The sequence below is a fragment of the Calothrix sp. UHCC 0171 genome (assembly GCF_034931845.1).
Lineage (GTDB): Bacteria > Cyanobacteriota > Cyanobacteriia > Cyanobacteriales > Nostocaceae > Brunnivagina.
Window position 1 is genome coordinate 9643 of record NZ_JAYGHN010000029.1, and the last position, 57671, is coordinate 67313.

49 protein-coding genes are annotated in these 57671 nt (G+C 39.6%); 18 read left to right on the forward strand and 31 right to left on the reverse strand.

The genetic code is table 11. The features are described 5' to 3' along the window. Window positions 1–20: 20 nt before the first annotated feature. On the reverse strand, window positions 21–698 hold the full coding sequence (locus VB733_RS19575) for a serine/threonine protein kinase (RefSeq protein WP_323341732.1): 678 nt from the start codon (window positions 696–698) through the stop codon (window positions 21–23). 184 nt (window positions 699–882) lie between these two features. On the opposite strand from VB733_RS19575, the gene VB733_RS19580 reads away from it, so the two are divergent. Further along, window positions 883–1740 (forward strand): alpha/beta fold hydrolase, encoded by an 858-nt coding sequence (locus tag VB733_RS19580; RefSeq protein ID WP_323341733.1) that lies wholly within the window; start codon window positions 883–885, stop codon window positions 1738–1740. A 25-nt stretch (window positions 1741–1765) separates the two neighbouring features. Here VB733_RS19580 and rsmH read toward each other — a convergent pair whose 3' ends face one another. Then, window positions 1766–2659 (reverse strand): 16S rRNA (cytosine(1402)-N(4))-methyltransferase RsmH, encoded by an 894-nt coding sequence (gene rsmH, locus VB733_RS19585; protein ID WP_323341734.1) that lies wholly within the window; start codon window positions 2657–2659, stop codon window positions 1766–1768. A 304-nt stretch (window positions 2660–2963) separates the two neighbouring features. Between rsmH and VB733_RS19590 the strand changes: the two genes are divergently transcribed. Both VB733_RS19590 and VB733_RS19595 read left to right on the forward strand, forming a co-directional pair. Beyond that, window positions 2964–3452 (forward strand): ASCH domain-containing protein, encoded by a 489-nt coding sequence (locus VB733_RS19590; protein ID WP_323341735.1) that lies wholly within the window; start codon window positions 2964–2966, stop codon window positions 3450–3452. A gap of 318 nt (window positions 3453–3770) precedes the next feature. Further along, window positions 3771–4955, forward strand: coding sequence for an NAD(P)H-quinone oxidoreductase subunit H (locus VB733_RS19595; protein WP_323341736.1), 1185 nt, complete (start codon window positions 3771–3773; stop codon window positions 4953–4955). A gap of 244 nt (window positions 4956–5199) precedes the next feature. Here the strand turns inward: VB733_RS19595 and rimM are convergent, their stop codons facing one another. Together rimM and VB733_RS19605 are read right to left on the reverse strand one after the other, a co-directional pair. Then, entirely contained in the window at window positions 5200–5874 is a 675-nt protein-coding gene (rimM, locus tag VB733_RS19600) for a ribosome maturation factor RimM (RefSeq protein WP_323341737.1), read from the reverse strand. A 120-nt stretch (window positions 5875–5994) separates the two neighbouring features. After that, window positions 5995–7278, reverse strand: coding sequence for a valine--pyruvate transaminase (locus VB733_RS19605; RefSeq protein WP_323341738.1), 1284 nt, complete (start codon window positions 7276–7278; stop codon window positions 5995–5997). Between the two features lie 363 nt (window positions 7279–7641). Here VB733_RS19605 and VB733_RS19610 point away from each other — a divergent pair, with 363 nt between their 5' ends. Next, window positions 7642–8694, forward strand: a complete 1053-nt coding sequence (locus VB733_RS19610; RefSeq protein WP_323341739.1) for a hemolysin family protein — start codon at window positions 7642–7644, stop codon at window positions 8692–8694. A 127-nt stretch (window positions 8695–8821) separates the two neighbouring features. Then, entirely contained in the window at window positions 8822–9934 is a 1113-nt protein-coding gene (locus VB733_RS19615) for an S-(hydroxymethyl)glutathione dehydrogenase/class III alcohol dehydrogenase (protein ID WP_323341740.1), read from the forward strand. A gap of 145 nt (window positions 9935–10079) precedes the next feature. On the opposite strand, the gene VB733_RS19620 is transcribed toward VB733_RS19615, so the two are convergent. Further along, the gene (locus VB733_RS19620) at window positions 10080–10889 is read right to left on the reverse strand and encodes an SDR family NAD(P)-dependent oxidoreductase (RefSeq protein ID WP_323341741.1); all 810 of its coding nucleotides are present in this window, start codon (window positions 10887–10889) and stop codon (window positions 10080–10082) included. A gap of 1546 nt (window positions 10890–12435) precedes the next feature. On the opposite strand from VB733_RS19620, the gene VB733_RS19625 reads away from it, so the two are divergent. Further along, window positions 12436–12984, forward strand: a complete 549-nt coding sequence (locus VB733_RS19625; protein ID WP_323341742.1) for a retropepsin-like aspartic protease — start codon at window positions 12436–12438, stop codon at window positions 12982–12984. Between the two features lie 405 nt (window positions 12985–13389). Here the strand turns inward: VB733_RS19625 and VB733_RS19630 are convergent, their stop codons facing one another. The 5 genes from VB733_RS19630 to glyA all read right to left on the reverse strand — a co-directional run bounded on the left by VB733_RS19630 (window position 13390) and on the right by glyA (window position 18830). After that, a complete protein-coding gene (locus tag VB733_RS19630) occupies window positions 13390–13935 on the reverse strand; it encodes a type II toxin-antitoxin system VapC family toxin (RefSeq protein WP_323341743.1) in 546 nt (181 codons plus the stop codon). Then, window positions 13932–14321, reverse strand: coding sequence for an STAS-like domain-containing protein (locus VB733_RS19635; RefSeq protein WP_323341744.1), 390 nt, complete (start codon window positions 14319–14321; stop codon window positions 13932–13934). Before VB733_RS19635 ends, VB733_RS19630 begins: the two co-directional genes overlap by 4 nt. Window positions 14322–14543: 222 nt before the next feature. Then, on the reverse strand, window positions 14544–15815 hold the full coding sequence (locus tag VB733_RS19640) for a competence/damage-inducible protein A (RefSeq protein WP_323341745.1): 1272 nt from the start codon (window positions 15813–15815) through the stop codon (window positions 14544–14546). 246 nt (window positions 15816–16061) lie between these two features. Next, complete coding sequence (locus tag VB733_RS19645; RefSeq protein ID WP_323341746.1) at window positions 16062–17111, reverse strand: MraY family glycosyltransferase; 1050 nt, start codon at window positions 17109–17111, stop codon at window positions 16062–16064. A gap of 435 nt (window positions 17112–17546) precedes the next feature. After that, on the reverse strand, window positions 17547–18830 hold the full coding sequence (gene glyA, locus VB733_RS19650) for a serine hydroxymethyltransferase (protein WP_323341747.1): 1284 nt from the start codon (window positions 18828–18830) through the stop codon (window positions 17547–17549). Window positions 18831–19339: 509 nt separating this feature from the next. Here glyA and VB733_RS19655 point away from each other — a divergent pair. Together VB733_RS19655 and VB733_RS19660 are read left to right on the forward strand one after the other, a co-directional pair. After that, the gene (locus VB733_RS19655; RefSeq protein ID WP_323341748.1) at window positions 19340–19537 is read left to right on the forward strand and encodes a hypothetical protein; all 198 of its coding nucleotides are present in this window, start codon (window positions 19340–19342) and stop codon (window positions 19535–19537) included. A gap of 263 nt (window positions 19538–19800) precedes the next feature. After that, a complete protein-coding gene (locus tag VB733_RS19660) occupies window positions 19801–20277 on the forward strand; it encodes a Tic20 family protein (protein WP_323341749.1) in 477 nt (158 codons plus the stop codon). 44 nt (window positions 20278–20321) lie between these two features. Here the strand turns inward: VB733_RS19660 and VB733_RS19665 are convergent, their stop codons facing one another. Next, a complete protein-coding gene (locus VB733_RS19665; protein WP_323341750.1) occupies window positions 20322–21095 on the reverse strand; it encodes a fumarylacetoacetate hydrolase family protein in 774 nt (257 codons plus the stop codon). 310 nt (window positions 21096–21405) lie between these two features. On the opposite strand from VB733_RS19665, the gene rpsF reads away from it, so the two are divergent. Beyond that, a complete protein-coding gene (rpsF, locus tag VB733_RS19670) occupies window positions 21406–21741 on the forward strand; it encodes a 30S ribosomal protein S6 (protein WP_323341751.1) in 336 nt (111 codons plus the stop codon). A 247-nt stretch (window positions 21742–21988) separates the two neighbouring features. Beyond that, window positions 21989–22549 carry an Npun_F5560 family protein gene (locus tag VB733_RS19675; RefSeq protein ID WP_323341752.1) on the forward strand — a complete coding sequence of 187 codons (561 nt, stop codon included), beginning with the start codon at window positions 21989–21991 and terminating at the stop codon, window positions 22547–22549. Window positions 22550–23069: 520 nt separating this feature from the next. Here the strand turns inward: VB733_RS19675 and VB733_RS19680 are convergent. Then, the gene (locus tag VB733_RS19680; protein WP_323341753.1) at window positions 23070–23432 is read right to left on the reverse strand and encodes an STAS domain-containing protein; all 363 of its coding nucleotides are present in this window, start codon (window positions 23430–23432) and stop codon (window positions 23070–23072) included. Between the two features lie 790 nt (window positions 23433–24222). Between VB733_RS19680 and VB733_RS19685 the strand changes: the two genes are divergently transcribed. Then, a complete protein-coding gene (locus VB733_RS19685; protein ID WP_323341754.1) occupies window positions 24223–24852 on the forward strand; it encodes a DedA family protein in 630 nt (209 codons plus the stop codon). Window positions 24853–24923: 71 nt separating this feature from the next. Here VB733_RS19685 and VB733_RS19690 read toward each other — a convergent pair whose 3' ends face one another. Then, entirely contained in the window at window positions 24924–26129 is a 1206-nt protein-coding gene (locus VB733_RS19690) for an argininosuccinate synthase (RefSeq protein ID WP_323341755.1), read from the reverse strand. A gap of 482 nt (window positions 26130–26611) precedes the next feature. Between VB733_RS19690 and VB733_RS19695 the strand changes: the two genes are divergently transcribed. Together VB733_RS19695 and VB733_RS19700 are read left to right on the forward strand one after the other, a co-directional pair. After that, window positions 26612–27214, forward strand: a complete 603-nt coding sequence (locus VB733_RS19695) for a superoxide dismutase (protein ID WP_323341756.1) — start codon at window positions 26612–26614, stop codon at window positions 27212–27214. A gap of 165 nt (window positions 27215–27379) precedes the next feature. Beyond that, on the forward strand, window positions 27380–27586 hold the full coding sequence (locus VB733_RS19700; protein ID WP_323341789.1) for a hypothetical protein: 207 nt from the start codon (window positions 27380–27382) through the stop codon (window positions 27584–27586). 41 nt (window positions 27587–27627) lie between these two features. Here VB733_RS19700 and abc-f read toward each other — a convergent pair whose 3' ends face one another. From abc-f to VB733_RS19725, 5 genes are all read right to left on the reverse strand, one after another. Further along, on the reverse strand, window positions 27628–29265 hold the full coding sequence (abc-f, locus tag VB733_RS19705) for a ribosomal protection-like ABC-F family protein (RefSeq protein WP_323341757.1): 1638 nt from the start codon (window positions 29263–29265) through the stop codon (window positions 27628–27630). 423 nt (window positions 29266–29688) lie between these two features. Next, window positions 29689–29844 carry a hypothetical protein gene (locus VB733_RS19710; RefSeq protein ID WP_323341758.1) on the reverse strand — a complete coding sequence of 52 codons (156 nt, stop codon included), beginning with the start codon at window positions 29842–29844 and terminating at the stop codon, window positions 29689–29691. A 66-nt stretch (window positions 29845–29910) separates the two neighbouring features. Next, window positions 29911–30204, reverse strand: a complete 294-nt coding sequence (locus tag VB733_RS19715) for a peptidoglycan-binding domain-containing protein (protein WP_323341759.1) — start codon at window positions 30202–30204, stop codon at window positions 29911–29913. Window positions 30205–30432: 228 nt separating this feature from the next. Beyond that, on the reverse strand, window positions 30433–30603 hold the full coding sequence (psb34, locus tag VB733_RS19720; protein WP_323341760.1) for a photosystem II assembly protein Psb34: 171 nt from the start codon (window positions 30601–30603) through the stop codon (window positions 30433–30435). A gap of 195 nt (window positions 30604–30798) precedes the next feature. Next, the gene (locus VB733_RS19725; RefSeq protein WP_323341761.1) at window positions 30799–31128 is read right to left on the reverse strand and encodes a hypothetical protein; all 330 of its coding nucleotides are present in this window, start codon (window positions 31126–31128) and stop codon (window positions 30799–30801) included. Between the two features lie 369 nt (window positions 31129–31497). Here VB733_RS19725 and VB733_RS19730 point away from each other — a divergent pair, with 369 nt between their 5' ends. After that, window positions 31498–32739: a hypothetical protein gene (locus VB733_RS19730; RefSeq protein ID WP_323341762.1), complete on the forward strand. Its 1242-nt coding sequence runs from the start codon at window positions 31498–31500 to the stop codon at window positions 32737–32739. Window positions 32740–33086: 347 nt separating this feature from the next. Then, a complete protein-coding gene (locus tag VB733_RS19735; RefSeq protein ID WP_323341763.1) occupies window positions 33087–34946 on the forward strand; it encodes an alkaline phosphatase family protein in 1860 nt (619 codons plus the stop codon). Window positions 34947–35070: 124 nt separating this feature from the next. Here the strand turns inward: VB733_RS19735 and VB733_RS19740 are convergent, their stop codons facing one another. Both VB733_RS19740 and VB733_RS19745 read right to left on the reverse strand, forming a co-directional pair. Beyond that, window positions 35071–35460 carry a VOC family protein gene (locus tag VB733_RS19740; protein ID WP_323341764.1) on the reverse strand — a complete coding sequence of 130 codons (390 nt, stop codon included), beginning with the start codon at window positions 35458–35460 and terminating at the stop codon, window positions 35071–35073. A gap of 165 nt (window positions 35461–35625) precedes the next feature. After that, entirely contained in the window at window positions 35626–36873 is a 1248-nt protein-coding gene (locus tag VB733_RS19745; protein ID WP_323341765.1) for a VWA domain-containing protein, read from the reverse strand. Between the two features lie 386 nt (window positions 36874–37259). Here VB733_RS19745 and VB733_RS19750 point away from each other — a divergent pair, with 386 nt between their 5' ends. Next, complete coding sequence (locus VB733_RS19750) at window positions 37260–37949, forward strand: ATP-dependent Clp protease proteolytic subunit (protein WP_323341766.1); 690 nt, start codon at window positions 37260–37262, stop codon at window positions 37947–37949. A 111-nt stretch (window positions 37950–38060) separates the two neighbouring features. After that, a complete protein-coding gene (locus VB733_RS19755) occupies window positions 38061–38657 on the forward strand; it encodes an ATP-dependent Clp protease proteolytic subunit (protein ID WP_323341767.1) in 597 nt (198 codons plus the stop codon). 53 nt (window positions 38658–38710) lie between these two features. Here the strand turns inward: VB733_RS19755 and VB733_RS19760 are convergent, their stop codons facing one another. From VB733_RS19760 to VB733_RS19790, 7 genes are all read right to left on the reverse strand, one after another. Next, a complete protein-coding gene (locus VB733_RS19760) occupies window positions 38711–42424 on the reverse strand; it encodes a hybrid sensor histidine kinase/response regulator (protein ID WP_323341768.1) in 3714 nt (1237 codons plus the stop codon). Window positions 42425–42569: 145 nt separating this feature from the next. Continuing rightward, the gene (locus VB733_RS19765) at window positions 42570–44837 is read right to left on the reverse strand and encodes a GAF domain-containing protein (protein ID WP_416336337.1); all 2268 of its coding nucleotides are present in this window, start codon (window positions 44835–44837) and stop codon (window positions 42570–42572) included. A gap of 110 nt (window positions 44838–44947) precedes the next feature. Then, a complete protein-coding gene (locus tag VB733_RS19770; RefSeq protein ID WP_323341769.1) occupies window positions 44948–45427 on the reverse strand; it encodes a chemotaxis protein CheW in 480 nt (159 codons plus the stop codon). 124 nt (window positions 45428–45551) lie between these two features. Next, window positions 45552–45914 carry a response regulator gene (locus VB733_RS19775; RefSeq protein ID WP_323341770.1) on the reverse strand — a complete coding sequence of 121 codons (363 nt, stop codon included), beginning with the start codon at window positions 45912–45914 and terminating at the stop codon, window positions 45552–45554. Window positions 45915–46288: 374 nt separating this feature from the next. Next, a complete protein-coding gene (gene murQ / locus VB733_RS19780) occupies window positions 46289–47194 on the reverse strand; it encodes an N-acetylmuramic acid 6-phosphate etherase (protein WP_323341771.1) in 906 nt (301 codons plus the stop codon). A gap of 176 nt (window positions 47195–47370) precedes the next feature. Next, a complete protein-coding gene (locus VB733_RS19785; RefSeq protein ID WP_323341772.1) occupies window positions 47371–47496 on the reverse strand; it encodes a hypothetical protein in 126 nt (41 codons plus the stop codon). Further along, window positions 47493–47897, reverse strand: coding sequence for a DUF3110 domain-containing protein (locus VB733_RS19790; protein WP_323341773.1), 405 nt, complete (start codon window positions 47895–47897; stop codon window positions 47493–47495). The genes VB733_RS19785 and VB733_RS19790 overlap by 4 nt, the downstream gene beginning before the upstream one ends. Before the next feature lie 531 nt (window positions 47898–48428). Here VB733_RS19790 and VB733_RS19795 point away from each other — a divergent pair. Next, window positions 48429–54248 (forward strand): translocation/assembly module TamB domain-containing protein, encoded by a 5820-nt coding sequence (locus tag VB733_RS19795; protein WP_323341774.1) that lies wholly within the window; start codon window positions 48429–48431, stop codon window positions 54246–54248. A 45-nt stretch (window positions 54249–54293) separates the two neighbouring features. Here VB733_RS19795 and VB733_RS19800 read toward each other — a convergent pair whose 3' ends face one another. The 4 genes from VB733_RS19800 to VB733_RS19815 all read right to left on the reverse strand — a co-directional run bounded on the left by VB733_RS19800 (window position 54294) and on the right by VB733_RS19815 (window position 57592). Continuing rightward, entirely contained in the window at window positions 54294–55199 is a 906-nt protein-coding gene (locus VB733_RS19800; RefSeq protein WP_323341775.1) for a sugar ABC transporter permease, read from the reverse strand. Window positions 55200–55799: 600 nt separating this feature from the next. Further along, window positions 55800–56090, reverse strand: a complete 291-nt coding sequence (gene gatC / locus VB733_RS19805) for an Asp-tRNA(Asn)/Glu-tRNA(Gln) amidotransferase subunit GatC (RefSeq protein ID WP_096609308.1) — start codon at window positions 56088–56090, stop codon at window positions 55800–55802. A gap of 127 nt (window positions 56091–56217) precedes the next feature. Beyond that, window positions 56218–56739, reverse strand: coding sequence for a photosystem I assembly protein Ycf3 (locus VB733_RS19810; protein WP_323341776.1), 522 nt, complete (start codon window positions 56737–56739; stop codon window positions 56218–56220). 157 nt (window positions 56740–56896) lie between these two features. Further along, the gene (locus VB733_RS19815) at window positions 56897–57592 is read right to left on the reverse strand and encodes an SOS response-associated peptidase (RefSeq protein WP_323341777.1); all 696 of its coding nucleotides are present in this window, start codon (window positions 57590–57592) and stop codon (window positions 56897–56899) included. Between the last annotated feature and the right edge of the window lie 79 nt (window positions 57593–57671).

The window sequence follows — 57671 nt, forward strand, 5'->3', positions numbered from 1 at the left end:
TCCCCATCTCCCCATCTCCTTCACTTCCCAATCCCTAATTTTTGCTGTATGTATTTTTTTACTAACGTTGCGATTCGATATATTTTGCGAACTGCATTGAGTAGGAAATTAGGGATTCGTAATTTCAGTGGTGAAATAATCGGACGATAAAACCAGTAATATCCTCTTTTCAAGTTATTCCACTTCGAGCATTTTTCTTGGTGAAGAAAATCTGATATATCGACAACTAATCCCCTACCGTGATACATCATGACATTACGACCGTGGATATCATGGGGATAGAGATTACGACTACGGGCATATTCTAAAGCTTTATCAATATCTTTCATGACTTGCTTGGGTATTCTCAAGCCACGCTGAATGCAATCATAGAGGGTAATACCATATAACCGCTTTAAAATTAAAATACCATCTTTAGCAAAAAAACACTCAGAGAAGGCTGGATGTGAACCCAAACGACGATATACTTCCACCTCTTCTTCAAACCCTGGGCGGGTGGGTGCATAAATCTTGACAACATAATCGGAGTAATTGACATGGTATAGCACCGCAGCATAGTTTCCTGCCCCCAAAAGTTCCCAACAATCGGGTATATTCTGAACATCTACAGGGTCATGAGGGTGTATACTTTTAATCTGGATTTCGGGAAGTAGGTTCTGGAAAACAGATTCTACGAGTTTTTCGACATCAGAATTCATAAAAATTTTTCATTTATATTTATAAACAGTTATTTAAATTTGGCTAAGTCCCAATATACACAACATCTAAACTTTGTTATCTGTCGCAGTCAAGGATGTATCAATTTTTGACCTGATAATTTCACTTCTATCTTCTAACGTGATAATTAATTAAACTTAGTTTTTGAATTAGCTTTTACTTAAGATGCTGGCAAAAATTCGGAATACAGAAATTTTCTTTGATATTGAAGGTTGTAGTGTGGTGGTGAATGGTTCTCAAACCTATACTCAACCTGTGGCTTTTTTGATACACGGTGGTCCTGGTGCTGATCATACTGGTTATAAACCGACATTTTCAGCATTGACACGCAGGTTACAACTAGTATATTTCGATCATCGGGGACAAGGAAGATCGGCGCGTGGTGCCAAGGAAACCTATACTCTGGACAATAATGTTGAGGATATGGAAGCATTACGGAAGTATTTGGGCTTGGAGAAAATTGTTGTCTTGGGTACTTCCTATGGTGGGATGGTGGCATTATCCTATGCAGTAAAATATCCCCAGAATGTTTCACATCTAATTATTATTGCGAGTAGTGGAAGTTATCGCTTTTTGGAACGGGCGCAGCAAATTTTAGCAGTACGGGGAAGCGAAGCACAAAAGCAAATTGCTCAAAGACTTTGGGAAGGGAATTTTGAAAATGAGGAGCAATTGCGGGATTATTTTAAAATAATGGCTTCGATGTATTCACTCAAGCATGACCCGAATACATCTGTCAAAATTTGGGATGATAAAATTCTTTCTGTTGATGCAATAAATATTGCTTTTGGTGGATTTTTAAGAACTTATGATGTGCTTAACCAATTAAACAAAATTACTGCACCGACTTTAGTAATCGGTGGTAGGCATGATTGGATTTGTGCGCCGGAGTTTTCGGAAGAAATTGCTAGGGGAATTCCGAATGCTGATTTGAGGATTTTTGAAAATAGTGGTCATTTAATCCGGGCTGATGAACCTGAAGCTTTAATAGATGCAATTAATGGGTTTTTAGTGTATAAATAAAAATTAATAATTAACATTAAATTACTTAGTTCCTTTGGGCAATTCTTAATTTTGCCGATCGCGATCGCGCATTCTCAATTATCTCTTCTTCCTGAGCAATAATTGGTTTTTTTGTCACCACATTGACTGTTGACGATTCACGCAAACTATGCTTAACTATCCGATCTTCTAAACTGTGGAAGCTGATTACTACCAATCTCCCCCCAGGTACAAGTGCTAGTGGTGCTTTTGCTAAGAACTGTTCTAACACTCCCAATTCATCATTGACGGCGATGCGTAAGGCTTGAAAAATCCGGGTGGCGGGGTGAATTCTCCCATAGCGATATTTGGGTGGAACGGAACCAGCAATGACATCAGCTAATTGTTTAGTTGTTTGGTAGGGGCGTTTTTCGAGAATGCGTCTGGTGATGCGTCTAGAGAGTCTTTCCTCTCCATAGCGAAAGAAAATATCGACTAAATCAGCTTCCGTCCAATTGTTGATTACATCTGCTGCTGTTAGGGATTGTTGACGATTCATCCGCATATCGAGATTACCTTCATTGCGGAAACTAAAACCCCGTTCCGGTGTATCGAGATGATAGGAACTCACACCTAAATCGGCGAGAATTCCGGCAAAAGTATTTGCTGGGTAATTATAGGTTGCAAAATTCGAGTGGATGAATTTTACCCGATTGCCAAACTCCGCTAATTCTTGCCTCGCTGCCGCTAAAGCTTCCTCATCCTGATCGAGTGCTGTTACTAGTACATCACTTGCAGCTTCTAAAATCAATCGACTGTGCCCTCCACCCCCAACAGTTGCATCTAAATAATGTCCCCCGGCTTGAATCTGCAAACCTTCGATGACTTCTTTTGGTAAGACGGGAGTATGGGAAAATGTTGGTTGTTGGGTATCTAGCGGCTGGGAGGAATCAGAAGTCATTCAAACAAGATGATGGCAAATATAGCAGCATTTAATTGTAACTCTTCCTGAGATAATCTTAGAAAAATCCAGATAAATCCAGATAAATGAATAATAGATAAAGCGGGCAGGATGCCCCGGAGTTTTCCGTGAAGAACATCTCCCTGGAAACTCCTCTCCCACTACATAAATTCATATTTTCGCTTTATACAATTTAACTGCACATCAGCTTAACTCTAAAAACTTCTATGGAATAATACTGAAAACAAAAATAGTGGTGTGTATTATTACGTGTGTACATAAAGTTAATCCCAGAGAAAAACCAATGAATCAAGATACGGAATTGAGAGGATTCAGCATTGCTGGTGCTTATCCTTATCTAATTGCAACAGGTAACAAAACTATCGAGATTCGTAACTGGGAAGAGAAATATTATCGAGGTGTGGTATTGCTGCATTGTAGTTCCAGTAAAGCTTATGATGGAAGCTTTGAAGAGTGGGGATTGACTCTAGAGGAATGCCCCAAAAGCGCGATTATAGGCTTTGCTACTTTAGTGGACTGCAAGGCTTACAATGATAAAACTTGGGAAGAAGATTTTGAGAAACACTGCTGGGAAGTTCCATATAGTGAAGCTGTGGAGCAGTATGGCGGCAAGCAAATCTACGGGCATGTATTTGACAACCCCTACGTCTTGGAAGAGCCATTGCTAGGAATTAAGGGCACTTTCCGATACTGGGTTGCCAAAGATGAAGCACAGATTGATGCTTTTGAAGAGGTTCAGTTGATGCTTAAGGAATTGGAAGTTGAAGGATAAGTATTGTAGACAGATAGGCAACTTGCCTTTACTATATTGCGTTCAGATGCTACTGGACATTCTTTTTCGTGGAGTTCTCTGATTACGCGCCAAAAGTCAAATCTCTCATTCCGAATCTAAAATTCAATATCTAAATAATCCATATAATTGTATATGTGCAGCAAAAACAAACATTTAATCGCATCCGGCAACTGCCACCCTCTCTCCAAGGTAAATTGATAAGGGCACTGATGGCGAATCAGCTAGACACGTCATCGACTGGCTTGGCTTCTGAGCGATTCAATTTTATATTTTGACAAACGGAGAACATGAACATTTATGGCAAGAATTGAAACTCGCACAGAACCGATGGTGTTAAATATGGGACCACACCATCCCTCAATGCACGGAGTTTTGCGGTTGATAGTCACCCTCGATGGTGAGGATTGTATCGACTGTGAACCCGTAATTGGTTATCTGCACCGGGGAATGGAGAAAATCGCCGAAAACCGCACCACAGTTATGTATGTTCCCTACGTGAGTCGTTGGGACTATGCTGCGGGAATGTTTAATGAAGCTGTGACGGTAAACGCACCGGAAAAAATTGCGGGGATTACAGTTCCCAAACGCGCTAGCTACATTCGCGTGATTATGCTGGAATTGAACCGCATCGCTAACCATTTATTATGGTTTGGTCCCTTCCTGGCTGACGTAGGGGCGCAAACTCCCTTCTTTTATCAATTCCGCGAACGGGAAATGATTTATGACCTGTGGGAAGCTGCAACCGGCTACCGTATGGTTAATAACAATTATTGGCGCATTGGTGGTGTCGCCGCAGATTTACCCTACGGCTGGGTAGACAAATGCTTGGATTTCTGCGAATATTTTGTCCCTAAAATTGACGAGTATGAAAAATTGGTGACAAATAACCCAATTTTCCGTCGCCGGATTGAAGGTATTGGTGTGATTACCCGCGATGAGGCGATTAATTGGGGACTTTCTGGTCCAATGCTACGCGCTTCTGGCGTGAAGTGGGACTTGCGGAAAGTTGACCATTATGAATGCTACGATGATTTTGATTGGGATATACAGTGGGAAACTGCTGGCGACTGTATGGCGCGCTATGTGGTGCGGATGCGAGAAATGCGTGAATCCGTGAAAATTCTCCGCCAAGCTCTTCAGGGACTTCCTGGTGGTCCATACGAGAATCTCGAAGCCAAGCGGATGATGGAAGGGGCAAAATCGGAATGGAACGGGTTTGATTACCAGTTTGTTGCTAAGAAGGTTTCGCCAACGTTTAAGATTCCCAAGGGTGAAGCCTATGCGCGGATTGAAAGCGGTAAGGGTGAGTTGGGAATTTATATGGTTGGTGATGATAATGTCTTCCCTTGGCGGTTTAAGATTCGTCCGGCTGATTACAATAATTTGCAAATTTTGCCGCATTTATTACGGGGGATGAAGGTTGCAGATATTGTGGTAATTCTCGGTAGTATTGACGTGATTATGGGGTCGGTTGATCGATAATTTGGGATTGTAGAGGCGCGAGATATCGCGTCTTTAAATATTTTTAATTTTGGGATTTTGAAAGTTGTGAAATACCCATTTTAAAAATTGTAATTCCCAACTGATATCCAATAGGTTTTTATATCAAAAGGTGGGTATTATACTCATCTTTTTTATTTTGATTATTTTGGTTCTGTTCAGATATGATTTTTATATTTCAAATTAAAGATTAATATGAGATTTAATCAGTATAAATAATTAATCATTAATCATTAATTTCTAATAATCCTTCTGGGGGAGTAATTTCTACTTTAGCTGCTGCTATATCTACGACAGGAACGATTTCTTTAACAAAGGGAATTAAAAGGTTTTTTGCTTTTTTCTTGTCACTGGTTGCGTGTAATTTAACTTCCAATAAATCATTTCCCGCAGGAATCAAATTCACGACAGTACCAATACATTCTCCCGACTCTTGGATAAAAACCTGTAAACCAACTAAATCTAAAATGTGATATTCCCCTTCTTCCAAATGTGGGCGATCGCTTTCTAATACTAACATTTTACAACCGCGCATTTCTTCAGCTTGATTGCGATTTTTTACGCCCTCTAGTTCAATTATATAAATGTTTTTTCCCTCTACATATCTCCCCGAAATTAATTCTATTTCCTGTGGTTGGGAAGTATGAGGAGGTAGTAACCAACGCATTCCAGGAACCTCAAACCTTTCCGGGAAATCTGTGTCTGGATATACGCGCATTTCTCCATTTAATCCCTGCGGAGCAACAATTGTACCAATTTCTAAATAGCCATCAGGAATGGGAGTAGGCAGGGAAGGAGAGGGTGATAAAGGGAGAGTTGGGGAAGAAGATTTTTGCTGATTTACTTTTTTGGCTTGCCCAGGTTGTTTAGCTTTTTCCTGTGTCTCTTTTTTCTCCTTCATATCTCTAATCTTTCCTTTCATCTTGAATTTATGTTTAAATTTATGTTGAACTTTGCCAAAATCAGCCTGTGCCTATAGATTTGGCTTGACTTCGCTTTGACGATTTAGCTTTTAATTAAATTAAGCACCCACAGCAGCACCATGATAAACTTCCTCAGCAACCTTCGCTAACTTTTGCATAGCGATCGCAATTTCCTCGTCACTACCTGTTAAACTAATTCGCAAACACTCATGCTTGTGCTGCCAATCTTCCCGCAAGCCGGGGAAGAAAGAACTTCCAGGAACGACAATCACACCCACTTGTTTGAGTTTTTGATAAAATTCCCAATCAGTTATGGGTAAATCCTTCAGCCACAGCCAAGCGAAAATAGCTCCTTCACCGCGATGTAAAAACCAGGGTAAATCCTTTGACATTACCGCATCTAAAGCATTTTCCAGAATCGTAAATTTATTTTGATAAAAGGAGCGAATTACAGTTTCCGAAATTTGCGCCAACTTACCTGAATTAATTGCACGAGATGCGATCGCTTGTCCATATCTCGATGGGTGGATACACATATTTGTCTGGAAGCATTCCAAAACTTGAATGACTCGCTCATCACCAATGGCAATCCCAATCCTCTCGCCAGGTAAACCGGCTTTTGATAAACTCATGCTGTGGATAATATTACCGCCAAAAATTGGTGTCATTTCGGTAAAATTCAATGCAGGAAATGGTGGAGCGTATGCTGAATCGATAAATACTGGGATGTCATGTGGTGCAGCTAATGCAGTTATTTTATGTACCTCATCATCAGTCAAAACATTGCCCGTAGGATTACATGGACGGGAGAAAATTACGCAACCAGTATTTTCATTAATTGATAATTGACTAAAGTCGGGACGATATTTAAACCTATGTGCAGGTGCGTCAATATCTAAGGCTGGTTTGTAAGCGATTAAAGATTCTGGAGAGAGGGCGACACCACCATAACCCGTATAATCTGGGCTAAGAGGAAGAACAACTTCTTTCAAAGTACCTGATTCGGTGTCACCACCAAAAGCATTGGCAGCGTAGAAATAGAGTGTTTGGCTACCAGGAGTAATTAAAATATTTTTATCGTTGAGGTTTAAGCCGTAGCGTTGGTTAAAGTCATTCACAATCGCATCAATTAACGGTGCGTAGCCTTGAGAAGAACCGTAACGACAAACAACTTCACCGTATTCTGAGCTATTTAATAAATCAACAGTGCAATCGCGCCATAATTGCTCAACTTCTGGCAAAATCAACGGATTTCCCGCACTTAAATTAATAAATTGCTGCCCCGTGCCTGCTCGCAATGTTTCGATAATGTCCTTCATAATAGCTCGAACGCCAGTTAAGTTGGACATTTGAGCGCCAATTTTTGTCAGGGCAGGATTCATAAGCTGTGAGAGTTTGATTAATTTAATAGTTGAAGATTGCTGTATCTACCAATTTAGCGAGATATGGGATGAGATGTCTATCAGATAAAGATTTAACTGACTATAATGGTTAGGAAAACTTAGCGAATGCGATCGCATAGTTTTTACTTGCTTCTCTAACAACATTTATGCCTATTTTTATTAAAGTTGTAGGCTCTGGAGTTCTTAATTTGGAATTTTGTCATTTGCTTTTCTACGGAACACTACGTAAACCCGTAGGGTATTTTGAATTTCCCGAAGAGGAATGCCAGCACAGCGAATATTAAGTCATAATCAAAAATCATTAATGAGGAGATACATTCATTCCCTATCTTGGGAAGCCTTATGCTACAGCTAATAACTACCATCTTTATTGTAATTATAGGTTCAGCGTTGTGTTCTAGTATAGAAACGGCGCTTTTTTCTGTTTCTAGTCTCAGGGTAAGACAATTAGCCCAATCAAATAACCCTTCTGCCGTTGCACTGTTGGCAATTCGGGAAAATATGAATCGACCAATTGCAACCATTGTGATTCTTAATAACGTCTTCAATATTATTGGCAGTATCGTTATAGGTGGCGTTGTCACTAACGCTTTAGGATCGGAATGGTTGGGTGTATTTTCGGCTGTTTTGACGTTTTTGATTATCATCTTTGGGGAAATTATTCCCAAAACCGTGGGAGAACGTTATTGTGAATCAATTGCCCTGGTAACAGCCATACCTATTACTGGACTGTCTATTGCCTTTACACCCCTAGTATGGATTTTAGAAAACGTGACTGCACCGTTCTCTAAAGGCAAAAGAAGACCTACCACTAACGAGGCAGAAATCAAGCTGTTGGCAAATATTGGTCAACAAGAGGGGATTATTGCCAGAGATGAGGCAGAAATGATTCAGAGGGTATTTAGGCTCAATGATGTGGTAGCTGCTGACCTCATGACTCCCCGCATCATCGTGACACATATTAACGGTAATCTGACGATCGCGGAAGCTAAAACCGAGATTATCGCTTCCCAGCATACGCGGATCATAATCACGGACAACTCGATTGATCAAGTCATGGGCTTTAGTTTAAAACAGGAATTACTCACTGCGATTATTGAAGGGAATCAAAATCACAAAGTCGCTACACTTGTCCGCAAAGTCCGTTTTGTTCCTGAATTAATTCATGCAGATAGACTGCTGAAAAACTTCATAGAAGCTCGTGAACATTTAGCCGTAGTTATAGATGAATATGGTAGCGTCGCTGGTGTAGTTACTTTGGAAGATGTGCTGGAACTGATTACTGGTGAAATCGTCGATGAGACGGATAGAAATGTTGACTTGCGAGAAATTGCCCGCAAAAAGCGAGAAAGAATATTCCAATCTATGAATGTTGACTGTTCATATTTGAAATAGAGGGGATTGGTAATTAGCTAGAGCGGTAATTAACGCAATATGCTTCCTTGGAGGGGTATTACGAATTGCGGATTGTTTTAACCGTTTCTGTTATAAACTCAAAAATAGGGAATTGGGAAAGCAAAGAGTGAAAGTTAAAGCAGCATTGGCTTACCAAGCAGGTAAACCGTTAACTATTGAAACCGTTGATTTAGGAAATCCTCAAGCTGGTGAAGTCTTAATCGAAATTAAAGCCAGTGGTGTCTGTCATACCGACGCTTATACGCTTTCAGGTAAAGACCCCGAAGGCTTATTTCCTGCCATACTAGGACATGAAGGTGCGGGTATTGTTGTCGAAGTTGGTAAGGATGTCAAAAGTCTCAAAGTTGGAGACCATGTTATTCCTTTGTATACTCCAGAATGCCGACAATGCGAATATTGTCTCAGTCAAAAAACTAATTTGTGTCAGGCAATTAGGTTGACTCAGGGTAAAGGTGTGATGCCTGATGGTACGAGTCGCTTTTCGATTGGTGGTGAGAAAATTCACCATTATATGGGAACTTCAACTTTTGCTAATTACACAGTTTTACCGGAAATCGCTGTTGCGAAAATTCGCGAAGATGCACCCTTTGATAAGGTTTGTTATATCGGTTGTGGTGTCACAACTGGTGTTGGCGCGGTAATTAATACAGCCAAAGTCGAAGCAGGTGCAAATGTAGTTGTTTTTGGTTTGGGTGGAATTGGTTTAAATGTCATCCAAGCAGCAAAAATGGTAGGGGCAAATATGATAGTTGGGGTTGATATTAACCCCCGAAGAAAAGCCTTGGCAGAAAAATTTGGGATGACGCATTTTGTCAATCCCCAGGAACTTAATGGTGATATTGTTGCTTATTTAGTCGATTTAACTAAGGGTGGTGCTGACTATTCTTTTGAATGTATTGGTAATGTCAATGTGATGCGTCAAGCATTGGAATGTTGTCACAAAGGTTGGGGTGTCAGTGTGATTATTGGTGTTGCGGCTGCGGGTGAAGAAATTCGCACTCGCCCCTTTCAATTAGTCACGGGGAGGGTTTGGAAAGGGAGTGCATTTGGTGGTGCGAGAGGACGTACAGATGTACCGAAAATAGTCGATTGGTATATGGATGGAAAGATAAATATTGATGATTTAATTACCCATGTGATGCCAATTGAAAAGATAAATGATGCTTTTGAATTGATGCATCAAGGAGAATCAATTCGTAGTGTTGTCACATTTGATTAGCTGAAATATTGCCCTTCATCAATAATTTTGGAATCATGATTATCCCCAAATTTGTGAAGAATTCGGGGATATGAATAATTAAGATACCTATTTTCTTGTCGCTTTTAGCTTCACCTCTACGCAGAACAAGTATTGGGAATTGTGATTATGCTCTTCGTAGTCGTGGATAGTATTTCCGGCGATCGCCAGATAATGGTGCAGACATGAGTAAAATTTTCTCCAAGAGCCAAGGGGCAACGCGATTACACCAAACTGCTAAATGACTTTGCCAACCTACTAATATTTCCGATGACTCTTTTTGCAATCCGTCAATTAGTGCATCCGCTACCTGTTGAGTAGTCATGGGAACAACCCAACGGAACCATTCTAAATCCCTCACCATATCCGTATCGGTAAGCGATGGCAGTAACCCTAGAACACGGATGTTGTGTGCTGCGAGTTCACCCCGCAAAGCTTGCGTGAATCCAACGATCGCAAATTTGGTTGCAGAGTAAGTTGCCATTGTCGGAGCGGCGACTTTGCCCATCAAACTAGAAACATTGACAATGACTCCTTGTCTTTGTCTTACCATTCGTCGTGCAACTAAGCGAGTGATGGAGTACATCCCGACTAAATTCGTTTCCAGTTCTTCTTGGACTTGCGATAACTTGGATTCTAAAAATGGAGTTTGGTGTGCAACTCCAGCACAGTTGACAAGTAGATGAATTGGTCCGTAATCTCTCCAAGCTTGGGCGATCGCAATATTTACTTCCACTATCTGAGTCACATCTAAAGGTAGAAGTACCACTTCTGTTCCCAGGGCTTCGATTTCCGCCGCAACTTCAGCTAACCGTTGACGATTTCGAGCAACTAACAACAAGCGCTTCACATTCTGCTTTGCCAACGAAAGGGCGATCGCACGTCCAATCCCGCGAGATGCTCCAGTCACTAGAGCCGTCTTTCCTTGAATATCCATAGCTATAACCTCCAAATTTGATGTGTCACCGCATTGCTTGTACTGCCGAGTAATTTTTTAGGCTTTGTTGTAGAGATGTATACAGGCAAAGGCAAGAACAATGTCTGGTGAGTGTTGTGTGTAGGTCGTTACCCCACATCTAAAGTCTTCACCTGTCATACCATTCCACGAAAAATCTGATACAGATGCAAATCCTGAAAGCTTTGCTGCATCTAAGTTTTTTAATTGCGTTAGCGAAGCTCTTCCGAAGGAAGCATTGCGTAGCTTGCTTCTCGCGGAGCGAGTATTGCGTTAGCGTTAGCTCTCCCGCAGGGAGCATTGCGAATTGGTATCAGCAGGGGAATAGGTTGAATCGATGAGACTTCTTGCAAAAGAATAAAAATTGCCCAGAACTGCACTGACAGCAGTAAAAATTAAACATTTTGCAAGCAGTATATCCCAGAGAAATGGTCTGTAATTAGCAGTGGTAAATCCAAACGTAACAATGCTTTTTAGTCAAATTACCAGTGAATTGAATTAAAGTGATGAATCCATCAGACAAATGTCAATATATAGTGGTTCTACGGTTCCCAATTTCAGTGAATTCCCCAACTAAACACTCCGTTTGGAATTTGTCTAGACAATCCCATAGCAGTTTCAAGGTAATTAAAGATGTTAGTAAAGTAGAATCCAATACCCAAACTTGATTAGATCATCCATATCAGAAGTCCAGCTAGTGGGTGTCAACAAAAAATCAATGTTTTGCATGGATAATGTACCTCCTTTGTAAAGGAAATTACCAACAAAGACCTTACTTGCATACGCTAGCAATGGGATCAACAGCTTGCAACAAATATTAGTAAAAAGGTGTAATTGTTACACTTCGATATAATATATTCATAAATTTGGGGATGTAGTATTGACTAATAAATATCTAAAAAGCTTGTCAATAGGTCTAAATAGCACTAGATAAGATGTTTTTTTTGATTTGCAGATTTATGAGAAAAGTTCAAGATTATGAAAGCGATCGCTAGTTACAGGAATGGTAACAATAGTAACAATCTTATCTATTTAGTAGCAGGTCATATAAGGTTATTAGAAATTATCAATGCTTATTAATGCTTAATAATCAGCGACACTAACCTTATTTACTTTTTGTGCTTGGATTGATGATTTAATTTAGGATTGAATTGATAATTTTATTTATACCTGTGTTTACACTCAAAACTATGCCTCATATCTCCGATAACATCAATAATTGAGGATATTGCTTCAGCACAAATACGGAATTTACTGAAGTTTCATTCAGTCGCAGGAGTATAAAAATAATTTAATTAGATTTAGGTTTAATTAAAAAAATTAGATTCAAAAATTAGATCCAAAAATTAAATATAGAATCCGAAGAAACTATAGTCAGTACCCTCTGTGAGTGGGTGCGTTATATGTAGGTTTAGTAAATTGCCCACCTCAATTTGACTAAAATGTGCAAAGTTTTTGATAAATCATTATTTTTTTTTACGCATTGGGTATTCTAACTCTAGAGGCGATATGAGGAGAAACCCAGAAAATGAAGGCTGCTAGGAAACCGAGAGTTGTAATTCCTGCTATTTTACCTGTGATAATTGCTTTAACTTTACCATCAGCAGCAACAGCAGAAGACCCAGGCGCTTGTTTTATGGTGACATCATCGGGTAGAACTGTGAATCTAGGCAAATTATGCGGAGTTTCGCAACCAAACAGCACACAAAGTACAGTTTTTCGCGTCCCTATCAAGCGCCGCAGTGCGAAAACCCCAGTAATTGATGTTACTTTCAATGGCAATCAAGTTTTTGAAATGATTCTTGACACTGGTGCGAGCGGTACATTGATTACTCAGGAAATGGCAAAAGCATTGAAACTCAAGCCTTCTGGAACCTTAAATGCGAGTATTGCTGATGGTAGCCAAATCGAATTTAAGACTAGTGTGATTAAAACGATCGCAGTTAATGGTTTAATTGCTAATAATATCGAAGTTGCGATCGCGCCAAAAGCTGATATTGGATTATTAGGTCATGACTTTTTTGAAAATTATGATGTGAAAATTTTAGAAAAGCAAGTTGAGTTTCATCGCCGTTAAATTTAGTTTTCTGTAGTGCTTCGTTTCTGGGAACTCAAAATTTAAGGATGATCAAATAAAAAAATAGTTATGAGTCACGATAGATTACATAACTCATAACTTACGTGAAGTGGCTATAGCGTGAATTGACATTTACTAGAATATAAAGAATATTTATGTATCTCTTCGCTCCAAAGATACATATTTTTTTCTAACTAAAGTAGTATTTACCTTGTATAACTTGTATAATAGCTAAAATTATTCTCTTGTGAGTCTGGTAGTTATAGAAATAAATTACCGCGTTTTTCTTCGTACTCAGGATATACTAGAAGAACGCGATGATATAAGGTGATAAATACTGAGAGTCAAAAATTAATCGCCAAATCAAGAAAGGCAAAATTCGACAACAAGCTCAACAAAATCATATTAAGCAAGTAGTCTGGGATTTGCTGTTAGAATAGTTAGATTTGTGCCGCTAAAATCTGCATCATGTGTCACCAATTTTAAATTATTAGCTCTACATAACTCAGCTAATACTTGGTCATTAAAATCAGCTTCTCCACCCGCATATTCGCTTAATATTGAGCCAATTTCTGCCGATTCAAATCTACTTTTTGCTGGCTCAGACTTTTCTAAAATTTTCCTGGCACGTCGGGCTATTTGCTCCGCCACCGGTTTAAAATGGGAACTGTTACGAAATAACTTAAAGTCACCTGGTTTTAAATCTGAAGGTAATTTGTTATAGAAAAATCTGGCATAGGCATTAATAAATTCCGATAACACCAAAGCATCAAGTATGATTTGACAACCCGCACCACGAATTCTCCGTAAAGCCGAAGTATATGCATATCTATATTGTGAAGATATGTGACTGGGCGGACCATAAATGTACATCCATATGTTTGCATCAAATAGTACCCCATCATGCGAGCTAAAGTGATAATTTTCGATGGGATAAACTAGTTTGGTCATAGCGAATCTTCACCCATAAATTCTGCGATCGCATTTTTAAACTTCTGTGGGTTATGTAGATAGTCTTTGACATCTTTAATAACACATTCAATATCAGCAGCATCTTCAGCGTTAATGCCAGTAAGGCTCAAATTACTTTCGATTTGCTCTTCCGAGAAATTTGTATATAGCCGACTAAAGGCTTCTGCCAAAAATGCTGATGTAATATCTTCACCACCTTGAAAGGAGAGACAAACCTTCTTCCCAGCTTTTAAAGCTTTGGCGATGTGTTCGTAGATTCGCTTACCATCCTCACAAACAATACAGTAATTGTCTCCAAGAACATCTGTAACGCAAATCAAAATTGTATTGTCATTATAAGTAGGGGAAGATATGAAGCGATTCATTTTAGAAACGGATGATACCATTTTCAACTTACCATCTTAACTCGATATGTCGTTTTATTTTAGTTCTCACAGTACAAGATTAAAAAAAGTAAAAGATTTCAAAAAACGTAAACAAATATAAAGGAGAGAAGTACAGGAATAAATCCCCTTTAGGTAATTGTTTCGACTGTAAGCAGCAACAAGCTGCATGACTTTGACGAAGAGCAGTGCCGTGCAGTTGTATTACAAGCCTGGACATCGCTGCTTATTCTTGATCAACTTTCGTCGTAATATGTCTAATGCTGTACATGCACTGAAGTGGCGAATTAAACTGCGTCCTCGCATAGCCCCAAATTGATTTTCAAAGCTGTAGACATTTCCATTTGCTGCTGCCAATCCAATGTACACTAAACCGACTGGCTTTGTTTCGCTTCCTCCAGTAGGTCCTGCAATTCCGGTGATACTTATTCCCCAAGTTGTGCCTAGGCGAGTTTTGACTCCGATCGCCATTTGTTCAGCAACTATACTACTAACAGCCCCATGTTTGTCTAAATCGTTGGGGTTAACTCCCAGCATTCCCACTTTGACGGAATTATCGTAAGAAATTACACCACCCCAAAAATAATCGGAACTACCTGAATTTTCTGTGAGCATTTGTCCTAAATACCCACCAGTGCAGGATTCCGCCACTGATACTGTTTCTCCTGTCTGTCGTAATAAGTCACCGACTACCGAAGCTAATGTGTCGTTATTCGCACCATAATAGTCTAAACCAGCGATATCTTTAATTTGCTGCTCGACAGGTACAATTAATTCTGCTGCCGCAGATTCAGATACGGCTTTAGCAGAAACCCGTAATTTCACTTCACCTTTACTGGCGTAGGGTGCAACGGTGGGATTGGGTAAATTCAGGTAGGAACTAACTTTTTCAGCTAAAGCGGATTCGGCAATACCCCAAAACTTTAACATCCGACTGTAAATAACATCTTGACCCCAACCTTGACTTTTGAGATAAGAGACAGCTGTTTCTTCCCACATCCGATGCATTTCCGATGGGACTCCGGGAAATGTGAGAATAATTAAATCCGGCTGTGGTTGCCAAATAATCCCCGGTGCGGTTCCCGTCGGATTGGGTAAAATATCAGCACCTTGGGGAATTAAAGCTTGCTTGCGGTTGCTGGGTGTCATTACCCGATGGCGAACTGCATACTTTTGAGTAATATCTTCAATAATCTCAGGGCGTTCAATTAAGGGAGAATTAAAATAATTAGCGATCGCTTCACAAGTCAAATCGTCGGGTGTTGGTCCCAAACCACCTGTAAATATTAATATTTTTGCCCTCGAACAGGCAATTTCAATTGCTTTGTACAATCTCTCAATATTATCCCCCACTACCGTTTGATAGTAATGGGGAATACCTAATTTTGCTAATTCTTTGGCAATATATTGGGCATTGCCGTTGAGAATATCGCCCAAAAGTAATTCAGTTCCAACACAAATGATTTCTGCACTCATAGAATTTTTGATTTTGGGCAATGATTAATGGAAGAGAGGGGGAGATGGGGAGACGCGGAGAAGGGAAGACACGGAGAAGGGAAGACACGGAGAAGGGAAGACACGGAGAGGGGGAGACACAAATAAAATTTTCTACTTCTTAATATATATCTCTTTATCCTCATGTCCCTTTGTCCGCGCATCCCCGCGTCCCTTTGTCCCCGCGTCCCCGCGTCCGCGCATCCCCGCGTCCCATCCTCAAATTCCCTATTCCCTAATTTTTGCACGTCGCCAAACTTTCCAACTGGTATAACTTAGTAGCGAAGTCGTTGCACAAGCATATATTACACCGCTGGGAATTCCCGCGATCGCCATTGCTAAACTACCCACCCACAAGGTAAGGGAGTAAATAAATAGTACCGCCCAACGATGGGACAATCCGGCATTCAATAAACGGTGATGTAAATGGCGTTTATCTGCTTGAAATGGTGATTTTCCCTGACGCAAACGTAGCAAAATCACGGCTGACATATCAAAAATAGGAACCGCCAAAATGACGTAAGGCAATAACACCGCAGTAAAAGCTGGAATTTTCACCAGCCCAATAATACTTACAGATGCAAGGGTAAATCCCATAAAATAGGAACCCCCATCACCCATAAATATTTGTGCAGGATTGAAATTGTAACGCAGAAAACCGAGAGCAGCACCTGCTAAGGCAGCTGCAATTAAAGCGGCTGCTGGTTGCTTCATAAATAAAGCCACAACTAACATGACAACCGCAGCAATTCCCGATACCCCCGCAGCCAATCCATCCAATCCATCAATCCAGTTAATCGCATTTACCATCCCCACCAGCCAAACTACCGTAATGGGTAAACTCAACCATTCCAGTTGCACAATACCCATCGTCGGAATCGTAACAAAATCTATACTTACACCTGCTTTCCAGGCTCCTGCTGCTACAATTACTTGCATCACTAGGCGAACAAATGGAGAAAGGCTTAATAAATCGTCTGCTAATCCGATGAGAAAAAAGCCTGAACCCCCCAAAATTACGCCCCAAATTTGCCATTCCTTTTCTGGTGGTAAATTCGCAAATCCCCCCAACCACCACACGAGAATCAACGCCACCATCGTACCCGTGAAGATGGAAACTCCCCCCAGGCGTACCATTGGGCGCTGATGAACTTTGCGATCGCCCGGTTTATCAACTTGTCCGCTCTTAATCCCGATATTTCTGACATCGGGTGTAGTCCAAAGCACTACTACCGCCGCAACAAGGAAGGCAATCAGATGATATATCTGAACAGGCATGAGTATATTTTAGTTCTAGTTTGTGTAATGTACTTTTTACGACTTGACTGAATCAGTATTTCTCAGGATGCCCTCTGGTCTTTATATATTTACTACAGTTTAAAAGTAAATCAGTACAAGCTTTTTTATTTCCTGAATTTTTATTCTGAATCTCAATATTCAGTACAGTACAAAAACAATTATGACTCAGTGATGCTAGGAGTTTTGGAGCAGGGAAAATCAGAAATGTGATGTTCAGAGAGGATGTAAGCTGATGTGCAGCTAAATTGTATAAGACGAAAACGTCAAATTACTGTAGTACAGAGAGGAGTTTCCGGGGAGATGTTCTTCACGGAAAACTCCGGGGCATCTTGCCTGCGTCTCATATACAAATTAAATACGCGACAGCTTACCCTGTCCTTTTTCCTTTTCCCTCTTTCCCCTTACTCCTTTCGCCTAAGCCAGCGCCGCTACAGGAATCTGAATATGTGGATACAAGGGGAAGCGTTGACATAATGCCGCCACCCGACGCTTACAGTCTTCCGTAACAGCTTCAGAATCAGGATTTGTGAGGCGATCGCTAATAATATTAGCAATTTCCGTAAATTCCGCAGTCCCCATACCACGTGTAGTCATTGCTGGGGAGCCAAGACGCAAACCACTGGTGACAAATGGAGATTCGGGATCAAATGGGACTGTGTTCTTATTGGCGGTGATATTTACCGTACTTACGAGTTGATCTGCCACTTTACCAGTCATGCCCACACTACGTAAATCAACTAACATTAAATGATTATCTGTTCCATTTGATACTAGTTTTATTCCGCGCTGCTGCAATTGATTCGCCATTGCGCGAGCATTTTCGATTACTTGGGCAGAGTAAGATTTAAACTCTGGTTTGAGGGCTTCGCCAAAGGCAACAGCTTTCCCAGCAATTACATGCTCCAAAGGACCACCTTGAGTCCCTGGGAATACTGACTTATCAAGCTTTTTACCCAGTTCCGCATCGCGAGTCAGAATCAAGCCTCCACGGGGACCACGTAAAGTTTTATGGGTAGTAGTTGTGACAACATCACAGTAAGAAATGGGACTGGGGTGATGTCCGGTAGCCACCAATCCGGCGATGTGGGCAATATCCGCCAGCAAATATGCACCAACTTCATCAGCAATACTGCGGAACTTGGCAAAATCAATAATACGTGGGTAAGCAGAATAACCACAAATGATGAGCTTGGGACGCTCCCTAAGCGCCTGCTCTCGGATTTCTTCGTAGTTGAGTTGTTCGGTTTCTCGGTTGACACCGTAATGGGATACTTGGAACCATTTTCCAGACACGTTTACAGGTGAACCGTGGGTGAGGTGTCCACCGTGGGACAAGTCCATACCCATGATTTTGTCGCCTGGCTCCAGTAGGGTAAGGAAGACGGCGAAATTTGCCTGTGCGCCGGAGTGGGGTTGAACGTTGGCATGTGCTGCCCCAAAAAGTTCTTTTGCCCTATCGATCGCAATTTGTTCGATTTTATCAATGTATTCGCAACCGCCATAATAGCGTTTTCCAGGTAAACCCTCGGCGTATTTGTTGGTAAGTACGGAACCTTGAGCCGCAAGTACCGCCGCCGAAGTAAAGTTTTCACTGGCGATGAGTTCTAAATGATCACGTTGACGTTGGAGTTCATCATTAATTAACTCTGCAACAGCAGGATCGGAATTTGCAAGAAAGTCAGAATTGGTTTTACTCACAAGCACTATCCTTGAGGAATTTAGCAGCAGATTGAATTTAGGTACATTGAAAATTCAGTAATATCGCCAGAACCTAGTTTCTGCCATAGTGAAGCGTATTTTCACCATGAACTCAGCATTAAACTAAATGCTTAGTTGTTGATATTGATTCTGACGATACTCCCTACGGGAGTGGCTCACGCCATCGCTGATTATAATCAAATGCTATCTCATTCAATACTTTAAAGATTGGCGTAAACAATAATATCGTTCTTTTACATCTTCATAATCAAAGATTGCGATCGAATCTCAATCAGAGTTGATGTAGATATGTGTTTTTTTTGACTAAATAATTATTTTTTTAAGATAAAATACTGAAACTAAAAAATAGGTAATCTTTCAAGATTGAGTCTACAAATATGATCTATTTGCTGGCTCCAGCATTTGGTGAGGATTCCTATAATAGTAAGTAGCTGTTAACTCAGTATTTGGGCTAAGTAGCGATCGCACTTTGCAGGGGAGGAGTTCGGATGCTAGCAATATTAACTGATAATCAAATACTTCTTCCCTGTCAAGTTTGTCAATCATGCCTACTTGCCGATGCCAGTGGACAACCGCGTTGGCATGATGGTCAACTCAGATGTGGTCAAGCTATTAGTAAAATTGTGGAAGAGCAACCCGAACAATTTCAATGTGTAATGGGTTTCCGCATCGTCAAAATTGAATAAGGAATCATGTGAAAATAAGTAGTGCAAGCGTCTCGCTTGCCATTTGCCAAAGTGGGCAAGACTTCGGTGTGAGCGCTCGCCGAACGTCTCAGTCGAACGCTGCCCACACTTGTTCAATTTATTTTTACACAAATACATTTTTACACAATTACTAAGATAATTCTGGTGACTCAATTGCGACATTATCACTCTGGAGAAGCTTCACCTGCGTTATTCTAGGGGAATAGAAACTGTATTTTGATAATTTCACAGGAGAACGCTGGATGACTTGGCGCGGTACAACAACGGTTCCCGACCGGATTTTTGCATCTTTACCATATTTGCTTCCCCTCGTGGAAGTGTTGGTATTCGGGGCAACTTTATTTGCACAATTCCCAGCCTTACGCTTTCTTGTTATCCCATTGTTACCATTTATCGCTATTTACGGAGCTATTCCCTTCGGTAGCTTAGTAGTATTTTTCGCTTTGTTTTTCTTAGTAGTCCGCAACGAAAAAATTCCTCACTTTATTCGTTACAATACAATGCAGGCAATTTTATTAGACATTGTGGTTGTCCTATGTAACTATTTAATCAGATTAGTTGGATTTGTACCGGGTGCTAATTTTGCCATCCAAACACTATCTACAACAATTTTTCTAGGGATTGTCGGTTGCGCCATATATTCAATTGTGCAGTCTCTCATCGGTAAATACGCAGAAATTCCCGCAATTTCAGATGCAGTGTATACCCAGGTGCGTTAATAAGTTAACAAGCAAGTTAAAGATTAAGTGACAAATTGTCGTGTTTAACGGGCGACAACAATGTTTTCCAAACGACCTATACCTTCAATTTCCACCCGTACCTTATCACCCAAATGTAGACCACCAACCCCAACGGGAGTACCTGTCAGGACAACATCCCCAGGCAAAAGCGTCATCACTTGACTGATATAAGACACCAAAAAATCTGGTGAAAACACCATTTGGTCAATACATGCCGATTGTACAGGTTTAACATCGTCATTTAAAAATGTCTGCAAACGTGCGCCGGGATTTAATTCGCGGACAATCCAAGGACCAAGTGGACAAAAAGTATCAAAACCCTTAGCTCTTGTCCATTGTCCATCTTTTGATTGTAAATCCCGTGCCGTCACATCATTGGCAATCGTATAGCCCCAAATTTTCGTTTGAGACTCCTCTGGCGTGCAATTACAGGCGCGATCGCCTATGACTAATGCTAATTCTCCCTCATAATCAACACGCTGCGATTGTGGGGGATAGAGAATTTCCTCCTCCGAAGCAATAATCGCAGTTGTCGGCTTCATAAATATCAAAGGCTCTGCGGGTACATCTGACTTCATTTCCGCCGCATGATCCGCATAATTTTTGCCAATCGCCACAATTTTAGAAGGGGCACAAGGGGCAAGAATCTGATAACTATCTGCTACTAAAATGACATCGGTGGGTTGTCCTTGCATCCACGGTGGAGCATCCAACACTTGGACATCAAGTGATAGTTGGAGTAATCCATAATAAACTTGTCCATCCTGATTTTGAACTCGCACGTAGCGCTGCGCCATATAACTAATATCCTTAAGCAAATATTCTGAAAAATTGCGATCGCATATGCTTTTAGCATTGCCATAGGCTAGCGAGCGTAGCTTATCGCCAAAAAGACCCCCGATTCACTATCTACAAACCAGTTTCGATGCAAAATGATGCTTTTGGCTTTTTGTAAGGTTAACACGTCGGGTTTGCTCATCGCGACACCAGCACATTAAATCAAAAAGCTGATAAGATTGTAATTCCTTGCTGCATTCGATGTTGTCTGCTTGTCATCCCAAGCTCAATCATCAGCAGCCATTTTGTCCAAAAGGAGATAATTCGACCATGCAAACAGTTTACGAAACAATGTATATTCTCCGCCCTGACCTTGGAGATGAACAAGTAGAACAAAATATTAGCAAGTACGAGAATTTTCTCCGTGAACAAGGAGCGCAAGATATCGAGATTCAAAATCGCGGTAAGCGTCGCCTTGCATATGAGATTGGCAAACACCGCGATGGTATTTACATTCAAATGAATTATACCAACGCTGCAAGTGCGATCGCGCCAATGGAACGTTTAATGCGCCTCAGCGAAGATGTAATTCGCTACTTGACGATTAAACAAGATGCTCGTAACAGAGAGGCGAAGACAACCACAGTCGCGGAAGTCACAGCATAAGCAATATTGCTCAATCAGGATGAGAGAGTCGGGATAGGGAGAAATTATGCATATTCTTACCCTTTCCCCTCTATCCTTCTCCCTCCCAGTCTCTAAGTAGAAAACAAAAATAAAAGTAAAAAAATTTTATTTTGATCCTCTCATAACCTATCTGGGAATGCTACATTATCAATTACTTGCCAAAAGTAGTATGACCGCAGTTATACCTTAGAGTGGTAAAGATTTTTAATGGGAGCAATAACCCACTGTGAGCCAAACTGATAACTCCACAATCCAAGCTCTCTCTACGGAAGTATCGAAGCTAAACCAAGAATTACAGCTTCGTGATCAACTCGTGCAACAACTGTCGCAGGAGTTATTCCGACTGGTAAAAGGTAATACCAACTTTATGCCCGTGCCGGAGGTTTCGGAACGTCATCAAACCCAAGTTCAAGCTCTGCGAGAACAATTACAAGCTGTCGAGCAACAAGTCACTTTTTATCAAGAGCAAATTACCTCTCGCGACTCGGAAATCTATCAGTTGCGTCAAACAGTTCAAGAACTGAGCGATCGCAGTCGTATGCTAGAACAAGTAGTCCAAGAGTTACCGCAAATTTATCGTCGTAAATTTGAAGAACGTATGGCTCCGGTGCGTGATAAAGTTGCCACGCTACAACGCGAAAACCGCCAGCTACAAGCAGAATTACAAAGTGTTAGCTACCGTCTCGCACTGAAAACTCGCACGGCTAGTCATAGCGGTATCGATTTACCTAGCTTCCCGCGTTTAGCCTCTCCTCCTGGTAATGCTTCACCCATCCCCAATGCCTAAGATAGCTTTTGTCTAATGTTTCGCGATAGCGATCGTCAAAATTACATTTTGTAATCTTGAATGTTACTTCATGAACTACTAAATCACACTGGTTTCGCACTCACTCAAATCATTTGCTAAAATTAGTAGAATTTATAGATTTTGTCTAAAGCTAATAAAAAAAAATTATACATTTATCCGCTTGTTTCTGCGTCTCTAAAGCTAATTGAGATTTTATAGCCAATTGCGTAAAATTTTGTTTAATTAATTCACTCCATCCAATAAGCCGTAGGCAATGGTCATGACAGATACCAGTAATTTTAGCTGGGAAAGACCACTCTACGGCAAATCAATAACTAAAATCGAAAACCAAGTAGTCAAGTAAAAATACTTACACATTAACTTCTCAACTGAATCAGATTTTCAGCTTAAGTTTTTGTGTAATAGCCGTCTCAATTTTGACACCTAAATCCTTGAACCCGGAATATTTTAGTTCACATCTAGGGGATATTTTTTTGTAGTCACCAAACTGACATCACTTTTACATAACTCCAACGGCTGTGAGTGTAGTCTCATTGTTGGCAAAACTAACAACTTCTTCGTAGGAGTCAAAAATTTCAAACACAGAATCGAGTTGAGTCAATTCCAAAACTAATCTGACTGGGGTTTGTACGTTGCATAGAACTAAACGACAACCATTCTGGCGTGCAGTCTTCAGCCCATTAACTAATGGTAGCAGCCCTGAACTATCCATAAAATTTACCTCCGCCAAATCAATAACCCAAAGCTGATTTTCATTGGCTGTAACTTGACTCATTTTTTCATTCAAAGCAACACCACTCTGCCAATCGATACGTTCTACTGGCTTAAACAAAACAACTTGAGATTCTGATTGGGTATTCATGGATTTAATCGGGTAATTGAAATAGGTACTAAAAAACAAACAGACGACATAAATGCTACATCGGTTCCTGTATCGATATCATTACTTTTATCCGCGAAAAGCGGACCTAGCAATGAGAAAACGGATACAAGATTTTTTTGACATTTATGACGTATAAATTGTGTCTTTCTACCTCAATATATGCATAACGAAGTTTGAATTTCAGTAACATCTGTATCTTTTACTAAATTTTTATAAATTATTGGTATTTTTATGAACTTTTTATGAAATATTCAAATGTTGATATACGTAAATTTACTAAGGAGATTTCCAGGAAATAATGTACCGAAAATTGTTGTAGTGTGGAGAGGAGTTTCCGGGGACGGAAAGCCCACTACAGCAACAACAAGATGGGTAATTTCTTTTTCGCAAATCACATAAAGTAATTTTACTGAACAAAAATAGTAGTAATTATTACATAATACCAAGATGTATTTGTCAAAAAACTATCTTTAGGAATGGAATGTAGATTAAATAAATTAGAAAAGTAGTAACGCACCACTTTATATTCGTTCTGTTCCTGTATCAATATTGAAAAGTAATAATCATATTTTGTTTTGAGAGCTAACTTAAATTTCATCAGTATATCTAGTCACAAAAAATACATATAGACGTTTTATTTCCGAGTTATTTCAGAAATATGGAGTCTTGGGAGCTAGAAGCAACAAGAGGTAATAAATTAATTGACACGTTCTGTAAAAAGCAGTCAATATAGAGTAAAGGTAAAAAAATGTAAAGATGGCGGTGTTGGATGTCGTTGGAATTTATTTCATTGGAGAACATCCAAGAAATTGCTCACCACTATGGTTATTGGGCGATTTTTGTCGGAATTTTATTGGAAAATTTAGGTATACCAATTCCAGGAGAAACTGTCACCTTGGTTGGGGGATTTCTCGCCGGAAGCAATGAACTAAGTTATTGGTTCGTTTTAACTGATGCAATCGCTGGAGCAACAATAGGGGGGATTTGCGGTTATTGGATTGGTCGTATTGGTGGTTGGTCACTATTAATGCGATTGGGTCAACTTTTACGTATTCCTGAACCCAAAATATTAAGTATTAAGGATAAATTTACTGAAAATGGGACTAAAGCCGTTTTTTTTGGGAGATTTTTTGCCTTATTAAGAATTTTTGCCGCACCACTTGCCGGAATCGCGGAAATACCATTTTGGAAATTTTTTCTGGTTAACTTAGCAGGTGCAACAGCTTGGGGTAGTGCAATGGTGAGTTTAGCTTACTTTGCTGGCAAGATTGTATCCCTTGAACAGCTAGTCACCTGGGTAAGTCAGTTTGCTTTGGTGGCAGTATTAATTTTGGTTGCTGTGATTGCGATTCCCCTCTGGCTGGAATCGCGTCAAGAAAAAGTGGGAAGTGGGGAGTAAAGAGGACAAGGGAAAAAGTAGTAGTTATTTTTCTCTATTTTTTCTCTCCGTATCTCCCCTCTCCGTGTCACTTAATTTTCTTTCTCTTTCTGTGCCCAAATCCGGGTTGGTAATCCCCAAACATAGATAAAACCTTCGGCAGCTTTATGATCGAACTGGTCTTCTGCTCCGTAGGTTGCTAAATCTGGGGTGTATAAAGTATTTTCAGATTTGCGTCCGACGATCGCAGCATTGCCTTTAAATAGTTTCAGACGAACTGTACCAGATACCCGTTCTTGAGTTTTTTGGATAAACGCATCAAGTGCAGCTTTCAATGGGCTGTACCACAAACCGTTGTAAATCATTTGGGTATAGGTTTGCTCGATACCGCGTTTGTATTGGGTAATATCGGCAGTCAGGGTTAAGCTTTCGAGGTCACGATGGGCATTAATGAGTACAATCATGGCGGGAGATTCGTAGATTTCTCGCGATTTAATCCCCACTAAGCGATTTTCAATCATATCAATCCGACCGATACCATGATTCCCGGCAATTTTATTGACGGTTTCAATTAATTCAATTGGGTTTTTGGCTTCACCATTGACAGTGGTGGGTATTCCCTGATCAAAGCCGATTTCCAGATATTCTGGCTCGTTGGGAGTATCTGTAATCGCTTTAGTCATTTCGTAGATTTCTTCCGGGGGTTCCACTGTGGGGTCTTCCAAAATTCCAGCTTCGATGCTACGACCGAGTAAATTTTTATCGATACTATAGGGCGAGGATTTTTTCACAGGTGCAGGAATACCGAACTTTTCCCCATAGGCAATAGTTTCTTCGCGACTCATTCCCCATTCCCGTGCTGGTGCGAGAATTTTTAAGTTGGGACTGAGTGCAGCAGTGGAAACATCAAAACGGACTTGGTCATTTCCTTTACCCGTACAACCATGGGCGATCGCATCTGCACCATATTTTTCTGCCACTTCTACAAGTATTTTCGCAATCAAAGGACGTGCCAAAGCAGTACCCAGAGGATAGCGGTTTTCGTAGAGTGCGTTGGCTTGAATTGCGGGGAATGCGTAGTCTCGAATAAAACTATCCCGGACATCCATTACCAGTGATTCGCTAGCACCAGACTTTAAAGCTTTTTCACGAATTGGTTCTAATTCATCACCCTGTCCCAAATCAGCAGCGAGGGTAATCACCTCTTCTACACCCCATTCTTGTTTGAGGTAGGGAATACATACCGAAGTATCCACTCCACCTGAATATGCAAGAACAACCTTCTTAGCGCGACCCATTGGTTTCTCCAGTTGGCAAAACAGTTAGCAAAAAAAATTACGAGTCTAATATTATCCGATTATTTTGGTTTTAATGATCATTGAGCATTAGGTATGGAAAATTACTCAAATTTTTCGGTGATGGTAAATTCAAGAATATAGCCTGCGATCGCGATATCTACTAATTTCGCCGTTGTATAGTGAGATGTAATTGTAGAGCGTATGTCAAAAATCACTTTTCTCCCTTCTGACAAGTGAGTTCTACTGACAAATTTTCATATTTATCTTGCTAAAGATGCATTTTAAAAATCCGTTTTTTGTGTAAGTTTGATGGTGTAGTGCTGAAAACGGCGCTTATTGACACATTTGCTTGTAAAATCAAATTGTTAAGTTTTATATATTGAGTGTTGAGTAAACTGTAGATACTTAGCACAAAAATCACAATTTCCAGAGCTAACGTAGAAGCTCTAAACTGGAAAACGGTAAAGAGAGGAATTCACAAAATGGCATTTGTACAGCCCCCCCTTCCATTTGCATCCGATGCTCTTGAGTCATATGGCATGAAAGCCGAAACTTTTGAGTACCACTATGGTAAGCATCATGCGGCTTATGTAACCAACCTCAACAAGTTGACAGAAGGAACCGACTTGGCTGACAAGTCACTGGAAGAAGTAATTAAAATTTCTTTCGCCGATCCATCCAAAGCTGGCATTTTCAATAATGCGGCTCAAGTTTGGAACCACACATTCTTCTGGAACTGTTTGAAACCCGCAGGTGGTGGCGCACCCACAGGCGAGCTTGCGGCTAAAATCCAAAAAGATTTTGGTAGCTATGAAAAATTTGCAGAAGAATTCTCGAATGCTGCTGCAACTCAATTTGGTAGCGGTTGGGCTTGGTTGATTGATGATGGTGGTACTTTAAAAATTATCAAAACACCCAATGCAGAAAATCCCCTCGCGCATGGCAAAAAAGCGCTTTTGACACTCGATGTTTGGGAACATGCCTATTACATCGACTTCAAAAATGCTCGTCCTGCGTTTATTAAAAACTTTCTCGATAAATTGGTGAACTGGGAGTTTGTGGCTCATAATTTAGCCGCAGCTTAATCATTTGCATTAATTGCCAATTTATTTAGTTATCAATACAGTCACGATATCCTCGTGGCTGTATTAATTTAAATAACTTGAAGTAGCTTAACTAAATTTTGATCAGATTTACGCAGTAGTTACGCATTAAAACTTACTCCTACAGCTAGGAATTATATGAATAGTATGAATAGTAACGAGATTGCCCAATATATCGAAGCAACTAATGGCATATCAAAACCTTGGTTGCTGGTGCAGCTTCGACTCAAAAAACTTCAAGAACGTCGTCATGAAATTTCTGGTGAAGAATATATTCAAGAATTAGCAGATATTCAGCAAGATTTAATGAAATTAGGTGAATGGTGGAAAGGCATGGAAGATGAGGTTTTTTAGGGGAAAAGTCAAAAATTACAAGTTGTGATTTTTTCCAAATCTCAGCAATTAATATCAAGTAGTTCTTGATAGTATTCTTGAATTTGAGTTGGCAAGTAGGTGGTAGATTTTAAGATTTGCTGGTAGATTTGGAATGATTTTGTGATGTGAATGCGGCTCAAAAAGTCTAAATCATGGGAAATTACCCATAATGCACCTTGATACTCGTTGATACCTTCTACCATTTGGTTAACAGTTTCAATGTCCAAATTATTGGTTGGTTCGTCGAGAATTAATAAATCAATTGCCGAAACACTAATAATTGCGATCGCTAATCTAGCTAGTTCGCCTCCACTTAATACAGACGTTGGTTTATAAACATCATCGTATTTAAAGAGAAAGTGACCCAATTGTTGGCGAATTTGTTGATAGTTTAAATTGGGATTCGCAATCTGCATATTCTCCAGAATATTGAGATTACGGTTAATAATTTCATAACTTTGGTCAAGATAAACCATTTTTATTCTTGGTGCAATTATCATTTCACCAAAATCTATGTTTAGCTGGGGTTTGTGAATTTCTGAGTTAATTCCTAAATCAGTACCTAAAATTGCTTGAGCTAAACTAGATTTTCCTGAACCATTAGCACCAGAAATTACGATTCTATCTCCAGATTGAATATGTAATTGAATATCTTTGAGCAATAATCTTTCTGCTACCCAAAGATTTCCTCCCTGAATATCGATTAAATGACGATGCTTTTGATTTTTTTCAGATAATTCAAGACTCATCGTCTTCTTTGTTTTAATTTTAGTGTCTATAGCTTTTTGGCTAGCTTTGACAATGGCAGCTTCATGTCTCTTTTTAGCTATTCCTGCACTACTTTCAGCTTGACTTTTACTTAATCCAGCAGACATACGATCAATGCTACCATTTAATAAATTCGCACGACCTTTCCGTTGAGATTCTGCGGCTCTTTGCTGTTCTTTCATCGCACTTTCTTGAACACATTTTAGCTCTTTTCTAGCAACTTCATGTATTCTGACTGCTGCTGCAAACTCAATTTCTTTTTGCTGACGATACTGGGAAAAATTACCACCATAAAATTTGATTCCTTCAGGTGTCAATTCCCAAATATTATCGACAACTTGATCGAGAAATAAAGGTTTATGGGAAACAATGACAAATGCACCAGAAAAATTATTCAAAAATAATCTCAAAGATTCCAAAGCTAATAAATCCATGTGGTTAGTTGGTTCATCTAAAAGTAATAAATCAGGCTGTTGAGATAAAGCGATCGCTAAAAATAACTTGCTTAATTCACCTCCACTCAAATTTGAGATTGACAACGATAAATCTAGTACAGTATTGAATTGATTTTGTAATATTTCTTCAATCTGCCACCATTCTTCAGAAACTGAACTCAAGAAATTCAGTAAATTCTCATCTTTAATTTCTTTGCGGAGAGTGCTTACTTGCGGCAAATAAGAAACTAAGCCATTACGATAAATAGAGCCAGCACTAGGAGAAATTTGACCAGCTATTATTTTGAGAAGTGTGGATTTTCCGACCCCATTAGCACCAACTAAACCAATCTGTTGATGCTCGGAAATACTGAGGTTAATGCTTGCAAATAAATTTTTCTCTAAGTCGATTTGACAAGCTAAATTCTCAGCGAAAATTATCGATTTTTTCTGCATATTATCTACCTTGAGCAAGCTAAGATTAACCCTCACCTATAGTGATAAAGAAATTAGGAGGGTGAACTACTATTTGACTAAATCTTGTACTTGTTATCTACCTGAACCGCGCAAAACAAATTTCACCACCTAATTCAAAAGGGTGAATTTCCTTGACATGAATTGCGCTTCACGAAATCTTCTAGCTCATTTTTATTTCCAAGCTAAATAGTTGATTATTATTCTCTATGTCTAATTATATTCTGCCACTCAATTGGCGACATTTTTAAACTACTACTTCATTTCAGCAATACCACAAGATATTCTCAACTTCTTTTCTCACTACAGCATACTACAAAATCATTACAGAGAGGTAGGAAAGTTTAAAATTTGTTTACACATATCTTGCGCCTTCTCAATAAACTCAGAAATAAACCTAACAGCTTACGATAAATCAAAGCTTTCAAGTCCTAATTTTCTCAATAGTCCTTTGGTGCAAGATATCAGTTTATCAATTATTGCGATCGCATCTTCAAGTTGTAGACGACTAATTATCAGAGACAAAACTAAAACCCCAACATGGAGTCGGGGTTTTATCATCAATACAATGTGACTAAATATATGGGTTGAAGTATATAACTAAGACAGATATATTTTACATATATTCTAGCGATCGCTAATAATTATACACATCCCTAAAGCTTGCCATGTCACAGGTCCAACAATTCCATCTACAAGGACTGTTGGGTCATGGTCATTACCTCTTTCTTGAAATTCTTTGACTACATCTTCTGTTTTTTTACCAAAAAAGCCATCAGCTTTTAAGGAGCTAAAACCAAACTTTTGTAAGCGTTCTTGTAAGAGCTTTACAGACTCAGAAGCAGTTTTCTGACGGTCATCACGACGCAAAACGGGCATTCTGTGACAGGGAGTAAGTTGCTCTTTATTTAGTGTTTGCATTTTGGTATTTTCCTGTTTTGTTGTAATTTAATTTACCGATAAGTTTAGATTCATGACTGGATTGTTAAATTCCAGAATTTTATCAAAAATATCGGAAAAAATTTGAGTTCGACAATCCTCTCCGTGCCAAAATAATCGCCAACAAAAAACCCCGGTAAATTACCGAGGTGACTAGAAGGATACGAATATCATTCTTTGAGAGATAGGAGATACCGGAATCAAAAAATCTTAGCTAACACTCAAGCTAACCAAAACCAAAGTCGTCACGAGCAATGTTGCAAACGCAGCTTGAATGGCATATTGGCGTTGTTCCCAAATTGCTGGGTACTCAGCATAGTACATGGTTGGTTCGGTTGCGTAGTTGTTCAAAACGCCGTCTTCGTTAACTGTTGTATACATAATCTTTTCCTTTATTTGTTACCTTATGTAAATAATAGTAACAATTTTGTTACAAAAGGTCAATAGAGCTTGACAAATAATTGTATATGTATGTAATAAGGGTTGCTTATGTTGGATGACAAAAAATAATCCCCAATCAGGTTGGGGTATTGAGCGCACAGATAGGGTAATTAATCTTTGTGTATTTAAAGTGTATTAAGGTAATAGTGGCAATTTAATTTTTCCAGTCGCAAGCATGGTATAGCCAGTGCTAACTGCAAAAAACGCCAAAGCAAAGGAAATTAGGGAAATAGGAGTAATAAAAATCTTGCCTCTGGCGATCGCGTAGATGATAGAAAATATAATTAACAGCCAGCCCAATTTACGATATTGGCGAGCATAGGTTAAAGTCAGGATTCCAGATATTGTGCATAAAACGACAGGCAGGCTACTAATTAAATATCCCGATAAAATTACGCTACCAGCCAAAACCTTGATACCAATCAGCATTAACCCTAATCCACACAGTCTAATCAGAAGTTTCATTGTTGTCTTCACTACCACTATTCGTTTGTAAGAGAACTCCACAGAATAATTGCTCCAAAAGCGGTTATTGCGTTCGCTTTTAGCCTTCCCGTTGGGCACAAAGTGCGAATGTTTCATACCCCTGCGGGGAAGTAAACTATGCAATGACAATTAAGTATTTCTGTTTGTGGAGGTCTCTAATATAACTTAGGTTTTGCAGATGCAAATTATGCAGCATATTGCATGGTAATCTTCTCGAAGAATTGTATCCCCTAAGTGTCTCTGGGAAGAATTCTGGTTATTGGTTGCGATGTACCACTATTAATGTCAAAATTACTCAGGAAAATAGTTGATATAAATATACTATTTACAAAATACTTACAAAAAAATATGTTTACTAGAATACGTCGTCTTTTGAGTCAATTTTTTAGTAATTCCAGGACAATCAATAACGAGCCACTGAATAAAGTCAGCTTGATTGTTATTATTGTGATCGATATATTTATTTTAATTAATGTTTTTACAGGACTGGATGATATCAGCAGATGGCATCTGAACCCGACTCAGGCTTATCCATGTTATTCCGAGTGGAAAAATTATCGGGAAACAACTCTCAAAGATAAAGATTATGAAATTCTCAAGTTTTTACCAACAGATAACACAATCAATTCACCATCATTACAGCAAACTTATCAACAAGAAGAAATAGGACATCTGGGTAAGGTTTCGGAAATATGTTTGGATTACGCAACCTCCAAAGATAAAATTAAAAATCCCGAAAATCAACAAACTATCAAGACAATTATTAGCAAAGAAAAAGAGATTAGTTCACTTGAACAAACTAATCGTAATATCCGCGCTCAATATGACTCAACGCTTTTAGAAAAAATAGCAGGTCAGAATCGCCAACAATCAATTAATCTCGTTGGGGCGGAAAAAGCAAAACAGCAGTTAGACCAAAATAATAGAAAAATTTCTACACTAAAAACTGAAATTTCTAATCTGAAAAATTTACTACTTGGTAAATCAGAAAGCATTAGCTTTATAACCTTTCTAAAGGATAACGATAAATTTATAGCACTGGAAAAGGGTTATAAACAAGCATCTTTTTGGTATCCCAGCATTCAGCTTGCTTTTCAGTCTCTCTTTCTTTTACCGCTAATTATTGTTGCCTTATTAAGTCATAAATTTGCTCTTTCAAGAGGATATGGACTTATCTCATTAATTAGCTGGCATTTGCTGGTTATATTTTTTATCCCGCTATTAATTAAAGTATTTGAATTTCTACAAATTGGCGCAATATTTCAGTTTCTCTTTGATATTGTTCGTACCCTATTTGGTGGTTTACTATTCTTAATTAGTTATGCTTATATTTTGCTGATTCCATTGCTTGGTTTTGGAATTATCAAATTTCTCCAAAAAATTGTCTTTAATCCGAAAGTCCAAGCAGCTAGCAGACTTCAAAATTCACGCTGTCTCAATTGCGCCAAGAAAATTCATCACCATGATGCCTATTGTCCGCACTGTGGTTATTATCAATACGTTGAATGTCCAAACTGCAATAATCTTACTTACAAAAATTTGCCACACTGTAAACATTGTGGACACCCTCAAAATTCTCATAATTTATAGTTGGATAATTTGAGATGAGTAGATGCGATCGCATAAAATAATCCTGTTATCGCCAGGAAGTGCGTAGCTCCACACCGTAAGTACACTCTTAATCAACAATTAGTCTCTGGCTAGGCTAGGCTAGGAAAGGGAAAAGTAAGAATAAGCAGAAAATATCGGTGGGTAGCATCTGTGACACAAGGCTTTGATACTTTTTGAGACTTCTTCGGAAATTGCCGTGTAAAGTTAATCACAGGTTATCAAAATTAAGAAAAGATTATTCAGCAAAAATAATTCTTGATTCATGAACTATTTGGGCAATTCAGTAATAAAATCTTGATGTCCTAAGCAGTCGAAAATATACACGGATGTTTGCACATAGTCGCCGTTGGCTCTACCTTACTCTTTGCATCATTGTAATAATTGCAGCATGTACAACATTACCAGGGAAAAATACCCAACAAGCCAAACAACAAACTACAAAGACTCAACAACATAACGCAATTATTTTTGTTGCTGATGGGTTGCGTCCTGACTGGGTAAATTCTAGCGATACTCCTGCTCTCAACGAAGTTCGAGAAAAGGGAGTAACTTTCCTCAATAGCCATTCATTATTTCCGACTTTTACTACTGCTAATGCTTCCGCGATCGCCACAGGTCATTTTCTTGGGGATACTGGGGATTTCAGCAATACAATTAAAGTTAATACTCCAGTTAAAAGTGCTAAAAACAGCCTTGTACCTTATTTAGAAAATAATGCAGTTCTGCGGGAAGTAAATAAGCAATTTGGTGCTAATTTTCTCAACGAACAAAGTTTACTATCTGCGGCAAGAGCAGCTAATTTTAGCACTGCTGCTATTGGCAAAAGTGGACCAGTTTTGATTCAAGATGTAACCTTGAAAAATGGCGAAGCAACTCTGATTTTTGATGATTATACGGGTAAGCCGGAAGGTGTTACACTGACTCCGGAAATTACAGAATTACTCAACAAGAATTCCTTACCAATCATCACACCAGAACGCGGAGACAATAAACAAGCTGGTGACAGTAAAACACCGGGAACTAAAGTTGCAAATACAGTACAACAGCAATACTTTGCCGATGTGACGACAAAAGCAATTTTACCCCTATTTAAACAGCGTCAGAAACCCTTTATTCTTGTTTATTGGTCGCGTGATCCCGATGGGACTCAGCACAGTCATGGCGACAGTTTAAACAAGTTAGTACCGGGAATTAACGGTGAGACAACAAAAGCGGCAAGACAAAATGCCGATAAAAATCTGGAGCAAATTATTACTGCTTTAAAAGATTTAGGTTTGGCAGAGACAACAAACATTTTCGTCACCGCAGACCATGGGTTTTCAACTATTAGTAAAGAAAGTAAAACTAGCTATGCGGCAACACTGACTTTTGCAGATGTTCCCAAAGGATTTTTGCCGCCAAGTTTTGTAGCGATAGATTTAGCTAAAGACCTGAAATTATCATTGTTTGACCCTGATAAAAATAATACCGCAATTAATCCTCCAAAAGGTCAATTTTCCAGAAATAGTATTCTTGCTAAAGACCCCAAACAGCCAGAGATAATTGTTGCGGCAAATGGAGGTTCGGATTTAATTTATTTACCCAATAAAGCCAACCAAAAAGACTTAGCAATAAAAGTTGTCAACTCATTACTCAAACAGGACTACGTAAGTGGAACTTTTGTTAATAATGACTTAGGTAAAATTCCGGGGACATTATCATTAGAAGCGATCGCCCTCAAAGGTTCTGCGCGTACACCCCAGCCTTCAATTTTGGTGAATTTTCGCTCCTTCGACACAGGTTGTGGAACTCCCACAGCTTGCGGTGCTGAAATTTCTGATACCTTTCTCCAGCAAGGACAAGGGATGCATGGTAGCTTTAGCCGTGCTGATACCTATAATATGATGGGTGCGATCGGTCCTGACTTTAAAAAAGGATACAAAGACTTAGCCCCCGTTAGTAATGCCGATGTTCCCCGCACAATCGCCAAAGCTTTAAATATTAACTTGCGTCCTTTGGGTAAACTCACGGGTAGAGTATTAAATGAAGCACTGATAGGTCAACCCGATACGATTCAATCAAAGTCTTTTGTCTTAGAATCTCAGCCTGCAAGTAACGGTTTAAAGACAGTTCTCAAATATCAAACTGTAGGTAAAACTCGTTACTTTGATGTTGCGGGATTTCCCGGTCGTACTTTAGGACTTTAGGAATTTAGGATTTAGGATTTTAGATTTGTCTAGAATCCTACCTATTCACTTGAAGTTCTATTTGTATACAGTCCATTTCAATAATTTATTAAAAAGTAATCAGAATATCTAAAAATCCAAAATACTATGATTTTTCATAAATTTCTAAAGGTAATCCATCTGGGTCTGGGAAAAAAGTAAACTTTTTCTCTGTGATTTCATCAATGCGGATATCTTCAACTGAAATATTTTGTGATTTTAAATATAAAACTGTCTCTTCTATATTTTCAACTTCAAATGCTAAATGTCTTAATCCACAAGCTTCTGGGCTATTAACCCTTGGTGGTGGATGTGGAAAAGAAAATAATTCAATTTGGCAATTTTCACCAACTTGTAAATCTAATTTATAAGAATCTCGCCAACTGCGATATGTTTCTTGAATAATTTTGAATCCTAAAGTTTCCACATAAAATTTTTTTGAATGTTCATAGTGGGAACAAATAATCGCAACATGATGAATTTTCGTGACTTTCATTTAGTAGTTAATATTAAATAGTTAATCTTGAGATTAATCTCGGAAAGAGGCTAGGATTTACACAGAGATTGAGATGCCATAACTAATATTCAGCTTTGGCATACCCACGAATAATTTCAGGTGCGTTAGCATGATTCGTAACGCACCCTAAAATTAGAGATGGAGCTAAGAATCTTGTAAAATTGTCTTCGATACAATCCTGGTTTTTTTGCGATCGCTCTCCGATAAGTCTTGTCCAGCTTGAAGTTGGGTAGCAGAGGTTTGTAGTACCGTCGCTGCATTTTTATCACCCATCTGCAAGGCAGTTTTCGCGGCAGTTTGTAACATTGTCGCTGCACCGGTGCGATCGCCCATCTGTAATTTAGTTTCCGCAAGCTGGGTTTGCCGATATTTTGCCAATGCCAAAATATGCTGTTGCACCCCTGAATCTGTAACTGGTTGATACGCCGTTGAGACATTTGCCTCAACGAAAAATATCTCCGAAAGTAAACCGCTTGCATTTTGTGCTGGATCGTCGTAACGTACCTGCAACTGTGCAATTGGTTGCCTTCCTAAAGGCAGTTGGGAAATATACAAATTTGCCAACACCACTTTTTCGACATCGCGCATCAAATCCCCGATTCGGACGCTAATACGACCATCTGGGTCTTGCTGTACAGGCAATTCGATAGTCTCTGGTGCTACCTGTGCCACTGGTTTAAGTTCCGCCAAACGGACTTTGGGAACCAAGGAAAATAGCAAATAAGCATTAGTTAAACCGACAGTTTGAATACGATTAAATAGCTGGTTAAACTTCTCCTCAGCATCATCCGGTCGCTGGATGTGGGATAGGGAACCACCACCACCGTCAGCAATTTGTTCGAGGATATCCTGATTCCAGTTATCGCCAAACCCCAAGGTATTTACCGTGAGATTGTAGCTCGCAGCCAATTTGGCAAATTCCAAACAGCGTTTATTACTGCCATGTTCATTTTCGCCATCGGTTAACAAAAAGGCTTGGGAAACCGCTTCTTTATTACCTTTGGTTAATTCCTTAATCCCTAACTGCAAGCCCTCATCGATCGCAGTACCCCCATCCGCAGCCAGAGTATTGATTTGCTGCTTGATTTTTTCGGGATCATCGACAGTTTGGTTAGATACCAAAACCTTCGCCCGATGGTCAAAAGCAACTACACTAATGCGATCGCCAGGATTCAAGCGATCGACAATCCGGCAAGCTGCCTTTTTGACAGTTTCCAGAGGTCTGCCATTCATCGAACCACTGCGATCTAAGATCAAACAGAGGTTTAGTGGTACATTACGACCGAGAGAGTCCGCGATCGCGCTAATCGAAATCGCCAACTGTCGTTGACTATTCGTTTGATTTCCATCAATGTTGCCATCATTTAGAGCCGGCTGCAAGCTAACCTTCATAACCCCTTCCATTCAGCAATAAGTTTTTACAGATAACTTCAGTAGGCAATCCAGTTGCTACGGAAAAGTTGATCAGTCGTTTAGTCTTTTGTTATTAGTCTCTTGTCATTAGTGTTTTGCCATTAGTCCTTTATGAGTTGTTCAGTGCAATACAAATACTCAATATTTAACAACTAGCAACTCAAGCCCCATGACAATACAGCACTAAGTATTGAGTAATAACCATTAAACAATGCTTATTAACTATTAAAACAATTCCCAATGCCCAATGCCCAATGCCAAATCCCCACTAACTATCAATTTAGAGAAATCCACACTCCCAGTTGAGCTTCCAAGGCGTTAGTATGTATTACAGTTAACGGCATTATTCTCAGGCAACAGTTGCTATGGACAATTCCCCCATCAAGGCTGTGCAAGCCCCCTACTACGGTGATAACAACTACCGCACACCGCCACCAGATTTACAATCCTTGTTACTCAAGGAGCGAATTGTCTATCTTGGACTGCCATTAGTATCTGGAGCCTTTTCCCAACTCGGTGGTCATTCCGTTGCGGATTTGATCGTCGCCCAATTATTGTATTTGCAGTCAGACGACCCCGAAAAGCCAATTAAAATTTACATCAACTCGACTGGTACTTCTGGTTACGATGGTAATCCAATCGGGTTTGAAACAGAAGCTTTTGCTGTCTACGATACGATGAAGTATATTAAGCCTCCTATTCATACAATTTGTATGGGTTCGGCGATTGGGATGGCGGCGATGCTTCTGGCTGCTGGAACCAAAGGCTGTCGTGCCAGCTTACCTAACGCTTCGATTGTCTTACACCAACCCAAAAGCTATGCCCAAGGGCAAGCTACAGATATCCAAATTCGAGCGAAGGAAGTTTTGGTCAATAAAGCCAGTATTGTGGAGATATTCTCACAAACTACTGGGCAACCTAAGGCAAAAATTGAGAAGGATATGGATCGCCTCTTCTACATGACACCCTATCAAGCGGTGGAATATGGTCTAATTGACCGAGTATTTGAGAAACATGAAGTCGCGAATCCTCCCATTCCCGCCAGCGTACTTTAAAAAGGTTAGGAGTTGGGAGTTAACAGTTAGGAGTTAAACACAAACTTTTAATTCATAATTCATAACTCCTAGCTCATAATTCATAACTATTCAAAATTGGAGTTACACAAAATGCCTATAGGTGTTCCTCAGGTTCCTTACCGTATGCCGGGTGGACAATATACGCAGTGGATCGATATCTACAATCGTCTGTTTCTGGAACGGATTGTATTTATGAGTGCTGAGGTTGATGATGGCATGGCGAATCAACTTATAGCCCAAATGCTATATATGGATTCGGAAGACCCAGGCAAGGATATTCTTTTGTACATCAACTCTCCTGGTGGCTCTGTCACGGCAGGTTTGGCAATTTTTGATACCATGCAACACATCAAATCAGATGTGGTGACAATTTGCGTTGGTTTAGCGGCTTCGATGGGTTCTTTCCTCTTGGCTGCTGGTGCTAAAGGTAAGCGCTTGGCTTTGCCCCATTCACGGATTATGATTCACCAACCTTCTGGTGGAGCTCGCGGGCAAGCTACCGATATTGAAATCGAAGCGCGGGAAATTCTGCGGATGCGTCATCAACTTAATGGTATCTATGCTACCAATACTGGTCAGCCTTTGGAAAAAATTGAGAAAGATATGGATCGAGACTTTTTTATGTCTGCTCAAGAAGCCAAAGAATACGGCTTGATTGATAAAGTGATTGAAGAGCGTCCTGCTTAATCTTCCCTATCCCCGATTTCAGCAAGTCGGGGATATTGTTGTTAATGCTTTTGTTAATGCTTTGCTGATATCTTTGCAAATACATTGGTTGAAGTTGGGTGATGTTTATTGATTAAGTCATTGATGATGACTAAAAATTCATTTTCTAAATACGGCTTTGTGACGTAAGCATTTGCACCTAAACCTTCCGCTAACTTTTGATGTTTTTCGGCGCTACGGGATGTCAAAATAATTATCGGTTTTTTAGATAAGCTGGAATTTTGGCGAATCTTTGAGAGTAATTCTAAACCGCTCATGCAAGGCATTTCTAAATCCGAAATAATCAGTTGAATTTCGGGGTGATGTTGCAGTTTTTCGAGTGCCTCAATACCATGTTGAGCTTGTATAACTTGATATCCTGCTTTTTCTAACGTCAGTGATACAGTTTGGCGAAGACTAATTGCATCATCGACAACTAAGATAGTTTTTGTAGCTTGTTTAACTTTTGTATCTACTTCTGTTTCCGCAGTACCATCAAAATCAGCATAGGATAGCAGGGGTGTTGATGTAGAGGATACTGGTAAAGTTGCCACATCAAGGGATGTTTGCATTTTGCTTGTTTGTGTTAATAACAAACCATCAATAACCAAAATCAGGCTACCATTTGCCAGACTTGTACAACCATACACATATTTGGGAGGCGCGATCGCACTTCCTAAAGGATGAATCACTAATTCTTGTTCGCCAACGATTTGATCGACTTCGAGGGCAATAATTTCTTGATTCCGTTGTAAGACTAATACGGGATGTGCTTTTTTTTGGTTGGATGGAGTAATCTTGTTATTTATACTTGTGTTGGCAACAAAAGAGCCCCCATAATGTATCAAGTCTGCCAGATTGCGTAAGCCAATCATGCGTTCGTCTTTGTCTGTTTTCCAGTAGATAACTTTTTTACCATCAAATTCCTTGATTTGCTGGTTTGCAGGTAAGAGGATTTTGGCAATACTATCCAACAGCAGTGCATAAATTGCACCTCCTGCTTGAACTATCATCAGCTTGTCGGTAGTCATAGAGAAAGGTATTCTGAGTAAGAATTTTGTGCCTGCGTTCGGTTTCGAGCTAATGGCGATCGCACCTTTAAGTGCTTGGATTTGGGTTTTGACAATATCTAAACCAATACCGCGTCCTGATATTTCGCTGACTTGATTGGCTGTCGAAAATCCTGGTGAGAACAATAGTTCTAATAGTTCTTCTTTGCTGGGATGATGATTGTTAGGAATTAAACCTTGCTCGGTGCCTTTTTGATGAATTCGCTCGAAGTTTAATCCCTGTCCATCGTCACTAACTTCGATAATTGTTTGGTTGCCTTGGTGATAAGCACAAATTTCAATCACACCTGTGTCGGGTTTCCCCTGTTTTTGCCTGACATTTGGTGTTTCAATTCCGTGGTCAAATGCATTACGTACTATATGTAATAGTGGGTCATAGAGCTTTTCGGAAATAGCTTTGTCGATCAAAACCTGAGTTCCAATCAACTTCATTTCCACCTTTTTTCCATATAGGTTTGCTAAGTTTGCCACCATTTGCGGGAAACGATTTAATAGTTTTCCTAGTGGTGACATCCTTGTTTCTACAATAGTGTCGATAATACTACGTGTTATATTTTGCTTTTTCTCGTGAATAAGTAAAGATTGTCGTAAAATTAAATCGATTGATTCGCTAGTTTCTTGGAGTTGCAGCGTTTCCTCAAAGGCTGAATTGAGAGTTAAATGAAAGTCACTATCTTTATCTATTTCTAGAGTGTCAAAATCTAGCGTAGTTGTGTTTTTATGAGTATTTAAAGAATAATTTTTTCGAGGAAGTGATACATCTTCTAGCTGGCTTAAAGTGCTGCGATGTCTAGATATCTGTTGAGATAGCTGCTCAATTAGTTCTTTAATTTGTTCATCCTGTAAGGTGCTGCGTTTTTGATAAATTAATAATTCTCCTACTAGATAGTGCAAACGTTGCAATTCTTCAATATCTACTCGCACAAATGTATGTTGACGGAGATTATTTTTATTTGTATTGTTTGAATTACCAATATTAGTTGTAATGTGATTTTTTGAGCCGATTTCTTGATTAATGTTAGTAGTTGCTATAATTTTTGATTCTATGATAGTTTCGGCAATCTCTTGTGTCACATCTTCAATAAATCTTTGTTCAACAATAGTAATAGATTCATCATTTTCTGATTGACTATCCTCGATTTGAATATGTAGATATTCATGTGTATTATCTTGAATATAGTTTAGACCTGACTGTGCTAATATAGTATTATTTAATGTAGAATCATTTAATGTAGAATTAATATCTTCTTCCGAAATAGTTTCAACTACATTTTCAGTCACTTCTATTTCGACAAATTCATTTACATCTATCTGTTTAATTTCTAAAAGTTTCTGAAGTTTGGGATTATCAATCCAATTTTTTTCAGAATTATTCACAGGAGGATGATTTTTATATTCCTGAGCTAATTGTTTAATTTGCTCTTGTAATGAAGTAATTACGGGAGAACCAACAATATCATTAGCATATTTAAATTTTGCCACTAACAAGACAATATTCAGAATTATACCTTGACGATAAAGAGATAAACTATAACTATCATGATCATTGTGTAGAAATAACCAAAATTCACCCAGCCAATTATCAATATATTCAACAGTGCTTTCAACGCCTCTTTTCGGAACTAGTAATGATAAACTAAGTTCTTTTTCATGAATTTCTAATTCATGATTAAACCATCCTAAAATGTAACGAATTATTTTGAGATAATACTTGGCTGTTGAAGACTTTAATGGCTTGCGAAGTATAGAGTTAGGTGTTCTTAAAAAATGATAAAGTTCTTCAACTTCATTTCTGAGGGAAGGTGAATTAAGTGGGGAAGAATTGGAGATATCTTCGATGATAACTATTTCAAGTACAGTATCATCTTCAAGGTCTGTTTCTAAAAATGATGGAGCTTGAGTCAATCTTAATAAGACTTCATTAGGTTCACCTCCTCGATCGCGATCGCCATCTAACACGGTTTGACGAGATGCTTCTAAACTAGCCAAACTCGCTTTAGCAATCGCTAATGCTTGATGTGGGTTCGCATCCAAAGCGGCAATTATTGTCTGAGCAATTCCCTCAAATCCCGGTAAATTCAGCGATTCTGCCAACCCGATAAAAACGGCAGCTTGCGATCGCATAAATTTGGCAATTTCCTCATTACTAGGAGGAGATTTCAACATTGCTGCAATATTATCAATACGCTGCGAGACTCCTGTCTCAAAAATTGATAATACAATATCAAATCCTAATTCTTCTGATGTTGGCAGCCGTACATCTGTGCCAAAAACATTACCTAATTTACCCTGTAACTGGGCAAAAATTGAAGTTGCTCGTTGTAGTAAATCGTTATTGTCAATTGAAGTTTGTGTAATTTCCGCAGTTATCGCTGACTGTAAACATTCAAAAGCTTTAAAAAGTAAAGTTTGTAACTGGGAATCAATAATAACTTCAGGGACATAAAGTGCTTTAAATATATCTTCTAGAGAATGGGCGATTTTATTAATAATATTTAGTCCAACATTAGCAGCACCACCTTTAATAGTATGTGTTGCCCGCATTAAATTATGAACTTTGGCAATACTGAAATTATTAGCTAAATCATAAAGTTCTTCAGCAATAGTTTGTAATAATTCGGGCGCTTCAGTTAAGAAGTAGATGTAGCCCTGTTCCCTGATATAGTCATCTGTAATCATGAATTTTAGGAGTTAGGGGTTAGGAATTATAATTGGAAATTTGAAAGTTAGGAGATGGGAGATTTGTGGTTAATCAATTCCTCTGTTTTCTTCACAATTGCCTTAAATAATGCGAACTATTGAACTCCTAACTCCTAACTTTTTCCTAATTGACTTTAAACTTACTCACACTAGCTAATAATTCTTGCGCCATCTCCAATACCTCTTGGAAAACGATCGCAATATTATTTGCTTCTGATGCTGTCTTACTAGCAATTTTAGCAACATCATGCATTGATGATGTTACTGATACAGATTGTAGCATTTGTCCTTGAGTGGAGTTGGTAATTTTTTGAAGTAACTGACTAATTTCGGCTGTTGCAGTCACAATCGCATTCAAATTTATTCGGGTTTCACTAACTAGTTTTGTACCTTCTACAACCTGTTTAATTCCAGTATCCATCGCCATTGCAACTTCGCCTGTTTCCGCTTGAATTTCTTGGACAAGCTTTTCAATCTCAATGGTAGCCGCCGCAGATTGACGTGATAACGAACGAACTTCATCGGCAACTACCGCAAATCCTTTACCATATTCACCGGCGCGGGTTGCCTCAATCGCCGCATTCAGTGCGAGTACGTTAGTTTGCGTCGCAAAATTACTAATCAGGTTGACAACCTTGGAGATTTTTTGGGAAGATTCGCTCAATTTCTGAATTTTTTTACCAGTTTGGGCAACAGTTTCGCGGATGGCTTGAATTGCATCTACGGTTTTATCCATTGCATTGTCACCCAATTCAACGGTTTGGTTTGCCTGTTTGACAGCTATTTGTACCAACTCCACATTACCCACAACCGTTTGAGTTGAATTTACCATTTGCTGAAACTCGCCCAATGCTTCATTTAACTCCTGTGATTGTTGGTTGGCTAAGGTTGTGAGTCCGGAGAGCGAAGCATTACTTTGGTGGGATTTTTCTGCTACTTGTTGAGCTGCGGCTTGTACCTGGACAACGATTTGACGTAGTGCTTGCAGAGTGTTGTTGTAAGCATCAGCAATTGTCCCCAATTCATCTTCAGTGATTGGTGCGCGTACTGTTAAATCCCCATCAAGTGCGGGACGTACAGCTCCCAAGAGTTTTATTGCACCTTGTTGCAGATACTCTCTGGCTTCTTTTTCCCTTTCTGCTGCGGCTGTAACTTGTTGAGATTGAACTTGGAATGCCTGAGATTGTTGTTGCAATTTCTCAACGGTTTCTGTTTGTTGTATGGCAACTCCTAAAAGTACCGCAATTTGTTGCATCGAACTAACTTCAAAATCTTCCCATTCACGGGGATTGCTGTTTTGATATGTTGCCAATAATCCCCAAAGTTTATTCTCTTTAAAAATGGGAACTATCAAATATGCTTGTGCTTCAAATTCCTCTAACAAGTTCATGTAGCAGGGAGGAAAGCCTGTTTTTTGGACATCATTGACAACAAAAGTCTTTTTTTGCTGGTATCTACCTTGCTTGTTGGACAAAGATGCTAGATTTTGGAAAGTCTCACAATCACCATTTTGTTGCAGCATTCCTGGCTCGAAAACTCTTCCTTTGAGAGGCATCCACGCTTTACCAACCGACTCAGCTATAAAATCTCCACTCCAGTCGGGATGGAAACGATAAATAATAGTGCGATCGCATTGAATTAGTTGACGTATTTCCTTAGTTGTGGTTTGAAAAATCTGATTTAAATCTGATGTATTCTGGATTTTATCAATTACTTTGGCAATAGTTTTCTGCTCTTGTAAGTGTTGTTGTAAGTGTTTTTGAAACTCAAAGGTATGAAATCTATAATTTAATTCTGATGCAATTTGAGATAGGAGATTAATTTCAACTTCTTGCCACTGACGGTTTTCTACACAGCTTTGAATTACCAATAGTCCCCAAATTTTGTCTTGGCAAAAAATAGGTATACTCAAACTAGATTTAATTTGATATTTTTCTAATAGTTGTGATTGATAAGGGGTAATTTCCGACTCATGATTACTTTGGATAATTGTCGGTTCTAGATATTCACAACTTGTTTCTAAACCAAAAATAATTGCAGGTAATATTTCATTTTTTGCTGGAGTCCAACTACTAATTCTAGACTCAGCTAAAACAACACCAGATTCCCTAGTATTAAATTGATAAACAAGAACGCGATCGCATTCCAATTTTTCCCGAATTTCTTGTACTGCAACAGCACTTACAGAATAGATATCCTCAGTTTTTTGCATTGCTAACTTAATAGTAGCAAACATCTGTCTAGTTAATTTTAATTGCTGTTCGGTAGTATGAAAATTTGTAATCTCTTTTCTGGAAGCGATCGTCATTACATTATTACCATTATTGCTAGTGTTTATTTCCTCATTTATACAATTTATTTTTTCTTGGTTTTCTGTATATATACTTGCCATATTTTGCACCTGTGATTAGATTGGTAGTTAATGAGTAGTTAATTAATTGCTAATTATTAATGACTGTTAGTGAGGGTTTATTGCTCCAATAAGATTATGATGATAATGAGCTAATTATGAAGGTTCCAGTTCGGAGATTGGAGAATCGCTAGGGCATCTAAACTAAGAATTATCTCCTCATTTTTGCCAATAAAATAACCCGCCAATACAGAATTAATAGCTGCGGGAAATAGCTCAGTATTAGCCGGCTTGATTTGACTAACATCAAGATAGTCAATGTCCATTAGTTGATTTACTAGTAATCCTAATGATTTCCCTTCATGTTGCACTATGATTGTAATTATTTTGGGAATGAGACTACTAATTTTGCGGCTTGAAGAATAACCTAACATTGCTTCTAAATCAATTAGCCACACCATTTCACCGCGCCAATTATATACACCATATATATAACTAGGCATTTGTGGTACTCCACATATTTCAGAGGCAGATATTTGCAAAACCTCTATAATGTTTGCTAATGAAATAACTGCTGTATCTTTGCTCCCTAATTGGAAGGTTAAAAATTTTTGCTTGATATCTAACACCACATTTCCTCAAACTTGGAACTAGCAGTATTTACAATTTTTCAATAATTAGCTCTAACTAATATAGCTAATAGTTGATACAAAACTTTAAAAATACAGATTTGTTGATTTTTACTCTTATTAACGCTTACTTAATTAACTGTTTAATAGTTCCTTCTAGTTCTTGCTTATCAATTGGTTTAGAAATATAGGCATCAGCCCCCAACATTGTTCCCCACATCTTATCAACATCAGTATTTTTATTCGAGCAGAAGACGATTGGTATTTCACTAGTTGTAGGATTAGTTTTGAGTTCTCGACAAATCTCATAGCCACTTTTACCTGGCAAAATAACATCCAGAAAAATTAAATCTGGCTTATTACTAATTAGCTTTTCTTGGGCTTCTTCACTGCTTTTAGCACTTATGACACAAAATCCTGCCTGCTGTAAGTAACTACTAATAATCTCCATATCAGTTAACCCGTCTTCAACAACTAAAACCGTACTCATGGGAATCACCTGTTATTAAAAAGCAAAAATTCAAATTTGACAATTTAAATTAGATAGTTAGAATTTGGTAAATACAAATTATTACCTTAATCTAATTTTGATATATAGCGGCTTGATTAGGTACAGTAAAATTACTTACCCTCAATAGATAAACTATTGCTGCTGATGAATATCTAATCTATTTATCATTCTCAATATTTAGCTCAATTTTAGTCACATCAGAGTAACTGTATGGAGCAAAAATCACTAACGATTGAATAATTAAATAGATGTTTCAAAAGAATAATTTTAATTCTTAATTTTTAAATTTTTAGGAAAGTGGAGCAAAGGGCTGGGATAAAAATCTCAGCTGCCAACTCTCCACTGACTAATTATTAAGTTTTATAACTATCGACGGCAGCGCGAAGGTCATTGTTATGTGCAAAAAGGAGTTCTTCGCCTTTTTGTTTGTCTAAACCAGTCCAATGCATTAGAAGGGCAAGTTTGACCCATTTTCCACTATTTTCCAGGAGTAAATTAGCGGCTTCCCGACCTAAGCCTGTGATGTCTTGAAGGATTCGCAAAGCGCGATCGCGTAATTTATTATTGGTTACTGCCACATCAACCATGCGGTTGCCGTAGACTTTACCCAGGCGTACCATTGTACTGGTGGAGAGGATATTGAGTGCAAGTTTTGTGACTGTGCCAGCTTTGAGTCGGGTAGAACCTGCTAAGATTTCTGGTCCAGTCAGTAAGCGAATATCAACATCGACATCTGCGGGAACTTGTGCTGCGGGGACACAGGCAATAAAAATAGTTTTTGCACCTTGTTCTTTGGCTGCTTTGAGGGCACCGTGAACATAGGGTGTTGTTCCCCCGGCAGTAATCCCAACTACAATGTCATGTTTGCCAACATTACGTTCCTGCATTGCAGTGGCACCATCTTCGGCTCGATCTTCCATATCTTCGGAACTACGAACTAGAGCGCTGTCTCCACCTGCAATAATTCCCTGGACTAATTCTGGGGGAGTGCAAAAAGTTGGTGGACATTCGGCAGCATCCAGAACACCTAAGCGTCCTGAAGTTCCGGCTCCAATATAAAATAACCGTCCACCTTGTCTTAAACCTGCTGCTGTCAGTTCAATTGCTTCAGCCAACTGTTGCTTGGCAGATGCGATCGCGGTTATCGTTTTTTGGTCTTCGGCATTGAATAATTCAACTAATTCTAAAGCGCTAAGTTGGTCTAGATTTAAACTATTGGGGTTTACTTGTTCGGTTAAAAGGTGTCCGCGTTCCTGCATATTGGTTGCTGAGTATTGGTGATTGGGGAAGGAGAGGGGGAGATGGGGAGATGGGGAGATGGGGAGATGGGGAGAGGGGGAGAGGGGGAGAGGGGGAGAAATATTTACACCTCAGCTTCTAAGGTGAATTAAGAGTTTTAGGTTAAATAACTGCGTAATTAATTTTGTTTAACTATTTATTTTCCCCGCATCCCCGCGTCCCAGCATCCCCGCGCCCAGCATCCCCGCATCCCCGCATCCCCGCGTCCCCGCGTCCCCTCATTCCCGCATCCCCTCATTCCCGCATCCCCTCGTTCCTTCATAACAATCCTTCGAGTCGGCGACGAAGGCTATCAAGTTCGCTGTCAGAATATTGTGGTTCGGTTTCAGCGTCTGGATTACTGGTAATGGTATTGTTGCTGATGTCATCATCGTCGGGATTCCAGTCGGTGGCTTCGACGTTGACTTCTGGGGGAATGACTAAACCGTCAGGAGGGACGATTTCCCAGTCATAATCTGCACTTTGACAAAATTCTTCGATATCTTGGGAATCAATTGCTTCAACAGCAGGTGTGGGAAAATCCTGGGCTTCCAGCATCATGGCAAAGCGTTCGGCATCATCCTGAGACTCGAACATCAGTATCTTATTGCGATCGCCGACTCGAATTGTGTGGATACCTTCATTTTCTGTGCGAGCGTTAAAAAGTAATACAAAGACACGCATTGGTATAATGACCAGTCCTTTTTCAATTAACTTTATTCATATTAAAGTTTTAGGTAGTCCGTCAAGAAATCTTTGGGCAACAATCACCGCCTTCTTGAGAACTTTCCTGAACTCTGGAAAATGCTACGCATACTAAAAAATCTCAACATAGGTTTGGAAAACTTATATTTGAGTAGTATTTGAGTAGTTATTTTTCCCATACTGGAATAATGCCAAAATCTGGGGAAAGTTGAGATTATTGACAAGATTCCACCTAACTATAAACCTAATTTTTATCTCTAACTTAACTAATAGGTCTTTTAACTAATCCCAAAAGTCCCAATAGCTTTGTATCCTGGTTATATTCTGTATGTGACACAGCGCCATAGTATCCCAACTAGTACAGTAGGGCGGAAATGAAGCAACCATTCTAAAATGACAAAAAGCTTCTGAAATAAGCTTTATTCCTTCTGCCTTCTTACTTCTGCCTTCACGTACTAGTGCGTCCTTGGTGTGTTAACTAGACTCGGCGAGTAATTAGAGTAAAATCCCATGAGTAACTCCCCTAACCATGAAACTCCCCCGGATTCGGATAGCAATCAACAGAACTTAACGCCAGAAGCGCGTGGCAATTCCCAATCCCCTCGCAATCAAAGATTTTGGTTGCTGGTTTTAGCCCGTGGCAGTATTGCTTTGGGTGGAATTTTGGTAATTGGATTGGTTGCTGGTGCTTGGTGGTTACAAAAGTTTATCCATAAGGATTTGGCTCCACTGGCACAACAAAATCTCACAAATACGCTGAATCGTCCAGTCCAATTAGGGGCGGTTAAGGATTTTTCCCTGTCTGGGGTAAGGTTTGGTAGTTCCTCGATTCCGGCAACAGATACAGACCCTGCTCATGCTACTGTTGAGGCTGTTAATGCTAGTTTTGATATTTGGCAGTTAATTTTTCAGCGACGTTTAAAGCTTGATGTCACCCTCGTTAACCCCAAGCTTTACGTTGAACAAAATTCCCAAGGAAGTTGGATAACTACAAAAATTCAGCCACCTGGTAAGGGTGGAGTATTCAAAACTGATCTGGATAAAATTCGTTTTCGTAATGGCAATCTGGTTTTAGTTTCGTCCCTGGCAAGGTTGGGATTAGGGGGAAATATCTCTCCTTGTCCCTCCCCCACTCCCCAATGCCCGAATCAAGTTGCTTTTTCCCAAGTGAATGGGGTGGCTCAGTTGTTGGAAAATAATCAACTGATTAAGTATGAAGTCGCCGGGAAGCCGAATAATGGTGGTAGTCTTTTTATCCGTGGTGAAACTCGTCCCAAGACGAAGGTAGATAATTTACAACTACAAGTTGATGATTTACAGGCATCTGATATTACTAAAATAATTAAATTACCCGTAAAATTACAGAAGGGAATAGTTAAGGGTGATTTGCGGGTAGAGGCAAAAGGGGAAGAAGCACCGCTACTATTTGGAGATGCGATCGCTACAGGTTTACAAGTCCAAGTTGGGAAGATGCCACTGCCTTTTACCCAGGGTACAGGCAAAATTGGCTTTGAGAAGACGGAAGTCAGGTTGGAGAATGTTACTAGTAACTATGGAAAAGTACCTTTACTGGGCAATGGGGTAATCGATCGCGAATCTGGCTTTAAGTTAGCGGCAAGAGTAAATTCAGTCAGTGCGGCGAATCTGCAAGAAACCCTGAAGGTGAAATTACCCTTACCTGTAGTGGCAAATTTAAACGCAGATTTACGGGTGATGGGGGATATTGACGAACCTGTACTGTCAGGTCAAGTAAATGCGATCGCCAAAGCAAAGATTGATCAGCTGGATTTTAATAGTTTGACGACAAAGTTTCAGTTTTTAACCCAGGCAGGGATAATTAATTTTTCCGAGATTCAAGGTAAGCCTGCTGTTGGTGGTGATGTGACGGGGGCAGGTGAAGTTCGTCTGGGAGATAACCCGCAGGTGAATTTTACTGTCGTGGCGAAGAATGTGCCAGGGGATGCGGTTGCCAAAATTTATAATGCCACTCCGAATTTTCAAATTGGAGATGTTGCTGCAACTGCCCAAATTACGGGAACTCCAGGGACTGATACCTCTGGTGCATCGGGAAACATCCAAACCGCCGTCAAATGGCAAGCTCCAAATGGAACTTATCCAGGAACAGGGGAAACAATTGTTAATAGCGATCGCAGTGTCACTTTCCAGAATGTCGCCTTAAATGTTGCGGGGGGTCAGGTAAAAGCGGCGGGGAATTGGGCTAATGACCAGTGGCGAGTCACAGCCGATACTTCGGGTATTGCTGTGGAACAGTTTGTGAGTGAGGAACAGACGGAAAATGTCAATTTGAAGGGTGTAAAATTTAACGGTCGTCTCTTCATTGCTGGCAATACAGCCCCGTTCACAATTGCTGGGATTGAATCGGCAAATGCGGGAATTGATATTGGTGGGGGTCGGGTGGCTCTGTCACAATTGAGGTTTGATGAGCAGAATTTTGCCGCCCAATTTGTTGCCAATAATGTCCGCTTATCCCGCGTGTTGAAGGAATCTGCACCTGTATTACAAAATCCCCTAGCTGGGACATTTCAAATTGCCGGTAGCAGGGATAATATTACGCTGAAGACAATTCAAGGTCGAGGTAATGCCCGTCTGTTGGTGGGTGGTGGCACTGTGGCGGTGAATAATATTCGCCTCAATCAAGGTGCATATCAGGCACAATTACAAATTAATAATTCTAATGTGCAGGCATTAGCGGAAGTCCCGCAACAGGTGCAGGGAAGAGTCACGGGTGCTTTTCAAGTTGCCGGCACGGTTGATTCGTTCCAACTACCAGCGATTCAGGCACGAGGTCAAGCTCGCTTGGATGTTGGTGGTGGTAGCTTTAATGCTGGGAAAATTGTACTGGAACGGGGTCGCTATCAAGCCCAGGTATTAGCTAGAAATGTTCCTTTACAGCCCTTTGCGAAGGTTCCTCCCCAGGTAGAAGGAGGATTAAATGGTGAATTTAATGTTGCGGGTACAGTTGATTCGTTTCAGCCGGAGAATATTGAATTAAGTGGTCAGGGAAGGTTGAATGTTGCGGGGAGAACAGTCCAGGCGACAAATATTCGCTTGGCGAAGGGACGTTATCAAGCTTTAGTGAATGCTGCTGGCGTGGAGTTAAGTCGCGTTAACAAGGAGTTACAAGGGCAATTTGGGGGAAATCTCCAAGTTGCGGGGAATGTGAAGAATCTGAGTTTGGCAAATTTGGTCGCTGCGGGTCAAGTTAACTTTTCCCAGGGTTTAGCGGGTATTCAGCAACCACTAACGGCAAATGTCGGTTGGAATGGCGAAAGATTGGTAATTAACAGTGCCAAATCGGCAGATGTGACTGCAAGCGGATACATTACAGCCAATGCCAAGGGTGAAGGATTCCCGGTAATTACTGGCTTAAATTTGGATGTTGATGCCAAAAATTACAATTTGAATAATTTACCTGCGAAGTTGCCAAATGGGATTGATTTAGCGGGGAGGGCTGATTTTATTGGCAAAATTACGGGGAATTTGCCCGTACCCAATTTGCAGGGGCAGCTAGCACTGAGAAATTTAGCGGTCAATAAATTTGCCTTTGAACCGTTAATGAGGGGGAATATTACTACTGAAACTGGAAGCGGTTTAAAATTGGATGTTGCCGGTCAGCAAGATAGAATTGCCTTTAATTTAGATGCCAATAATCGCCCCCAAGACTTTTCGGTGCGCTGGAAAGATGCCACTGCCGTTGGCAAATCCCAAGGCGAAAATATTATTGCCCAGGTTAATAACTTTCCCCTCACCGCCTTAAATTTAAGCTTACCGAGTAACCCCTTTATTGGTGGCGGTGGTGTAGGTGGTTCCTTAACCGGGAACTTTCAGGTGAACCAGAATACCCTAGCCGCAAATGGAAATATTGCGATCGCAAATCCTCGTGTTGGTCGTATCCAGGGAAATAGTCTGGATGCTGCCTTCAACTACAATCAGGGTAAGTTAACGCTGCAAAATAGCAATTTTATTAAAAATAATAGCCGCTATGCCTTTGTTGGTAGCGTCAATCCAACTTCAAAAATTCCCCAAGTCCAAGGCACTTTGTCGGTAAACCAAGGTAATATCCAAGACGTATTAACAACGTTACAAATCTTTGAAATTGGAGATTTGGGACGGGGCATTGGGGAAAAAGACTTCGGCACTGCTGCTGATTTGAATAATACCAAGCCTGCCAGCTTACCCAATCCAGCAGAGTTAGCCCAAATAATCCAACTTCCCCAAACTCCAGAATCCCTAGATGACAAACTATTATTATTCCAACTACAACGGTTCGCCGAATTAGGAGCCTTATCCGAAAAACAGCAACAGCAACGACGTGATGCGTCACCGATACCCGATTTAGCCGATTTAAAAGGAAGTTTCGACGGCGAGGTGACATTTGACACCGCTACAGCTACCGGACTAGCCGCAGACTTTAAATTCAACGGACTCAACTTTATTTGGGGGCGGGAAAACGATCCAAATCGCTATTTTGTCGCTGAAAAAATTATTGCCAGGGGTAACTTTAATGAAGGGATTTTACGCTTTCAACCCTTACGTGTCGAGTCCAGGAGTCGGCTATTAGCCTTTACAGGCAGTATTGGCGGTGAAGAACAATCGGGGACATTACGAGTCCAAAACTTCCCCGTCAAACTCCTCAGTAACTTCGTTAAATTGCCAGTTGGATTAACCGGAAATTTGAGTGGACAAGCTGCGATCGCAGGTAGTATTATCAATCCCCAGGCACAAGGTGATTTTCAAGTTAGTGAAGGTACATTAAATGCCAAGGGAGTACAATCAGCCGATGCTAGTTTTAACTACGCTAATGGACGTTTAAGTTTCAATAGTAATATTAATGTAGTTGGTTCTGACCCTGTAACCATTGCTGGAGGCATTCCCTACCAAGCTCCCCTATCACCACCACCCCAAGATAATCAAATCAATCTTGCTGTGAAAATCAAAAATCAAGGGTTAGCAGTATTAAATCTATTCACTAACCAAATAACTTTTGAAAATGGGGAAGGAGAGGTTGATTTACAAGTTAAAGGAACTAGCGATCAACTCATTCTCAATGGAATTGCCAACTTAAATAAAGCCATATTCTCAGCCCAAGCATTACCTGGAAAACTCACTGATGTTTCTGGACAAGCAAAATTCGATTTTGACCGCATCATTGTCGAAAATCTGGAAGGTAAATTTAGTCAAGGAAGAGTCGCCGCATTCGGTGAAATTCCCATCTCCAATAATGAATTACAAATAAACAATCCCCTAACAGTAAATCTTGATAGATTAGCATTAAACCTTAAGAGTTTATATCAAGGTGGTGTGAGTGGTAAATTACAAATTACTGGTTCGGCGATCGACCCATTACTCGGTGGCAAAATTAAGTTAAGTAACGGTCAAGTATTCTTATCTGAATCTACAAGTGACGAAACTAAAATTGAAAATTCCTCAACTAATTTACTAAAATCAAATCAACCAACAGAAGCAGAAATAAACACTACACCCACACGATTTAACAACTTACAGTTAACTCTGGGAAATAATGTGAGAATTACTCGCCCACCAATTCTAAATTTTATCGCTACAGGTGATTTAAATGTTACAGGCTCATTTATAGACCCCATTCCTGAAGGAGAAATTAGACTGAGATCGGGTGGTGTGAATTTATTTACGACACAATTTAAATTAGCGCGTGGTTACAGACATAGAGCCATTTTTAGAAAAAGCCAACCACGTGATCCAGAATTAAATATTCGCTTATTTGCTAAGGTCTTAGATGTCGTTCAAAATGGTGATTTTAGCCGCATCAATACAACAGGAGTAGGAGCATTAGAAAGTGTTCGTGTCGAAGCTAGAGTCGAAGGTCCAGCCAGTCAACTAAATAATAACCTGGAATTAACCAGTAATCCGACCCGTAGTCAAAACGAAATTGTTGCCTTACTTGGTGGTGGATTTGTGGAAACCCAAGGAAGAAGTGCAGATAGTACATTGGGTTTAATTAATATTGCTGGTTCAGCAGTATTTAATAATTTCCAAAGTGCATTTAATCAAATTGGGAATACATTAGGCTTAAGTGAATTTCGTATTTTTCCAACTGTGATTTCTGAAAATCCAGAAGCGGGAAGAAATTTTTCGAGTTTAGAATTAGCCGCGGAAGCTGGGGTTGATATTTCCCCTCGATTTTCTGCTTCTGCATTGAAAATTTTAACTGCTAGTGACCCAGTACAATGGGGTATTAATTATCGAATTAATCGTGAATTTCGTGTGCGTGCCTCAACAAATTTATTTGATGACAATCGTGCAGTTGTGGAATTTGAACGAAGGTTTTAGGCTTAGTATCTCCGACTGATTAAGTAAGTTGGAGATTATAGTTATTTAAATAACTGAATTCTCTGAATTTTCTAGGAGCAACCGCAAGATTGATAGTGTTAATATTATCAGGAATAAGACTAAACCAATTGTACAGGCATAGCTGATTTCTAAATTAGAAAATGCCTGTTCATATAAATAATAAACTATTGTTTTAGAACTATTTCGGGGTCCACCTTGGGTCATAATATAAACTTCTTCAAAGACTTTCGTGGCGGAAATTGCCGAAATTACTGCAACTAAAGCTAAATAAGGTCGCATTAATGGCAATGTCATATCAAAATGTTTGCGAATGCCATCAGAACCATCAATTGATGCGGCTTCGTATATATCCGCAGGAATTGATTGTAAGCCAGCTAGATAAATTACCATGTAGTAACCCAAACCTTTCCACACTGTTACAGCCATGACACTAAACAGTGCAAATTTGGGATTTGTTAGCCAAGGAATACCTTCTCTAATAATGCCTAAGTTCGTCAGAAATTGATTAATTAACCCTTTTTCTTCGTATAACCAGTTCCAGGCGATTCCAGCCACTACCATGGAAATAATTACTGGTGTATAGTAGGCGGCGCGGAACCAGGTGATACCGCGTAGTTTTTGATTGACTAATATTGCTAAACCTAAAGGTGCAATCACTAGAATTGGGACAACAATTATTAGATAAAGTAGGGTATTGCTCAAAGTTTTCCAAAATACGGCATCATGCCACAGACGAACAAAATTAGCCAAGCCAACCCATTGTGCTTGTGTACCGCTAATATCTTGAATTTGAGTAAAAGTTAAATAAAACGCTTGTAAAGCTGGTAAAAATACAGTTATTACTAATATAAGTAATGCTGGCAATAAAAATAAATAAGGTGTGATTTGCTGGTAGAAGTTAATCCAGTTTTTGTTTTTAATACTTTGCATAGTTGGTAATTGTATTAGTTGGATTTCTTCAAACCTTTAGTGATTGTTGTTTAGAGGTTATGTATAAAGTAAACCTTAAGACCAAAGAAACCCGGTTTCTGGGATTTAAATATCGAGCATCATCTGAATTTATTGATGAGAAACCCGGTTTCTCCCTGCGCGACTAAGTAGGTCGGTGTTAAAAATTGTCGTTATGAAAAGGAAGGAAGCAGAAGGCAGAAGGCAGAAGGCAGGTGGGAAAAGGGTTTTAGGCAGTTTTACTTTTCGTTACATACTACTCTGCGAGAAGCCGCTCCGCGTCTACGGTTTATTTGCACCGTTCTACTTATCCTTAATATTTACTTTATAAATGGTCTCTCATAGTCTAAATTATTGGAAGCAAGGAGGAAATGTATATTGCATCGATTGATGCGGGGCGAAAATTACTTCCAAAACCTTTTTTGCTGATTGCCCGAAGTGGGGATAGCAAAAAATTTGTTGAATCAAGGGAATGAGTAAGCTGACTCAACGGGAAATTGATATTTTTTCAGAGAATAATGATGAGTCTCAGGAGAGCCATGGTTTTCTATTTGCTGCGTCTGGCTCTGACACCTGCTACTTCTACTCTGGATTTAATATTTTCGGGACTTTGAAGAAATCGCCTTCTTGTTCTGGCGCACCCTTAAGGATTGCTTCCCGTTCTGGATAAGGCTGTAGGTTATCGGGTCTCGTTACATTACTAACATCGATCGCTCTCGTAGTTGGGACAACGTCGGTGACATCAAGTTCATTCAGTTGTTCTACGTATTCAAGAATACTACCTAATTGTATAGTGAACTTTTCTTCTTCTTCAGGTGTTAATTCTAAACGCGCTAAGGAAGCGACTTTGTGTACTTGTTCGCGGTCAATCATAAAATGGGTAATTGAGTAGTGGTTCTCGGATATTTGGTTATTTGGTTATTCGTTAATAGTTGGTTGTTAACAATTAACTACTAACTACTAACTCCTAACCATTAACTACTAACCATCAGTAAAATTACTAAAAGAATACGTCAATTTGCGATCGCCCGGTAGTTTTGAGCCAGTTTTGGGCTTCTATGTAGTTATTGGGTGCAAGACGAATTGCCCGTACCCAGTAATCTGCGGCTTGATCGAATAGGGCTTCGCCACCGTCTACATCACCTGCTTCTTTGGCTCGTTCGCCTTGGAAATGGTAAATTACAGCGATATTATTCAAGGCTTGAGGCATACGAGGATTTAACTCGATCGCTTGGTGATAATATTCTAAGGCTTTCTCGTGGTCGCCATTACTAGCGTAAATCAAGCCCATATTATACAGAACATAACTGCGATCGTTCGAGTCTTGTTCGAGTTGCAGGGCTTCATTGTAATATTCTAAAGCTTCAGCATACTCACCCTCTGCCTGGGCTGACATTCCATCCCGGTAATAAACAAAGGCTTCTTTGGCTTTTTTGTTAGTTGGCAGAATTTTTAAAATAATATCCGCCATGACAGTAAATGACTTATCGATAAAATTATCGTTTTTTTGAGTTCTTGGCATATTTGCCTCTGAATTTCGGCTAACGGCTAAATAGAGTTGATTAACTTTTGGCTTTTAGGCTGTAATTGGTAATTAGGGGACATGAGGAATTATAGAATACCCAATCGAGTTGGAAAGTTCGAGATTAATGGTTGACACCCCTTTATCCCCGCGTCTCCTACACAGGCATAATACACTCAGGATGATTATTTCGGACATTATTTACCAAAGCACTGACTGGATATGCTGTCATGCTTTCAGCAGACAATGGCTGCAACAAAGGTTTTAACATTTTTAGGTCTGGCACTTGCACATCAAGCCACAAATCGTAATCTTCTGGCTGCAATATTACAGGCATTCGCTCATGAATGGGTTGTATCATTTCGTTGGCGATCGCAGTTAAGATGGTACATGATTTGATTTGTTCTCCTTCTGGTGACTGCCATTGCTCCCAGAGTCCAGCAAAAGCGAACAACTGTTGATTTTGCAGGCGAAAATAAAAAGGTTGCTGCTTCCCATCCTGACGCTGCCATTCATAAAAACCATCGGTAACTAACAAACACCGTCTGCGCTTGAATGCCGCCCGAAATGATGGTTTTTCGGCTACGGTTTCAGACCTAGCATTAATTAATTTTGCACCCATACTTTTGTCTTTTGCCCAGGGGGGTATTAACCCCCAACGTAACTGTTGCAATATACGTTTGTTACACACTGAGTTATCTACATTTAAATCTGAATCAGAGCCATGTAAAACTGCTAACACTAATTGCGTAGGCGCAATATTGTATTGTGGCTTGAAGTTGGGAATATCTGGGATACCAAAATATTCAGAAATCGCTTTTGCTGATTGGGTTAGAGTATATCTTCCACACATGCGATCGCGGCAAAATGAAGATTTATCTTTATTCTATTACACGAGGATAAAATAATACTTTCTTAAATTTATTTTGGTT

Coding starts and splice junctions, on each gene's coding strand:
- VB733_RS19575 (WP_323341732.1), bottom strand. CDS start 698: ATGAATTCTGATGTCGAAAAACTCGTAGAATCTGTTTTCCAGAACCTA.
- VB733_RS19580 (WP_323341733.1), top strand. CDS start 883: ATGCTGGCAAAAATTCGGAATACAGAAATTTTCTTTGATATTGAAGGT.
- rsmH (WP_323341734.1), bottom strand. CDS start 2,659: ATGACTTCTGATTCCTCCCAGCCGCTAGATACCCAACAACCAACATTT.
- VB733_RS19590 (WP_323341735.1), top strand. CDS start 2,964: ATGAATCAAGATACGGAATTGAGAGGATTCAGCATTGCTGGTGCTTAT.
- VB733_RS19595 (WP_323341736.1), top strand. CDS start 3,771: ATGGCAAGAATTGAAACTCGCACAGAACCGATGGTGTTAAATATGGGA.
- rimM (WP_323341737.1), bottom strand. CDS start 5,874: ATGAAGGAGAAAAAAGAGACACAGGAAAAAGCTAAACAACCTGGGCAA.
- VB733_RS19605 (WP_323341738.1), bottom strand. CDS start 7,278: ATGAATCCTGCCCTGACAAAAATTGGCGCTCAAATGTCCAACTTAACT.
- VB733_RS19610 (WP_323341739.1), top strand. CDS start 7,642: ATGCTACAGCTAATAACTACCATCTTTATTGTAATTATAGGTTCAGCG.
- VB733_RS19620 (WP_323341741.1), bottom strand. CDS start 10,889: ATGGATATTCAAGGAAAGACGGCTCTAGTGACTGGAGCATCTCGCGGG.
- VB733_RS19625 (WP_323341742.1), top strand. CDS start 12,436: ATGAAGGCTGCTAGGAAACCGAGAGTTGTAATTCCTGCTATTTTACCT.
- VB733_RS19630 (WP_323341743.1), bottom strand. CDS start 13,935: ATGACCAAACTAGTTTATCCCATCGAAAATTATCACTTTAGCTCGCAT.
- VB733_RS19635 (WP_323341744.1), bottom strand. CDS start 14,321: ATGAATCGCTTCATATCTTCCCCTACTTATAATGACAATACAATTTTG.
- VB733_RS19640 (WP_323341745.1), bottom strand. CDS start 15,815: ATGAGTGCAGAAATCATTTGTGTTGGAACTGAATTACTTTTGGGCGAT.
- VB733_RS19645 (WP_323341746.1), bottom strand. CDS start 17,111: ATGCCTGTTCAGATATATCATCTGATTGCCTTCCTTGTTGCGGCGGTA.
- VB733_RS19655 (WP_323341748.1), top strand. CDS start 19,340: ATGCTAGCAATATTAACTGATAATCAAATACTTCTTCCCTGTCAAGTT.
- VB733_RS19660 (WP_323341749.1), top strand. CDS start 19,801: ATGACTTGGCGCGGTACAACAACGGTTCCCGACCGGATTTTTGCATCT.
- VB733_RS19665 (WP_323341750.1), bottom strand. CDS start 21,095: ATGGCGCAGCGCTACGTGCGAGTTCAAAATCAGGATGGACAAGTTTAT.
- rpsF (WP_323341751.1), top strand. CDS start 21,406: ATGCAAACAGTTTACGAAACAATGTATATTCTCCGCCCTGACCTTGGA.
- VB733_RS19680 (WP_323341753.1), bottom strand. CDS start 23,432: ATGAATACCCAATCAGAATCTCAAGTTGTTTTGTTTAAGCCAGTAGAA.
- VB733_RS19685 (WP_323341754.1), top strand. CDS start 24,223: ATGTCGTTGGAATTTATTTCATTGGAGAACATCCAAGAAATTGCTCAC.
- VB733_RS19690 (WP_323341755.1), bottom strand. CDS start 26,129: ATGGGTCGCGCTAAGAAGGTTGTTCTTGCATATTCAGGTGGAGTGGAT.
- VB733_RS19695 (WP_323341756.1), top strand. CDS start 26,612: ATGGCATTTGTACAGCCCCCCCTTCCATTTGCATCCGATGCTCTTGAG.
- VB733_RS19700 (WP_323341789.1), top strand. CDS start 27,380: ATGAATAGTAACGAGATTGCCCAATATATCGAAGCAACTAATGGCATA.
- abc-f (WP_323341757.1), bottom strand. CDS start 29,265: ATGCAGAAAAAATCGATAATTTTCGCTGAGAATTTAGCTTGTCAAATC.
- VB733_RS19710 (WP_323341758.1), bottom strand. CDS start 29,844: ATGATAAAACCCCGACTCCATGTTGGGGTTTTAGTTTTGTCTCTGATA.
- VB733_RS19715 (WP_323341759.1), bottom strand. CDS start 30,204: ATGCAAACACTAAATAAAGAGCAACTTACTCCCTGTCACAGAATGCCC.
- psb34 (WP_323341760.1), bottom strand. CDS start 30,603: ATGTATACAACAGTTAACGAAGACGGCGTTTTGAACAACTACGCAACC.
- VB733_RS19725 (WP_323341761.1), bottom strand. CDS start 31,128: ATGAAACTTCTGATTAGACTGTGTGGATTAGGGTTAATGCTGATTGGT.
- VB733_RS19730 (WP_323341762.1), top strand. CDS start 31,498: ATGTTTACTAGAATACGTCGTCTTTTGAGTCAATTTTTTAGTAATTCC.
- VB733_RS19735 (WP_323341763.1), top strand. CDS start 33,087: ATGTTTGCACATAGTCGCCGTTGGCTCTACCTTACTCTTTGCATCATT.
- VB733_RS19740 (WP_323341764.1), bottom strand. CDS start 35,460: ATGAAAGTCACGAAAATTCATCATGTTGCGATTATTTGTTCCCACTAT.
- VB733_RS19745 (WP_323341765.1), bottom strand. CDS start 36,873: ATGAAGGTTAGCTTGCAGCCGGCTCTAAATGATGGCAACATTGATGGA.
- VB733_RS19750 (WP_323341766.1), top strand. CDS start 37,260: ATGGACAATTCCCCCATCAAGGCTGTGCAAGCCCCCTACTACGGTGAT.
- VB733_RS19755 (WP_323341767.1), top strand. CDS start 38,061: ATGCCTATAGGTGTTCCTCAGGTTCCTTACCGTATGCCGGGTGGACAA.
- VB733_RS19760 (WP_323341768.1), bottom strand. CDS start 42,424: ATGATTACAGATGACTATATCAGGGAACAGGGCTACATCTACTTCTTA.
- VB733_RS19765 (WP_416336337.1), bottom strand. CDS start 44,837: ATGGCAAGTATATATACAGAAAACCAAGAAAAAATAAATTGTATAAAT.
- VB733_RS19775 (WP_323341770.1), bottom strand. CDS start 45,914: ATGAGTACGGTTTTAGTTGTTGAAGACGGGTTAACTGATATGGAGATT.
- murQ (WP_323341771.1), bottom strand. CDS start 47,194: ATGCAGGAACGCGGACACCTTTTAACCGAACAAGTAAACCCCAATAGT.
- VB733_RS19785 (WP_323341772.1), bottom strand. CDS start 47,496: ATGAAGGAACGAGGGGATGCGGGAATGAGGGGATGCGGGAATGAGGGG.
- VB733_RS19790 (WP_323341773.1), bottom strand. CDS start 47,897: ATGCGTGTCTTTGTATTACTTTTTAACGCTCGCACAGAAAATGAAGGT.
- VB733_RS19795 (WP_323341774.1), top strand. CDS start 48,429: ATGAGTAACTCCCCTAACCATGAAACTCCCCCGGATTCGGATAGCAAT.
- VB733_RS19800 (WP_323341775.1), bottom strand. CDS start 55,199: ATGCAAAGTATTAAAAACAAAAACTGGATTAACTTCTACCAGCAAATC.
- gatC (WP_096609308.1), bottom strand. CDS start 56,090: ATGATTGACCGCGAACAAGTACACAAAGTCGCTTCCTTAGCGCGTTTA.
- VB733_RS19810 (WP_323341776.1), bottom strand. CDS start 56,739: ATGCCAAGAACTCAAAAAAACGATAATTTTATCGATAAGTCATTTACT.
- VB733_RS19815 (WP_323341777.1), bottom strand. CDS start 57,592: ATGTGTGGAAGATATACTCTAACCCAATCAGCAAAAGCGATTTCTGAA.